The 55,058-nt window shown below is 62.2% G+C and carries 57 protein-coding genes and 3 pseudogenes (2 of these 60 running past the window's edge); 28 read left to right on the top strand and 32 right to left on the bottom strand.

Annotated features, from left to right (window positions below; translation table 11 throughout):
- Nucleotides 1-127: the end of a tyrosine-type recombinase/integrase gene (locus P3T23_RS02145; RefSeq protein WP_429314839.1), read on the top strand. The gene continues 908 nt to the left of window position 1, outside the view; only the last 127 of its 1,035 coding nucleotides appear in the window; its start codon lies off the left edge, out of view; it ends in the stop codon at nt 125-127.
- A 110-nt stretch (nt 128-237) separates the two neighbouring features.
- Here P3T23_RS02145 and P3T23_RS02140 read toward each other — a convergent pair whose 3' ends face one another.
- On the bottom strand, nt 238-1,440 hold the full coding sequence (locus P3T23_RS02140) for a DNA-binding protein (protein ID WP_429314838.1): 1,203 nt from the start codon (nt 1,438-1,440) through the stop codon (nt 238-240).
- Nucleotides 1,441-3,698: 2,258 nt separating this feature from the next.
- Between P3T23_RS02140 and P3T23_RS02135 the strand changes: the two genes are divergently transcribed.
- Nucleotides 3,699-5,051 carry a replication initiation protein gene (locus P3T23_RS02135; protein WP_429314534.1) on the top strand — a complete coding sequence of 451 codons (1,353 nt, stop codon included), beginning with the start codon at nt 3,699-3,701 and terminating at the stop codon, nt 5,049-5,051.
- A gap of 73 nt (nt 5,052-5,124) precedes the next feature.
- Here P3T23_RS02135 and P3T23_RS02130 read toward each other — a convergent pair whose 3' ends face one another.
- Both P3T23_RS02130 and parA read right to left on the bottom strand, forming a co-directional pair.
- Complete coding sequence (locus tag P3T23_RS02130; protein WP_429314533.1) at nt 5,125-6,189, bottom strand: ParB/RepB/Spo0J family partition protein; 1,065 nt, start codon at nt 6,187-6,189, stop codon at nt 5,125-5,127.
- A 24-nt stretch (nt 6,190-6,213) separates the two neighbouring features.
- Entirely contained in the window at nt 6,214-6,876 is a 663-nt protein-coding gene (gene parA / locus P3T23_RS02125; protein ID WP_429314532.1) for a ParA family partition ATPase, read from the bottom strand.
- 1,072 nt (nt 6,877-7,948) lie between these two features.
- Here parA and arsC point away from each other — a divergent pair.
- The gene (arsC, locus tag P3T23_RS02120) at nt 7,949-8,308 is read left to right on the top strand and encodes an arsenate reductase (glutaredoxin) (RefSeq protein ID WP_429314531.1); all 360 of its coding nucleotides are present in this window, start codon (nt 7,949-7,951) and stop codon (nt 8,306-8,308) included.
- 58 nt (nt 8,309-8,366) lie between these two features.
- Here arsC and P3T23_RS02115 read toward each other — a convergent pair whose 3' ends face one another.
- Complete coding sequence (locus P3T23_RS02115; protein WP_429314530.1) at nt 8,367-9,332, bottom strand: sulfonate ABC transporter substrate-binding protein; 966 nt, start codon at nt 9,330-9,332, stop codon at nt 8,367-8,369.
- A 357-nt stretch (nt 9,333-9,689) separates the two neighbouring features.
- Here P3T23_RS02115 and P3T23_RS02110 point away from each other — a divergent pair, with 357 nt between their 5' ends.
- Nucleotides 9,690-9,980 (top strand): DUF1272 domain-containing protein, encoded by a 291-nt coding sequence (locus P3T23_RS02110; RefSeq protein ID WP_429314529.1) that lies wholly within the window; start codon nt 9,690-9,692, stop codon nt 9,978-9,980.
- A 13-nt stretch (nt 9,981-9,993) separates the two neighbouring features.
- Here P3T23_RS02110 and P3T23_RS02105 read toward each other — a convergent pair whose 3' ends face one another.
- Entirely contained in the window at nt 9,994-10,197 is a 204-nt protein-coding gene (locus tag P3T23_RS02105) for a zf-HC2 domain-containing protein (RefSeq protein WP_429314528.1), read from the bottom strand.
- Nucleotides 10,184-10,792: an RNA polymerase factor sigma-70 gene (locus tag P3T23_RS02100; RefSeq protein ID WP_429314527.1), complete on the bottom strand. Its 609-nt coding sequence runs from the start codon at nt 10,790-10,792 to the stop codon at nt 10,184-10,186. The genes P3T23_RS02105 and P3T23_RS02100 overlap by 14 nt, the downstream gene beginning before the upstream one ends.
- A 982-nt stretch (nt 10,793-11,774) precedes the next feature.
- Between P3T23_RS02100 and P3T23_RS02095 the strand changes: the two genes are divergently transcribed.
- Both P3T23_RS02095 and P3T23_RS02090 read left to right on the top strand, forming a co-directional pair.
- Nucleotides 11,775-12,059, top strand: coding sequence for a hypothetical protein (locus tag P3T23_RS02095; RefSeq protein ID WP_429314837.1), 285 nt, complete (start codon nt 11,775-11,777; stop codon nt 12,057-12,059).
- Between the two features lie 57 nt (nt 12,060-12,116).
- Entirely contained in the window at nt 12,117-12,362 is a 246-nt protein-coding gene (locus P3T23_RS02090) for a DUF6723 family protein (protein WP_429314526.1), read from the top strand.
- Between the two features lie 37 nt (nt 12,363-12,399).
- Here the strand turns inward: P3T23_RS02090 and P3T23_RS02085 are convergent, their stop codons facing one another.
- Both P3T23_RS02085 and P3T23_RS02080 read right to left on the bottom strand, forming a co-directional pair.
- The gene (locus tag P3T23_RS02085) at nt 12,400-12,570 is read right to left on the bottom strand and encodes a hypothetical protein (RefSeq protein ID WP_429314525.1); all 171 of its coding nucleotides are present in this window, start codon (nt 12,568-12,570) and stop codon (nt 12,400-12,402) included.
- Nucleotides 12,571-12,650: 80 nt separating this feature from the next.
- The gene (locus P3T23_RS02080; protein ID WP_429314524.1) at nt 12,651-12,857 is read right to left on the bottom strand and encodes a hypothetical protein; all 207 of its coding nucleotides are present in this window, start codon (nt 12,855-12,857) and stop codon (nt 12,651-12,653) included.
- A gap of 614 nt (nt 12,858-13,471) precedes the next feature.
- On the opposite strand from P3T23_RS02080, the pseudogene P3T23_RS02075 reads away from it, so the two are divergent.
- Nucleotides 13,472-13,606 (top strand): annotated as a pseudogene (locus P3T23_RS02075) (NADPH-dependent FMN reductase); the annotation flags it as partial.
- A 113-nt stretch (nt 13,607-13,719) separates the two neighbouring features.
- Here P3T23_RS02075 and P3T23_RS02070 read toward each other — a convergent pair.
- The 3 genes from P3T23_RS02070 to P3T23_RS02060 all read right to left on the bottom strand — a co-directional run bounded on the left by P3T23_RS02070 (nt 13,720) and on the right by P3T23_RS02060 (nt 17,866).
- Nucleotides 13,720-14,751: a hypothetical protein gene (locus P3T23_RS02070; RefSeq protein ID WP_429314523.1), complete on the bottom strand. Its 1,032-nt coding sequence runs from the start codon at nt 14,749-14,751 to the stop codon at nt 13,720-13,722.
- A 246-nt stretch (nt 14,752-14,997) separates the two neighbouring features.
- Nucleotides 14,998-17,259, bottom strand: a complete 2,262-nt coding sequence (locus P3T23_RS02065) for an ATP-binding protein (RefSeq protein WP_429314522.1) — start codon at nt 17,257-17,259, stop codon at nt 14,998-15,000.
- 475 nt (nt 17,260-17,734) lie between these two features.
- Nucleotides 17,735-17,866: a hypothetical protein gene (locus P3T23_RS02060; protein ID WP_429314521.1), complete on the bottom strand. Its 132-nt coding sequence runs from the start codon at nt 17,864-17,866 to the stop codon at nt 17,735-17,737.
- Between the two features lie 88 nt (nt 17,867-17,954).
- On the opposite strand from P3T23_RS02060, the gene P3T23_RS02055 reads away from it, so the two are divergent.
- From P3T23_RS02055 to P3T23_RS02020, 8 genes are all read left to right on the top strand, one after another.
- A complete protein-coding gene (locus P3T23_RS02055) occupies nt 17,955-18,323 on the top strand; it encodes a response regulator (protein ID WP_429314520.1) in 369 nt (122 codons plus the stop codon).
- Entirely contained in the window at nt 18,316-18,939 is a 624-nt protein-coding gene (locus P3T23_RS02050) for a chemotaxis protein CheC (RefSeq protein WP_133665623.1), read from the top strand. The genes P3T23_RS02055 and P3T23_RS02050 overlap by 8 nt, the downstream gene beginning before the upstream one ends.
- Entirely contained in the window at nt 18,936-19,874 is a 939-nt protein-coding gene (locus tag P3T23_RS02045) for a GGDEF domain-containing protein (protein ID WP_429314519.1), read from the top strand. Before P3T23_RS02050 ends, P3T23_RS02045 begins: the two co-directional genes overlap by 4 nt.
- Before the next feature lie 177 nt (nt 19,875-20,051).
- Nucleotides 20,052-20,900, top strand: coding sequence for a presqualene diphosphate synthase HpnD (gene hpnD, locus P3T23_RS02040; protein WP_429314518.1), 849 nt, complete (start codon nt 20,052-20,054; stop codon nt 20,898-20,900).
- Complete coding sequence (gene hpnE / locus P3T23_RS02035; RefSeq protein WP_429314517.1) at nt 20,900-22,165, top strand: hydroxysqualene dehydroxylase HpnE; 1,266 nt, start codon at nt 20,900-20,902, stop codon at nt 22,163-22,165. The genes hpnD and hpnE overlap by 1 nt, the downstream gene beginning before the upstream one ends.
- A complete protein-coding gene (gene shc, locus P3T23_RS02030; protein ID WP_429314516.1) occupies nt 22,162-24,246 on the top strand; it encodes a squalene--hopene cyclase in 2,085 nt (694 codons plus the stop codon). Before hpnE ends, shc begins: the two co-directional genes overlap by 4 nt.
- A gap of 56 nt (nt 24,247-24,302) precedes the next feature.
- The gene (locus P3T23_RS02025; RefSeq protein WP_429314836.1) at nt 24,303-24,959 is read left to right on the top strand and encodes a phosphorylase; all 657 of its coding nucleotides are present in this window, start codon (nt 24,303-24,305) and stop codon (nt 24,957-24,959) included.
- A gap of 198 nt (nt 24,960-25,157) precedes the next feature.
- A complete protein-coding gene (locus P3T23_RS02020) occupies nt 25,158-25,634 on the top strand; it encodes an acyl-CoA thioesterase (protein ID WP_429314515.1) in 477 nt (158 codons plus the stop codon).
- A gap of 142 nt (nt 25,635-25,776) precedes the next feature.
- On the opposite strand, the gene P3T23_RS02015 is transcribed toward P3T23_RS02020, so the two are convergent.
- Nucleotides 25,777-26,763: an MlaA family lipoprotein gene (locus tag P3T23_RS02015; protein WP_429314514.1), complete on the bottom strand. Its 987-nt coding sequence runs from the start codon at nt 26,761-26,763 to the stop codon at nt 25,777-25,779.
- Entirely contained in the window at nt 26,760-29,387 is a 2,628-nt protein-coding gene (locus tag P3T23_RS02010) for an MMPL family transporter (protein ID WP_429314513.1), read from the bottom strand. The genes P3T23_RS02015 and P3T23_RS02010 overlap by 4 nt, the downstream gene beginning before the upstream one ends.
- Before the next feature lie 181 nt (nt 29,388-29,568).
- Between P3T23_RS02010 and P3T23_RS02005 the strand changes: the two genes are divergently transcribed.
- Both P3T23_RS02005 and P3T23_RS02000 read left to right on the top strand, forming a co-directional pair.
- Nucleotides 29,569-30,174: an MlaC/ttg2D family ABC transporter substrate-binding protein gene (locus P3T23_RS02005; RefSeq protein ID WP_429314512.1), complete on the top strand. Its 606-nt coding sequence runs from the start codon at nt 29,569-29,571 to the stop codon at nt 30,172-30,174.
- A 150-nt stretch (nt 30,175-30,324) separates the two neighbouring features.
- Nucleotides 30,325-30,387: pseudogene (locus tag P3T23_RS02000) on the top strand (CstA-like transporter-associated (seleno)protein); the annotation flags it as partial.
- A gap of 122 nt (nt 30,388-30,509) precedes the next feature.
- Here the strand turns inward: P3T23_RS02000 and hpnH are convergent.
- Both hpnH and ispH read right to left on the bottom strand, forming a co-directional pair.
- Nucleotides 30,510-31,667: an adenosyl-hopene transferase HpnH gene (gene hpnH, locus P3T23_RS01995; protein WP_429314511.1), complete on the bottom strand. Its 1,158-nt coding sequence runs from the start codon at nt 31,665-31,667 to the stop codon at nt 30,510-30,512.
- 10 nt (nt 31,668-31,677) lie between these two features.
- The gene (gene ispH, locus P3T23_RS01990; RefSeq protein WP_429314510.1) at nt 31,678-32,622 is read right to left on the bottom strand and encodes a 4-hydroxy-3-methylbut-2-enyl diphosphate reductase; all 945 of its coding nucleotides are present in this window, start codon (nt 32,620-32,622) and stop codon (nt 31,678-31,680) included.
- Nucleotides 32,623-33,014: 392 nt separating this feature from the next.
- On the opposite strand from ispH, the gene P3T23_RS01985 reads away from it, so the two are divergent.
- Nucleotides 33,015-34,208 carry a glycosyltransferase gene (locus P3T23_RS01985; protein ID WP_429314509.1) on the top strand — a complete coding sequence of 398 codons (1,194 nt, stop codon included), beginning with the start codon at nt 33,015-33,017 and terminating at the stop codon, nt 34,206-34,208.
- 75 nt (nt 34,209-34,283) lie between these two features.
- Here the strand turns inward: P3T23_RS01985 and P3T23_RS01980 are convergent, their stop codons facing one another.
- Both P3T23_RS01980 and hpnA read right to left on the bottom strand, forming a co-directional pair.
- On the bottom strand, nt 34,284-34,868 hold the full coding sequence (locus tag P3T23_RS01980) for a hypothetical protein (RefSeq protein ID WP_429314508.1): 585 nt from the start codon (nt 34,866-34,868) through the stop codon (nt 34,284-34,286).
- 136 nt (nt 34,869-35,004) lie between these two features.
- Nucleotides 35,005-36,015 (bottom strand): hopanoid-associated sugar epimerase, encoded by a 1,011-nt coding sequence (gene hpnA / locus P3T23_RS01975; protein WP_429314507.1) that lies wholly within the window; start codon nt 36,013-36,015, stop codon nt 35,005-35,007.
- Between the two features lie 201 nt (nt 36,016-36,216).
- On the opposite strand from hpnA, the gene P3T23_RS01970 reads away from it, so the two are divergent.
- Nucleotides 36,217-36,513: an acylphosphatase gene (locus P3T23_RS01970; RefSeq protein ID WP_429314506.1), complete on the top strand. Its 297-nt coding sequence runs from the start codon at nt 36,217-36,219 to the stop codon at nt 36,511-36,513.
- Nucleotides 36,514-36,659: 146 nt separating this feature from the next.
- Here the strand turns inward: P3T23_RS01970 and egtD are convergent, their stop codons facing one another.
- Nucleotides 36,660-37,628, bottom strand: a complete 969-nt coding sequence (gene egtD / locus P3T23_RS01965; protein WP_429314505.1) for an L-histidine N(alpha)-methyltransferase — start codon at nt 37,626-37,628, stop codon at nt 36,660-36,662.
- A gap of 433 nt (nt 37,629-38,061) precedes the next feature.
- Here egtD and rarD point away from each other — a divergent pair, with 433 nt between their 5' ends.
- Nucleotides 38,062-38,958 (top strand): EamA family transporter RarD, encoded by an 897-nt coding sequence (rarD, locus tag P3T23_RS01960; protein WP_429314504.1) that lies wholly within the window; start codon nt 38,062-38,064, stop codon nt 38,956-38,958.
- Between the two features lie 5 nt (nt 38,959-38,963).
- Here rarD and P3T23_RS01955 read toward each other — a convergent pair whose 3' ends face one another.
- Nucleotides 38,964-39,521, bottom strand: coding sequence for a DUF962 domain-containing protein (locus tag P3T23_RS01955; RefSeq protein ID WP_429314503.1), 558 nt, complete (start codon nt 39,519-39,521; stop codon nt 38,964-38,966).
- 91 nt (nt 39,522-39,612) lie between these two features.
- On the opposite strand from P3T23_RS01955, the gene P3T23_RS01950 reads away from it, so the two are divergent.
- On the top strand, nt 39,613-40,356 hold the full coding sequence (locus tag P3T23_RS01950) for a Crp/Fnr family transcriptional regulator (protein WP_429314502.1): 744 nt from the start codon (nt 39,613-39,615) through the stop codon (nt 40,354-40,356).
- 123 nt (nt 40,357-40,479) lie between these two features.
- Here P3T23_RS01950 and P3T23_RS01945 read toward each other — a convergent pair whose 3' ends face one another.
- From P3T23_RS01945 to P3T23_RS01930, 4 genes are all read right to left on the bottom strand, one after another.
- A complete protein-coding gene (locus P3T23_RS01945; RefSeq protein WP_429314501.1) occupies nt 40,480-40,824 on the bottom strand; it encodes a hypothetical protein in 345 nt (114 codons plus the stop codon).
- A gap of 199 nt (nt 40,825-41,023) precedes the next feature.
- Nucleotides 41,024-41,284: a hypothetical protein gene (locus P3T23_RS01940; RefSeq protein ID WP_429314500.1), complete on the bottom strand. Its 261-nt coding sequence runs from the start codon at nt 41,282-41,284 to the stop codon at nt 41,024-41,026.
- A complete protein-coding gene (locus tag P3T23_RS01935) occupies nt 41,277-42,029 on the bottom strand; it encodes a DNA/RNA non-specific endonuclease (RefSeq protein ID WP_429314499.1) in 753 nt (250 codons plus the stop codon). The genes P3T23_RS01940 and P3T23_RS01935 overlap by 8 nt, the downstream gene beginning before the upstream one ends.
- A 426-nt stretch (nt 42,030-42,455) precedes the next feature.
- Nucleotides 42,456-42,815 (bottom strand): DUF3564 domain-containing protein, encoded by a 360-nt coding sequence (locus tag P3T23_RS01930; RefSeq protein WP_429314498.1) that lies wholly within the window; start codon nt 42,813-42,815, stop codon nt 42,456-42,458.
- Between the two features lie 352 nt (nt 42,816-43,167).
- Here P3T23_RS01930 and P3T23_RS01925 point away from each other — a divergent pair, with 352 nt between their 5' ends.
- From P3T23_RS01925 to P3T23_RS01905, 5 genes and pseudogenes are all read left to right on the top strand, one after another.
- Entirely contained in the window at nt 43,168-43,590 is a 423-nt protein-coding gene (locus P3T23_RS01925) for a rubrerythrin family protein (RefSeq protein ID WP_133665600.1), read from the top strand.
- 213 nt (nt 43,591-43,803) lie between these two features.
- On the top strand, nt 43,804-45,141 hold the full coding sequence (locus P3T23_RS01920) for a heterodisulfide reductase-related iron-sulfur binding cluster (protein WP_429314497.1): 1,338 nt from the start codon (nt 43,804-43,806) through the stop codon (nt 45,139-45,141).
- Nucleotides 45,142-45,192: 51 nt separating this feature from the next.
- Nucleotides 45,193-45,774, top strand: coding sequence for a DUF3501 family protein (locus P3T23_RS01915; RefSeq protein WP_429314496.1), 582 nt, complete (start codon nt 45,193-45,195; stop codon nt 45,772-45,774).
- A 106-nt stretch (nt 45,775-45,880) separates the two neighbouring features.
- On the top strand, nt 45,881-46,555 hold the full coding sequence (locus P3T23_RS01910) for a DUF4410 domain-containing protein (RefSeq protein WP_429314495.1): 675 nt from the start codon (nt 45,881-45,883) through the stop codon (nt 46,553-46,555).
- Between the two features lie 53 nt (nt 46,556-46,608).
- A pseudogene (locus P3T23_RS01905) lies at nt 46,609-46,806 on the top strand (MFS transporter); the annotation flags it as partial.
- An 80-nt stretch (nt 46,807-46,886) separates the two neighbouring features.
- On the opposite strand, the gene P3T23_RS01900 reads toward P3T23_RS01905, so the two are convergent.
- From P3T23_RS01900 to P3T23_RS01875, 6 genes are all read right to left on the bottom strand, one after another.
- Nucleotides 46,887-47,351, bottom strand: coding sequence for an N-acetyltransferase family protein (locus tag P3T23_RS01900; RefSeq protein ID WP_429314494.1), 465 nt, complete (start codon nt 47,349-47,351; stop codon nt 46,887-46,889).
- Nucleotides 47,352-47,506: 155 nt separating this feature from the next.
- The gene (locus tag P3T23_RS01895) at nt 47,507-47,767 is read right to left on the bottom strand and encodes a hypothetical protein (protein ID WP_429314835.1); all 261 of its coding nucleotides are present in this window, start codon (nt 47,765-47,767) and stop codon (nt 47,507-47,509) included.
- A gap of 103 nt (nt 47,768-47,870) precedes the next feature.
- Nucleotides 47,871-48,344, bottom strand: a complete 474-nt coding sequence (locus P3T23_RS01890) for a lytic transglycosylase domain-containing protein (protein WP_429314834.1) — start codon at nt 48,342-48,344, stop codon at nt 47,871-47,873.
- A gap of 25 nt (nt 48,345-48,369) precedes the next feature.
- Nucleotides 48,370-48,783, bottom strand: a complete 414-nt coding sequence (locus P3T23_RS01885) for a hypothetical protein (RefSeq protein WP_429314493.1) — start codon at nt 48,781-48,783, stop codon at nt 48,370-48,372.
- Nucleotides 48,784-48,799: 16 nt separating this feature from the next.
- Entirely contained in the window at nt 48,800-49,183 is a 384-nt protein-coding gene (locus P3T23_RS01880; protein WP_429314492.1) for a hypothetical protein, read from the bottom strand.
- 260 nt (nt 49,184-49,443) lie between these two features.
- A complete protein-coding gene (locus P3T23_RS01875) occupies nt 49,444-50,349 on the bottom strand; it encodes a DMT family transporter (protein WP_429314491.1) in 906 nt (301 codons plus the stop codon).
- Between the two features lie 226 nt (nt 50,350-50,575).
- Between P3T23_RS01875 and P3T23_RS01870 the strand changes: the two genes are divergently transcribed.
- Complete coding sequence (locus tag P3T23_RS01870) at nt 50,576-51,442, top strand: helix-turn-helix domain-containing protein (RefSeq protein WP_429314833.1); 867 nt, start codon at nt 50,576-50,578, stop codon at nt 51,440-51,442.
- 72 nt (nt 51,443-51,514) lie between these two features.
- On the opposite strand, the gene P3T23_RS01865 is transcribed toward P3T23_RS01870, so the two are convergent.
- Together P3T23_RS01865 and P3T23_RS01860 are read right to left on the bottom strand one after the other, a co-directional pair.
- Nucleotides 51,515-51,925: a DoxX family protein gene (locus P3T23_RS01865; protein ID WP_429314490.1), complete on the bottom strand. Its 411-nt coding sequence runs from the start codon at nt 51,923-51,925 to the stop codon at nt 51,515-51,517.
- Between the two features lie 50 nt (nt 51,926-51,975).
- Entirely contained in the window at nt 51,976-52,701 is a 726-nt protein-coding gene (locus P3T23_RS01860; RefSeq protein WP_429314489.1) for a pirin family protein, read from the bottom strand.
- Between the two features lie 191 nt (nt 52,702-52,892).
- Here P3T23_RS01860 and P3T23_RS01855 point away from each other — a divergent pair, with 191 nt between their 5' ends.
- Complete coding sequence (locus P3T23_RS01855) at nt 52,893-53,783, top strand: LysR substrate-binding domain-containing protein (protein WP_429314488.1); 891 nt, start codon at nt 52,893-52,895, stop codon at nt 53,781-53,783.
- 128 nt (nt 53,784-53,911) lie between these two features.
- Here P3T23_RS01855 and P3T23_RS01850 read toward each other — a convergent pair whose 3' ends face one another.
- Nucleotides 53,912-55,058, bottom strand: the 3' portion of a protein-coding gene (locus P3T23_RS01850; protein WP_429314487.1) for a Rieske 2Fe-2S domain-containing protein. Its footprint extends 14 nt past the window's final position; only the last 1,147 of its 1,161 coding nucleotides appear in the window; its start codon lies off the right edge, out of view; the stop codon is at nt 53,912-53,914.

Raw genomic sequence — 55,058 nt, 5'->3', positions numbered from 1 at the left:
GTGGCTCGGCTTCATACAGCCGGTATCGGCGAACCGGCTGCATCGCGCGTGGCGAAACTGGGTAGATCAACAGGAAGCGGGCGCAATTGATGGCCCGAATCCGGCCGCGTCGACAGAGCCGGAATAGCCCGCCGGCGCGCGCCACGGTTAGATGATGCCCCCGCAACGGCTCACCTTTGAGCTCCCGAATCGTCTCACCTTATGGGCTGGCAGGTCCGGAAAGCCGCTCTGCGGCATTCACGCGGGCGCGGAAATAGACGGCGAGAGGAAGCGAGCGATCGCCTCCAGTCTGGAGCCGCCCATCCCGGACGAATGTTCGCATTCAGGACATTGCAATTCGTAGCGGTGATCGACGTGTGAGAGCTCTGGCTCACCTTCATTGCATTTCGGACAGCGTTGAGGGAGAGAAGCCAGACTGTCAGCCGCGGTTCCGATGCTGGAGAGTTCGTCTGCGGTGAGCCGGCCGGCATTGGCGAGCTCACAGATCACGCTCGCGACAGCCGGATCGATGCGCTGTTGTCCGCGCAGCGTCGCGATTTCCGTGGTCAGCCCATCGATTTCGTCCGATTGTTCGCGTAATTGTGCGTCCAGTCGGTCGGCGCGCGCTTTGGCTGAAGCGATCTGCTGAATAAAGTCGAATTCCTTGCGACCTGCTTCGCGTACACCGGATTGATATGTCGCCGCCATGCTGCGCAACGAATCAAGTTCGACCAGCATGGGTTTGACCCGTCGTTCGGCTTCGGCAACGGCGTCCTTGATCTGCTGGGCGTAGTGCTCGGTGCTCTGACGCAATTCGGCGTGGAGCGCGTCGATGCGATCCCGCAGACCCGCATTGGTCGCTTGCTCGGTATCGAGACGTTTGCGCAGCGTCTCGTTTTCGGCCTCGATACGGCGGACTGTTGCCTGAAGGCTTTCATGATGGGCGGCGTCATGCGTCGTTGCCGCTGCCCGTTCTGCTTCCAGTTCGCGGATCCGGTTCCATGCGGAGTCGGCGCGCGCTTCTGCGCGCTGGACAGCCTCTTCCGAAGCGTCCCGGCGAATTTCGGTTTCGCGGATTCTCTGTTCGGCAGCCGCTATCTCGGACTGCATGGATTCGCGGTCTTCATCCAACGTCGAACGGGCGTGGCTCATCGCTTCCTGGAAGAGGGCGCCGAGCAGTTCGCCCGCCCGATCTTCAAGCGATTTAGGAATCGCACCAGCACCGACGCGTACCTTCGATACAGAGCGAATCCGTTCCCAGAAACTATCGATGTCCTTTGGGATGTCGCTCGCGCTACCTGTTTGGGTGAGGTCGCGCACCGTCGCCATCGAAGGACGGATTCCAAGGTCAAAAAAAAGTCGCTTGCATGCATGCAGCGACAGTTCCTGCCGACGCGCTCCGTTTTCGCGCATCGATTCGAGTTCCTGGCGGATCGCCTGGCGTTCTTCGTCTGGATTCATGTATGTCTCGAGCGAGCTGGGATTCGATGAATCATAACAATTTACGTAGTATTTGCTACGAATTTGGGTCTGCAGTGAAAATCGTTGTGTGCTGACGACGCTTTTCCTGTCCGTGTCCGCTTCTTGTGCTACACGATGGGGATTTTCTGTGAAACAAATCGAAGAATAGTCGCTAAGCTTCTGTAAAGAAAGGGGTTTTCGATGCCTCCCAAGCACTTGGCATTGTTTCACGAGGCTGCATATCCTGGAGACGGTTGTGGAGTGCGGTTTATCTGCGGAAGCTCGCGGGGCTCTTGTTGAGAGTAGTAGAAGTAAACACCCTTGAACCCATGTTAAAAACGTTAACGCCACGGCAAATCCTTTCCAGATAAGGGTTTGCGGGAAGTGAGGTGAAGCTTTACGGGAGAGGTGGTGAGGCGATGCAGGATCCTGGAGTGATGGGGTTCGGGGACGTCGGTGAGGTGGTCCGGGACAGGTAGTGAGCGGGTTCGGGAGCGGTCGTAAAACCAGGGGAAACGCAAAGGTGAGTTTCTACGGGACCTGACTGCGCGCATACCCAGTCTGTACGGAGCGCATGCCGAAAAATCAGTGACATTGAGGGGTGAGGGGTTCCGGGACGTCGAATGAGCCGTCTTTTTTGCCCCGATTCGGGCTTGTAAAGGCGATTGGTGAGCGATCACAGGACGAAATGCGACTCGAAGGTGAGTTTTTTCGGGAGTCAACGGCCGGAATCGCTGATTTTTGGGCGTTCTGGCGGCTGAGGTGAGGATTTACGGGAGGTCGCGGCCGGATTTTGAAGGGTCGGGTGCGCGGCCGGGCGGCACGATCTTCGTCAACAGCCCCGATGGGTGAGGATATTCGGGATGTTTAGTGCGAAGCCTCGCGAAATCCTGGACGTTTGGCCGATTGCTGGTAAAGGTGAGCCTTTTCAGGAGGGATTTTTCTCCTTCTGATGGCCTTTGGTGAGCATTTTCGGGAGCAAGTTTGCGATCACTTCCACGGAAAGCACGCCTGGAGTTGATCGGTGAGGGCGAATTCGAGGTCGCTGAGCATCGAAGGGTGAGATTTTTCAGGACCTGATTGTTGCGTTCCTGATTTCGGCGATTCGGGGGAGCCGTGCGGTTCAGGTGAGGTTTTTCGGGACCTGGTCGAATGGCTCCTGGAGCCAATAAGTTGAGGGTAAGTACCTGGAATGATTGGACATTTTCGCTTGTCGAACCAAAGGTGAGGGTTTTCGGGAGCAGGCGGGGGCGGTGGATTGGCCACCCGTTTTGGGCCAATGGTGAGAGTTTTCGGGAGTCAAATGCGGGTGTTTTGCCCACTCGGCGGCGGCAAGCCCCGTATTTTCAGGCATGCACGGCTGGCAAAGGTGAGAGTTTTCAGGACCAACCGACACGCGCCCCGATCTTTGCGCGTATTACGACGGCCATTGCTGTGCATCGCCGTTTGATGTCGGGGTGCCGGGACCGGCCTGGTAATCGTCTCTTCACGCTACCGTCGGTTTTCCGGGCAGTCGCAATGGGAGAAGCGAAGGTCTGCAAGGCGGCGTTCTGGCGGATCAGGCGAGAGGCCGAGCGGCGCCGTGCCTGGATCGTGAGATGCTATCCGCAGTTCGAGGCGTGCCTGTGACCTGCAGGCGGTTTGCCGCTGTCTGGCGGCGCCGGCGGCCTGTCCACGAGCGGTTCCCGGTACGATGAGCCGTCTCGCCCGAAGAACACGACCGGCCGGGCGGCGAGGGGGCGTTAGTCTGGGTCGCTGGCCGCTTCGAGGGCGGCTGTTGGAGCGGACCTGGGTGATCACAGGCGATTGAGGCCGTAGTACTCCTCCGGTCTTGGGGCGGCACACAACCAATTGAATCGACTGACGCGCAGTCCAATTTTGGCTCCGCTGCGGTCATGGTGACGGACCGAGTCCCGAGGGGTTCACCGTGTAGCTGCGTACGCTCCTCGCCGGAGTTTTAAACCACCTCTTCGTGGTCGGAATTCCCGTCGCAAAATTGCGACAAGCCTAAAGGTGAGTCGATACGGGAGCCGAAGGAGCGCCTTGTGGATGCTTCGATTCTGGGCACGTTTGTCGATCCCGCGACGCGCAAAGCTGCACGGATTGATTGCTATATGGATAAGGTGAGCATTTTCGGGACTAACTCGAGGTGAGTCGAGATTCGTAAACACGCTTCACCGGGAACGGTGAGAGAGTCCCTGTAGACGCGCATCACCGCAGCCGGTATCCTTTCGCCAAATCCCTCCTCGACCCGACGCATGGCCACGAAGCGCGCGAAGAAGACCGATGTGGTGAGCCCGAGCTCTGCGGAACTACGCAAAGCTGTAGAGGCGATCGCCATTCAGCCCAAGAGCGGCAAAATCACGCTGCTCACCCGTAAACTGTTCAACGTGCTGCTCGCGGTTGCACAGCAGGCGGACGAATCAGGCGATACCTACCGCGCCCTGCTTTCTGACATCGTCGCGAACTCGGCTTTCGATTCGAACGATACCGCTCTGGTCAAGGAGCACCTGCGCCGGATGGTGTCCGTCCAGGTGGAATGGAGCACGGGGACGTCGAGCCAGAAGCCTGGCCGTAAGTGGGGTATCTCCACACTGATCGCCGACGCCGAAATTCTCGAAGATCCTGCGACTCGCCGTGTGTGGGTCGAATTCTCGTTCGCGCCCAAGATCAAAAAGAAACTGCTCGATCCGGTGCAGTACGCGCGTCTGAGTCTGCAGTTCCAGAGCCAGTTGCGCAGTAGCGCGGGCCTCGCGCTGTATGAAATCTGTGTTCGCTATCTAACGAATCCCAGCCATCTGACGATGCGTGAGTCGTGGGAGTGGTGGCGCCCTATTCTCTCGGGCACGCCGGATACCGAAGCCGGTGACGAGGCCAAACGGGAATATAAATACTTCAAACGCGACTATCTGCGCCCGGCGATCGCCGAGGTGAACGCGGTAACGAACATCTTCGTCGAGTTGATCGAACATCGCGAAGGCCGTCGTGTCGCTGAGATCCAGTTCCGGGTGACGGAGCGAAAGCAACCGATGCTCGCGCTCGACGAACATCCTAACGTTTTCGACAGCACGCTCGTCGACCGGATGGTCAAAATCGGCATTCCGTTGAAGGAAGCACAGACGCTTTACGCCGATAGTGAGGAAAACCGGATTCGCGCCGCGCTGCAGATGACCGAACAGCGCATGCGCAGCACGACGTTGCCGCCCGTGCGCAGTGCGCCCGCGCTCTTCAAGGACGCGTTGAAGAAGGGTTATGCGCCACCGGTCGATGCGTTGCCTTCGGCTGGCGGCAGCAAGGGTGGAGCGGCAGCAGTGCCTGCGGACGACCTGAAGGCGCGACTGCTCGGCGAATACTCCGCATATCGGCGCAAGGAAGCTCGGGCGCTTTACGACGAGCAAGGCGAGTCGGAGCGGGAGTTGGCGCGTCAGTCATTCGAAAACGATGAACTCCCGACTTTGGGCACGCACATGCGTGACGACTGGCGTCGCCGGGGCCTCGATTCGAAGCTGGCTGAAACGGCGTTCTTTGATTGGCTTGCCCACAAGACCTGGGGCGAACCCACCGACGGCGATTTGCTCTCTTTCACATTGAGCCAGTCGAGGGCCGCCTGATACGGTGCTTCCCGTGAAGGCGGTGCCTGAAGCCTGAAGTTGGTTACCGGGCACGTCTTCGGCCCGATTTCCGTTATTTCGACAACAACATCTGCTCAAGCTGCTTGAGGATGTCGTCGCGTTTCTCGCGAGACAGACCGCGCAGCCGGAGTTCCAGTCGATCATCCCCGTACGACTTCAAATCCCCCACCGCAACGCCGTCGAGCTTGATGTCGAGTCGCTGTGCGTAGCGCTGGCGCCCTGCGGGTTTTGTGCTTTCCTGCGCAGTGGCGCGACCTTTGACGATGTCCGCGACCTGACGCGTGCTTAGATCGTCGGACAGGATCTTGTTGATCAGACGCAGTGTTGCGTCGGCACCGCGCGCGCTGTGATACCGACCGACCTGATAGGCCATGTTCGAACCAAAACGATCCGGCCGGGCGACCATCTCATGCATGACAGGTTCTGGAAGTTTCGCGATCGACAATGCGACGGCAACCGTCGATTCGTCGAGGCCAAGGTGCTCGGCAAGTTCCTTCTGACTCTGGAAATGCTTGTCTTCCAGAAAGCGCTTCCAGACTACTGCGTTATCGAAGACCGTCTGCGAATCTCGTTGTACGTTGAGATCGTAGCCTAGCTTGTAGCTCTGGATGCCGATCGGCAGATCGATGACGATCGCCTTGACCGTCTCCTTGTTCGCTTCCTTCAGTGCGCGAACACGGCGACCGCCGTCGCTGACGTAATAGGTGCCGGGGTTGTCGTAATCGGGGATGACGTGGATTGCCTGCTGCTGTCCCTGCTTCGCCAGATTGACGGCGAGTTCCGCGATCGACGACTTCAGGTAGAAGTGCCGGGGATTAAACGGACTCGGTTTGATGGCCTTCAGCGCAAGCTCGATGACTTGTCCCGGACGATAGCCATGCTCGACGCGCCAGACATGATATGCCGGAGACTCGCTCAACGACTGAGTTTCGTCGGCCTCTTCCTGAACCAGCTTGATATCGGGTTGGCTGGGTCGGTCCGTGAGATCCGGGGTCTTTGGCACGTTGCGCTGAACCAGACCGTCGATCGCGTTAAGTCGATCGAGTGCGGTGCGTTTTTCACTGCTGGTCGTGTCCGGACGTGCCTGGAAGCCTTTAGCAAATTGAGAGGGTTTCATTCAGGGTCCTTTATGCGCATAAATTCAGGGTAGCAAGGCGGCGATTTCATCGGCGCACGCCCTTATCTCATAGCTAGCGAGTTTCGCCCCGCGGTCGTTCATCTGTAGAACGGTTTGTCCGAGCGCCATCGCCTGCTTGTAGGCCTCACGGGTCGGAATCTGGGTCTTCAGCAAAGGAAAGCCGAGTCCTTCCAGCGCACGCTTTAGCTCACGCGTCAGCATTCGCTTCTCTTCGGTCTTGTTAAGGAGGAACACCGCACGCAGATCTTCGTTCATGACCTGCGCCTGTTGAACGAGCTTGACGAGGCCGAGACTGGACCAATAGTCGGCAGGCGAAGATGAGGTGGGAAGGACGGCGACCGTGGCGGCAAGCAATACGACACCGGAGACCTTCTCCGTGATCGATGGTGGGCAGTCAACGACAATGATGTCGTAGTCGCCGACGAACTTCTTGATCTCCCGATGGATTTGTCCTCCCGCCTCGGACAGATTGACAACGGGAAAGGGAATACCGGATTCGCTGTCGGAGGAGGCGCTGGCCCAGTGCACGAGGGTGTTTTGGCCGTCGGCATCCACAACCAGAACGCGTTTGCCTTTTTCGTGGAAGGCGGCGCCCAGATGCATCGCAATGGTGCTCTTGCCGACCCCACCCTTTTGTTGCGTGACCGCGATGATTTCAGCTGCCAATTCTTCACCTCCTTTTTAGACGCTGATGGATTTTACCGTGATGAATTTCTATTTCAATCATTTTCGTTGTTTGAATGCGACCAATAGCCAGTTGGCCAAGGTTTATGCGCATAAACAGACCTCGGTGATTTAGCGATGATCAGCTGCAAGCTGTTTTGTCACGGGTGCTCCGGATCTCATGACGAGCAAGGTGACGAAACTTCGGCTTGCTTGTGAGGCGCGAGGCCCCTCATTCGCCGGTATTTAGCCTGCGTCGGTACGTATGCTTCGACCGCGGGGCGAATTGGGCCTGTTCTCTCGAAAATGCGTAGCTGGGACGGTGTTCGATGAGCCGGCTTTATGCGCATAAACTTCCATCGGCAGCCGATCTCGCTCCAAGGCAAGGAGCGCCTGGATTCTGGTTGCGATGGTGGCCTGGCACTAATGTGGAGTAGTCGGAACAGATGACATCTGCCCAACACGTCGATCGTGCTTTCGCACGTGACGGAAAACGAGACGCTTCGCACGCGTCTCGATACCGGGCAGGCGACCAACCGGTTCCTCGGGATCGCATCGCTGCCTTGCTCACGGCAATTGGCCGCTCCTTCATCGAGCGCGAACAGGGCAGCAAATATAAGTACAGGCACGGACCTTCTGAGTGACGGGTCGTACCACGCGGTATTCGCGTCCGCAAAGTCCGTTGATGGTGCAGCTCAACCGGCGCATCGAGAGACGAGAAGTCTCAGACAGCGTGCGAAACGGGCGGAACGTGAGAAGTGTCGGACGGGCCAGACATTGAACTCAATAGCAAGCTGTGCACTTCAGCGTGCTTAGTCCACGGCCGGATTCAGGCTGAGATGTCATTCGATCGGCGTCGCCACGCGAAACCTGGTTTGCCTCGCGATTCCTGTTCATGAACAAAATCCTTGAGCTACGGAAACCAGTCACAAACGCGACGAGATAACCTCTCCGTCATTCCGCACCCAATGAGGGCAACGCGCTTAAGTCAGCCATGATCTCCGGCCGCCTCTCCCGAGCCGCTAAAATCCATGCTTCCGTGAGCCTTCACGAACCAACCGAACCTTAGTCAACCATGATCACGATCTATCACAACCCACGGTGTTCGAAATCGCGCGGCGCGTGCGACCTCGTCGCGGATGTCTATAACGAGGCGAAAGAACCGGTAGACGTCGTCGAGTATCTAAGGAACCCGCTCACCGTTTCGGAACTGAAGCAACTCAACAAGATGCTGGCGTGCCCGGTGCGCGATATGCTTCGAGACACCGAGCCGGAATACAAAGACCTCGGTCTTGCCGATCCCGCGTTGACTGACGCTCAGTTATACGAAGCAATCGAACGCCATCCGGTCCTGCTGCAACGGCCGATCGTCGTGAGAGACGGGCGCGCTGTCATTGGGCGCCCGCCCGAGGCCATCGAGGCGCTCTTCCGCTAGACGTTTCCGCCCGAAGCCGGGTGCGCTAACCTGCTCCGCTCACGCGCCAGCCCGCAAATTACGCCCTCACCGCAAGCACCGCATCTTTCGTCACGATCTTCGTCGGGATGATGCGCAGTTCGGTAAAGGTGTCCGCGATGCGTTGCTGTTCGGCGAGGACCTGGGCGTCGATAGGCTTGAAGACGTGGGCATAGTGCCGCAGCCCCGTCTCGATCACGCTCGCGTCGAGGCCTTGGATCGGTGCGAGTTGCGCGGCCGCCTCGGCATAGTGGCCACGTACCCAGTCGCCTTCCTTGCCGACTTCGTCGAGCACGCTCGCGAGCACGTCGCCATTCTGTTGCGCGTATGGCCGCGCACTCAGGAAGAACTGGTGATGGCTCACGATGCCGGAGCCGTCCGCGAGCAAGCGCGCATTCGACTGTCGTTTCGCCGCCTCGAGAAAGGGATCCCAGATGGCCCACGCGTCGATGGCGCCGCGCTCGAACGCGGCGCGTGCGTCGGCCGGCGGCAGGAAGACTGTTTGGACGTCAGTGTACTTAACACCGGCTTTCTGGAGCGCGGCGACCAGGAACCAGTGCACATCCGAGCCTTTGTTCAAGGCGATTTTTTTCCCCTTCAGATCGGCGATCGATCTGATCGGCGCGTCCTGGCGCACTAGAATGCCCTCGGCGTGTGGCGTCGGAATTTCATACGCTGTGTAGACGAAATTCGCGCCGGCTGCCTGCGCGATGACGGGCGGCGCTTCGCCCACATACCCAAAATCGATCGCGCCGACATTGAGCCCTTCGAGCAGTTGCGGGCCGGCTGGAAACTCTGTCCATTTGACCGTGATGCCCTGCGGCGCGAGCCGCTTTTCAAGCGTCTGATGCGACTTGAGCAGCACCAGCGTATTGGCAGCTTTCTGGTATCCGATACGGAGTTCTTTAGCGCGCGTATCTGCGAAGACGGGCAGGGCTGCAGTTACCAGCGAGGCCCCTACGCCGGCGAGGAACGCACGGCGCGTCAACGGCAAGGATCGTGACATAAGCGATGACTTCGAAGTTGGGACGGACGCGAAGCGGCCCGGTTGCGCCCAACGATAAGGCGCGTGCAGCGAAAAGCGAACCGATGGATTCGCATAAGCAAATCACGGATCTCGCCGCGCGCGCGAGGCATTGCGCGCTCGAACAGCACGTCGGCGATTCGCACGCGGCGGGCAGCTTCGATGTCGCTGTATTCAGTGCCCGCTACAATCGACCTGTTCCGCGCTCCGCGGGCCTGGCAGCAATTGAGCGATGACTGGCGCATCACGGACACGCAACACCGCTAGACTGAACCAGTCGACGAGGCGTGAACTGCGTTCACGCAGTCGCGCTTTCTGTTCACCATGCGGAGCACAACGATGCTCGAACTGAGACCCTCCTGCGAAGGCTGTGGCAAAACCCTGCCGGCGAACGCATCGGACGCGATGATCTGCAGTTACGAATGCACTTTCTGCGAAGTCTGTGCGCTGACGCTACTGCGCAACGTGTGCCCAAACTGCGGCGGCAATTTCCAGCCTCGGCCGATCCGTCCGAAAGCGATGCTCGCGAAACATCCCGCAAGCGAAGACCGCCATGACATCCGTATCGACGAAGCGTCTCACGCCCGCTTCTTCGAACGATATCGCTCGACGCCGCCCGATGAGCGTTGATGCACACCGTGCGTCATTCGTCGCCGCCGGTCTCACTGGTGCGTGCGATGCCGCTGGCTTCGCGCGATGCCGTGCGCAGCAGGCTGATCTGCTTGCGGTAGTTGCGGCAGCCGCTGCACGTCGGCAGATGAAGCCGGATGGAGACCCACTCCCCAACCGTCAATGGCCGGTCGAGCGCGTCGGAAAGCAGGCGCGTGATGTTCTTACACTTCCCCATTCGCATCCTCGCTGGAAAAGCCCTTCTCGCTCAGGCACGTGCGTAGCCGCAACCGCGCGCGGTAGATCAGGACGCTGCAATGATTCGCGGTCATGCCGAGTTCGGTGCAGATATCGGTGGTCTCCAGATCGAGAAACTCCCGCATCATGAATACGCGTCCGATGTGCTCCGGCAAGTGTTCGAGGCACATCTCGAACAACTGCCAGAACTGCTGCTGACGCAACGCTGTTTCGGGCGTCGGCCATGGTCGCGGCTTCGCCTGCGCCGACCAGTGGCCGTTGTCCTTGAACAGTTCGCGGTCGAGCAGCGATTCTTCGTCGAGTTCCGATTCGAGCGCCGACAGGTTGACGGTGCGTTGTCTTGCTCGCAGCGTGTCGACCAGCTTGTGGCGCAGGATTCCGAACACCCACGTCTTGTGCTCCGACTGCGCCGAAAAGCGGTCGGCCTGCGTCCACGCCGCGGCGAGTGCTTCCTGGACCGCGTCTTCGGCCGCAGCCGCGTCGCGTAACTGCAGACGGGCGAAGCGCAACAGGTCGCGCCGAAGCTTTGTCAGGTAAACGGGATCGTCCAACGCGGGACGTGATGCCGTCGTCATGCGAGCCACCGTTGGCAGGTGGCCCAACGCCACAACCTGGTTGCCCAGCGGGAACCGGAACGGGACCCTTCAGGGGCATGCGTCGTGTGCTCCTGGGTGTAACGTTCAGCGCTGCTCGTCGAAGTGGTCGCATGGTTGCGATGGTTGCTGGGTGGACGATCGATCATGTTCATGATTGGGTGGTGTCGGCTCGGGCTCGTCAGCCAGTCATTCTCTCGCACGTTTTCCGAGACGCGAACGGGAATTGTGCCTTCCCGCTGGGTTACGACTCGACCACTCAATTGGGATGAGTCGGACGACCGATGGATTTATGACAACGCGGTTGCAGATTTTCGTGGGCGGTTGCCGTCGGCAAGACTCGCGTCGACACTAGATTATTGCCTGTTTCGTAACTCTCGCGGCGCGGTCAAGCATGCCGATCCCAGCCCCTGCCTGCGGTCATGGCCCGGAAGTAGAGAGCTGGCCGGCACCAGGAGCACACAGAGTTATCGATTCAATTATTACTATAATCGACAAAATATCGTGGCAATATCGTAATTTTTAAGTCAATACTGCGTATCTTTCCTTTGTCCATCGATCGCAACACATCGCCACAACCAGACGATGAGCCGATAGAAGAAAGGGCGTCCATGTGTGGGCGCCCTTTTCGTTATGCCGTCTGGTCGTGAGCGATCCGAAAGGATCTGACTGCCCGCAGGCTATACGTGTTACAGTGGGTTGTCCCGCTTTCCCTCCGTCGATCGCTCGTGCGATGAAGCGAAAAGCTTCGCGTATCGACGATCCCAAGATCGAACACGATTCTTTCGTTCCCCCACCGGCTCGTATTCAAACGGGTCTGCTGTTCCACAAAGACGCCATGACGGATCGAGCGGATTATCTGCCCGACGCTATTTGCGCGCCCGCCATCGTCACTGTGTCTCTCACGCGTTCGGTATGTTGCCGTTCTCGTCTACTCACAGCGAAAACGATCACTGGAGTCATCATGGACAACCCCATCAGAAGTTACCGGGGTCTCGAGATTTACCCGCTTGTCTATCCGCATCAGCCGCGCGGCGACGACGGTTCACGCCACTACGACAACGGCTTTGATGCTGCCGTGCGAATCTGCCGACGCGGTGACAACGATACGTTGACCGCCAGTCGCGTATTTCGTGTTTCGAGTCCTGTGCCGTTCCGGGCTGCCGGGGAAGCGCGTCGAGCATCTGCGAGTTATGCGGAGCGCGTGATCGACGGACAGATTGCAGGGCAGTCGATTGTCGGACTTTGAACGAGCTGCGATGGATGGCCTGAATGCAGGGCCTTTATGCACGTTGGGGAGAGATTGATGCAGCAGAATCGGATCGCGCGCGAAATTACGCGCGCGGATTACAACGTAGCGGCGTCGTCATGCCGGACGTCGAGCGGGACGGTGCCGACCCTGAAGGTCATCCGCCTGAGCGACAAGCGGATCATCTACCCCTTTCAGGGACGCGCGGACATGCCGCTTTTCGCCAGCGCCGTCGAGGCACAGCACTACGCCGAAGCGTATGGCTGGCAACTGGTCGACGCGGACATCGCGTTTCCTGAGTAAGCACCGCGTCGCCATACCAGCCGAAGAGCGTATTGGATTATTCAGGCATCTTCGGCGTGGTGGGAACCGGGCGATAGCGCCACTTTCCGGCGGTTGAATCGATATGCACCGCATCCTGTTTGCGGCGTTCCGCGCGTGCGTCATCAGCAACCGTGTATTCGATGCGTCTGTCGCGTAGCGGGCGGGTTGCTTCTGGTCGGTAAGCCATATGGCCTCCTGTTGTTGATAATTGCCAGTCGGTGTCACGCTGACCGGATTCATACAGTCAGTCAGGCTCGAAGCTACCCGTTAGATTTTCCCGCCACCGTCGAGTCCGCTACCCTGCCGCCAGACCTGCTTGCCCTTTTCGGACAGTTCGCCGCAACTGTGTTTCGCGTCGGCTTCCGTGCCTTCGATTGCCATATCGCCGCCGGCCTGCTCCTGCGCTTTCTGTTTCTTGTCCTTTCGCGCCGCGACGGCTTCGTCGTGTGATCTGCCTGCATAGTTCTGTGTCATGGTTGAACCCTCCGTGATACCGTACTGCGGCTGGGCAGCACTGTCCGGTCACAACACGTCTGCAGTTTGTGAGGGGAATCTGCTTTGCAATCCCTCGAATATCGATACCTTAAAAGTTCGATGACGCGGCCAGTGGCGAGTTCAGATTTAAGTTGTAACGTCGGCGCCTCGCGGTGACGGGTTGTCGACGCTAACGGCCGGAAGACGATTGCTGCCAGCAAGATATGCCGGTAGCGCGCCTTGACTGGCAAGGTTTGGAGGGCACTTATCCACAAGGTTATTCAACGAATCTGTGGATATCTTTTGCATTGGTCAAGTTGTCCACCGGCCGCGCAAGATGCGACCCCCACACGCACGCCGTCGATGCCGCCGCGGGTACTTGTGAACTGCGGCGCGCCCAGCCGATTTTGATCCCTGTAAGTTACGCGATGCGTTGACCGCCTATGATTGTCACTTCGGACCGTTGCTCGGTTTATGCGCACAAACTGAGGAAACGAATATGGCCTATCAGATCGCGGTTACCGTCGCAGCCTGCGTCGCGACTCGACCAACAGGTAGCTCGCGAAGGCGTTGACCTCGCTTGCTTGCACCCGCCGATTTTTCGTTCGATTTTGGAAATGTTCATCAAGCACAATGCCCCGGCGATCGACGAAACAGGCAAGATCGTCAACCACGACACGCGAAAATTCCTGCAGTCGTTCGTCGATCGTTATGTCGCCAGGGTCAAGACACACGGCGGAACGCGATAAATCCGCACGAGCCGCTTCATGCGATAAACCGCAGATCGCGCCCGATCCCGCCAGCTTACGCCAGCGAGGAGGCGCGGTCTGTCCCACAGTCAGTCCCTCGCAATGTTCTGCGATCACACGTGATGGTGGCCCGTCACGCGCTCCCAGCCATGGCGGATGGCAGCCTTGAAGCGCTCCCACGTATCGCCCTGAGGCGTGGCTTCCCAGTCACGGCGTGCTTCCGGCTCGACGTCGTCCCAAGGTCGATCGCGGTAGCGTATGTCCTGTCCCATCTTCGCGCCATAGAGATACGCGCCCGAATAGTCTTCGTAGCGAGTCCCCTCTTTGGCGAATTGCTCGTCGTAGTGACCGCGGAAATCCTCTTCATATTCGAGGAATTCATCGGGGATCGGTGCGCCGATGCCGCCACTGCCCGCAGGTGGCGCAGAGGGAGTCATGTACGCACCGGATCCAGGCGCTGCGGCAGTCGCGACAGCCCTTGCAGCGGGCTGATCCATCCGCGGTGCAGGGCGAACGGGCGGCAGTTCGCGAGGCTCGACTTGCACAGGTTCCGCAGCATTGCGCGGATCATTGGGATCGAGCAGATCCAGCGGCTGTCGGGTGGTCGCAGGAGGAACCGGGGGAGGGGGTGAAAGAGGATCGTGTATCGGTCGGGACACCGCCGAAACAGGTTCATACGGGCGCCGCACAGTGGGCGGCACGGACGCAGCCGCGCCTATACCCAGCTCATCGAGCATCGAACGCTCGCGGCCATCGTCGGGGAACTCCATCGGCGAATCCCAGCTGGGCGGGCGTTCCCCGATGTCCGTGGCGCCAAGATTCGCCAGCGTGCGACGGGCCAGTTCGGCGTGAGATTCGCTCGCCACGCTCACGCACACCAGCACTGCGCCCCGCCTGACGGCTTCCGTGTAGCGTACGCTGTCTTCGGGACGCGGTCCCGATGCGAACAGGTTCGCAAAGAAGCGCTCGATGTTGATCATGAAGCTGTGGCTGGCGGCTTCCGGATCCACGCCCGCAGCGGGCGGCGGCTCGGGATTCGCCTGAAGTTCGACGGCATCGCGGGGGAACCCGGTCTGAACGAGCGTGTCCCGCGCGCCTTCTGCTTGAGCGTAGGTGTCAAATAATCCGATCACGGTGTATTGCATGGTTGCCTCCTCGATTTTCGTCGGATCGGTCCGGTGGATCCGGACCGGGCGATGCGTCATCACGCCGCCGTCCAATCGATCAGGTAACCGCAACGATCATGCCGGACTCGCCGGGTCGGCGCGTGGAGCCTTCCTGCTTACGTAATCGGCATGTCGGGTTGCGGCGCGCCCGCTGCCCTGCCGGCGCGCTTTTACAAACGTCAGGTAATTCGGGTGTGCGGCAGACGTGCGCCGCGAAGCCGGAAGTTACCCGGCAGGCTGGGTCGACTGGAGATCGCTCTGAATTGTCTGAAGGATCTTGTCGAGCAAGGCGATATCGAAGGGCTTTGACAGGACGCGCACGTCCACGTGACGGGCACGCTCCAGCTCTTCGGCGTAGCCCGTCACGAGTATCACCGGCAGCTTCTGCCTGAACGACAGCACCGCCTCCGCGAGATCGATGCCGTTCATCGCGCCGGGCATGTGGACGTCGGAGATCACCATATCGAACGGCAAGGGTTCGCCGGTGCTCGCCTGCTTCGCGTGCGCGTCGTCGAAGAGCCGCATCGCAGTGTCGGCATTGAACACGCAGGTCACCTGGTGGCCCATCATCTGTAGCAGCGCTTCGGTGCCGGCCGCTACTTCCTCGTTGTCTTCCACCAGCAGGATGCGCAGCCCGTTCGGCGCAGGCGTCTCTTCGGTACGCGGCTCGACGGACCGCGCTGCTTCCGGCGCGCCTTTGGCACGCGGCAAATACAGTCGTACCGAGGTGCCCGCGCCGGTCGCGCTGTCGATGGCAGCGAGGCCGCCGGAGCGTTCGCAGAAGGCAAAGACCTGCGGCAGGCCGAGGCCAGTGCCCATGCCCTTCGGCTTGGTCGTGAAGAGTGGTTCGAACGCGCGCGCGAGCACCTCGGATGGCATCCCGACACCCGTGTCTTCGAGTGACAGCTGCACGAAATCGCCCGTCAGCGGGATGCCATCTTCGTGCCGGAAGGTGATGTTGCTGGCGCGCACGGTGAAGCGGCCGCCGTTTGGCATCGCGTCGCGCGCGTTGACAGCGATGTTGATCAAGGCAAGTTCGAGTTCCGCGACGTCGACCCTCATCGACCAGACCCCGGCGTCGACGTCGGTCACGAGCGCGACCTTCGCCCCGAGCGACGCGTCCAGCAGCTCGCGGCACGCCGGCAGCCAGCGCTCGACCGCGATCGTCTCGTTGCGCAGCGGCTGCTTGCGCGCGACGCCGAGCAATTGCCGCGTCAGCGACTGGCCGCTCTTCAGTGCCCGCTCCACCGCCGACAGCTCGCGGTCGAGCCCAGGCGCGCCGCGCCGGCGGGCGATCTGCACATTGGTCGAAATGATCATCAGCAGGTTGTTGAAGTCGTGGGCGACGCTGCCGACCAGATTTCCGAGCGCTTCCATCTTGCGCGACTGCCGATACGCGGATTCGATCGACCGGCGCATCGACGCTTCCGCCTGCCAGCGTTCCCACGCCTCTTCCTCGGCGCCGAGCCGTTTGAGCGACAGCCAGATCACGCACCACAGCACGATCGACGGCGTGAACATCGACAGGATCAGGAGACCGAGATACCGGTACCAGCCGGCCCAGATCGCCGACGTCCGATAGCCGCACGATACGTACACCGGATAGGAGCCTACGCGGCGAAACGCCAGGATCAGGCCGCCTTCGCTGCCGGCGGCGGGCATTCGCACGACGCCTGCGCGGCGGCTTTCCGCCAGGGCGTCGGCGAACGGGGTGTGCGGTGTAACGGTTGCGGCCTCGCGCGGCTTCGGCGGAAATCGTGCAAGCACGGCGCCGTCGGAACGCGTGAGGCCGAGCGTCATCGGGGCGTCTTCGCCACCGAGCAGTTCCCGATAGAAAGCGCTGAAGTAAGTCGGCCGCAGCGCGACCGAGACGATGCCTGCAAACTGGCCGTTCGCGTCGTGCCGTGCGACGCCAGTGTTGAACACCTGCTCGCCCGCCACGTGGCCAGCCATCACCTTCGAGATGTGTTCGATGGCCTTGTTGTCGCGCACGCCGGTGAAATCGTCGCGTTCGGCGATCGATATTCGCGGCGCCGGATAAAACCGGCTGCTCGCGAGCAATATGCCGTCGCGCCCGAAAATCGATACCGCGGCGACCTGCGGATAGCCGCCACCCATCGTCCGGAGCTTTTCGTGAATATCGGCTTCGTTTTCTCGAATGGCGTCGTCATCGAGGTTCTTGATGAGGTCGACGATGCGCGCATCGAGCGCTTCGTTCATGTCGAAGACTTTCAGTGCGTGTTCTTCAGCGACGCGAACGGTGCGCAACGCGGCATCGGTTGCCTCGGCTTCGCGCGCCTTCAGGTTGCTGTACGCCATCGCCGCCACATACACGCAGGGCAGCACGATGGTCGCGACCAGCAGAACGATCAGCGTGATGCGCCGGACCGCGAAATGATGTTCGGGGACGGTTGGAAATACTGCTTCGCTTTGCCGGTTCGAAGGGGGACGGCTCGTGTGACGCAGGTCGGGCCGGTCAGAAATCATCGTCGGTAGGGCTGGAGGTCGTCAGAAACGGGTGCGCGGGCGGCGGGTAGAGGCATTACCGCTTACATCATAAACGAGAAGAAACCGGCGCCCGGGGCCATTGGAGGACAAATCCATCTCATTTCCCCGCAAGACTTCGTGTTTTAGCCGGATTTTTTCGAAACAGCGACGAATCTGGAAGCGCAAACGTACACAAAAGTAGAAAAACCGGAATTCATTGTCTTGGTGCGAAGAATTTATATTCGATGGCGAATAATACGGGTCGATTTTAATCGCTGATACGATTTTGGCGGGTTGCCTTTTCGCCTGTTTACTTCGAAAATCAGTCCACAAAATTAATGCGTCCGCCATGTTCGGACGTATCTGCCGCGAGAGCCCGTCCGTTATTGCGCGTTTAATGCGTGCTAAACAGGCTTCGCGGAAATGCGCGCGGGGCATGAAGCATCGGTTATCCGGTGTCCGCTACCGCGTTGGTTCACGTACGGGGTAGTCGAACATGCCGGACATCGTCGTTGTCCTTCGCGCCCGCGCGCGTTGTCGTGCGCACGCCGCTTTCGCCATACACGGCGCCGCAGGCGTGCGCCAGTTCGACCCTGCTTCCGCTCATCTCTCGCGCTGCCAGGCCGGCAGGCTAAAGAATGGCTGAATTCTGCCGTTAACGCGCACGAGCCTATCCTGTCTTCAGACCCGCCACCATGCCCTTGCCCATTGTGATCGCCGACGATTCACTCCTCGCCCGCAAGGTGCTCACCCGAGCACTTCCGGCGGACTGGGACATCGAGATCGCCTATGCGTCGAATGGTATTGAGGCGCTCGAACTGTATCGCGCGGGCAAGGCTTCCGTGATGTTCCTCGACCTGACCATGCCCGACATGACCGGGTTTCAGGTACTGGAAGCGCTACAGCATGAGGATCTCAACACGTTCGTGATTGTCGTGTCAGCGGACGTCCAGCCGATGGCGCAAGCGCGTGTGCGCAACCTCGGTGCGATCGCGTTCGTCGCGAAGCCGGTGACCCCCGAGGTGCTACTACCCATCCTCAAGGAGTACGGGTTGTATGTCTGAGCCAGTCCTCAACGAAGACCAGCGCGACGCGCTGCAGGAGGTCGCCAACCTGGCGATGGGCCAGGCCGCGACCCGTCTCGCGACTCTGCTCGATACCTTCATCGAGCTGTCGGTACCCCGCGTGCGGGTGGTTGCCGTGCGCGAGGCCGCCAACACGCTGCGCGACATGACGGGCATCGACGAGCCAGTCACGGCCGTCCGGCAGGGATTCCGCTCCGATATCAAGGGCGAGGCACTGGTGATCTGCCGCAGCGGCAGCATCGCGCAGCTTTGCGCGCTCGTGAACGATCCGTATGTCGGTTCCGCGTACGAGACGGTCTCGCAGGAAGAACTGGTCTACGACGTCGCGAACATCCTGACGGGCGCCTGCGTGTCGTGCATTCTCGACCAGTTGGGCCGCACCCCGGTGTTTTCGGCGCCGGGGCTGCTCGGCGCGGCGATGTCGCTCGACGAGGTGTTCCAGGCCAACGTGCTGGCCTGGGAAGTCGCGCTGCTGGTCGAAGTGAATTTCGCGCTGGAAGACCAGAGCTTCCGTGCGCATCTTGTGATGTTGATGACGGAAGATTCGATCCGTCACATGAATGAGGCGCTCGATGCGCTGCTTTCCAGCTTATGAATGAAACGGTCTCGTTGTTGAGCGATCTGGTTGTCGAACGTGTCGGCTTCGGCATCTTTGTGCTCGACCGCGAGATGAAGGTTCTGATGTGGAATCGTTTTATGCACGACCACAGCGGGTTGTCGGCGGAACAGGTGGTCGGCAAGTCGATTTTCGCCAGTTTTCCCGAGTTGCCGCGTGTGTGGCTTACCCGCAAGCTCGAGAGCGTGTTCCAGCTCGGCAGTTTCGCGTTCAGTTCGTGGGAACAGCGTCCCTACCTGTTCCGCTTCGACCATGACCGGCCGATTACCGGTGGTGTCGATTTCATGCAGCAGGACTGCACGTTCATGCCGCTCACGCGCGAACGTGAAATCGTTGCCGTGTGTGTCACGATCTCCGACGTCACCGCAGTCAGCATCGTGCAGCGCGAACGCGAAGAGGCGGTCGCCAAGCTGCAGGAATACGCGGATCGCGACGGGCTTACTGGCATTGCGAACCGTCGCTATTTCGAGGCCCGGCTGCGCGACGAATACACCCGCTGGCAGCGCTATGGCGGCGATCTGTCGGTGCTGCTGTTCGATCTGGATCACTTCAAGAAAATCAACGACCAGTTCGGCCACGTCGTTGGCGATACGGTGCTGCGCGTGATGGCGCAGCGGGTCGCCGAAGTGGTCAGGGTGCAGGACATTTTCGGGCGTTTCGGGGGTGAGGAATTTGCGCTGCTGCTGCCGTGCACACCGCTCGAAGACGCGATGCTGGTCGCTGAAAAAATCCGTCAGACCATTGGCGATACGCCGGTCGACGTGCAGGGCGCGAAAGTGCCGGTGACGGCAAGCGTCGGCGGCGCGTGTGCGCGCACCGGCGTGCCGGCCTATGAAGTGCTCATCAATGAAGCCGACGCGGCGCTCTACAGCGCCAAGCGCCAGGGCCGAAACCGCTCCGTGGCCTTTATCTGAGCGGTTCCGGGCGGTCATCCCAGCCCCTGAACTGCGGCGCAGTCCAAAGGTTGTTATACTTTTCGCCGTTCCGGCGTCCCTGCCGGTATTGTTTCGCGCGTGTCCGCGCGCGCGGACGGCATGCCCTGCCGGCTGGCTTCCTTAGCACCGCCAGCGGGCGCTTCAGCGGAGATCGTCTTGGCCGTTTCCAAGCTTGTCGTGGACGATACAGAAACCGACGCCGCTGCCGTAACCTCCGGCAGCTCGTTCTATCTCGCAATGCGCATCCTGCCGGCGGCGCAGCGCGATGCGATGTATCAGGTCTACGCCTTCTGTCGCGCTGTCGATGATATCGCCGACAGCGATATGCCACGCGCCGAGCGTGCCGCCGCGCTCGAGCGTTGGCGCGCCGATATCGACGCGTGCTATGCGGGTGCGCCGCGCGCTTCGTTGCGTGCGCTGACCCGTCACATTCATACGTTTCACCTGCAGCGCGAAGATTTCCACGAGATGATCAACGGCATGGCGATGGACGCCGCCGAAGACATCGTGGCTCCCGACGAAGCCACGCTCGACCTCTATTGCGACCGTGTCGCGAGCGCGGCCGGCCGTTTGTCGGTGAGGATATTCGGGATGCAGGAAGAGCCGGGGCGCGAGCTGGCCCATCATCTCGGCCGTGCGCTGCAGTTGACGAACATCCTGCGCGACATCGACGAAGACGCGGACATCAACCGTTGCTATCTGCCGCGCGAACTGCTGGCGCGCGAGGGCATCGCGACCGTGGATCCGCACACGATCGCCGACGATCCTTCGCTGCCGCGCGCGTGCGCGCCGCTCGTCGAGCGCGCAAAGGCGCATTTCGCCAGGGCGGACCAGATCATGGATTCCCAGCCGCGAAATTGTGTCCGCGCCCCGCGCATCATGTCGGGTGTCTATCGTTGCCTGCTCGAGCGCACGGTCGAGCGCGGGTTCGACATTCCGCGCACGAAAGTGAGCAAGCCGCGGGCGCGGCTGTTGTGGATCGTCGCGCGGTATGCGTTCTTCTGATGCCGAAAACTGTTCATGTGATCGGTGCAGGCGTTGCCGGCCTGGCCGCTGCGGTGCAATTGCAGCGGCGCGGCGCGCGCGTCGTATTACATGAGGCCGCCGGGCAGGCAGGCGGCCGCTGCCGTTCCTATTACGATCGGTCACTTGGCGCGACGATCGACAACGGTAATCATCTGGTGTGGTCCGGCAATCATGCCACGCTGAACTATGCGCGGGCGATCGGCGCCGCAGACCAGCTCGTAGGCCCGACGCAACCTGAGTTCGCGTTCATGGACCTGGCTACCCGGATCCGCTGGACCGTCAGGCCGTCGGCAGGACGGCTGCCGCTGTGGCTCTTCGATGCAGCCGCCCGCGTGCCTGACACACAACCGGTGGATTACCTGTCGCTCGCGCCGCTGTTGTTCGCGAAGCCCGGCCGCACGATGGCGCAGACCATGCGCTGCAACGGCGTGCTTTGGGATCGCCTGCTGCGGCCGCTGTTTCTGGCGGTGCTGAATGTCGAGCCACGTGACGGCACGGCCGAACTGGCCGCCGCTGTTTTGCGCGAAGCGCTGCTGGCTGGCGGCGAGGCGTGCCGGCCGCTTATGGCGAAGAGCGGGCTGGGCAGCGCCTTCGTCGATCCGGCCTTGCGCCTGCTGCAGCACGGCGGCACCGACATCCGGCTCGGTTCGCAGCTCACGGATTTGACGTTCTCGGAGTCAGGTCGAGTGGCGTCCCTGCATTTCGCGGATGAAAGCATTGCGCTCAATGCGAGCGACGCGGTGGTGCTCGCCGTGCCGCCAGAGGTCGCGCAGACGCTCGTGCCGGGTGTGCAGGCGCCGGATCGCTTTAGCGCTGTCGTCAGCGCGCACTTCGCGGTCGAGCCGCCGTTCGGGCTGCCGCCGCTGATGGGGCTCGTCAACGCGACGGCCGGGTGGCTCTTCGCATCCGACGGCCGCCTGTCGGTCACGATCAACGGCGCGGAGCGTCTGCTCGATAAGCCGCGCGACGAACTCGCGAAGACGCTCTGGGCCGAGGTGGCGCTCGCAGCGGGCCTGCCGGTTCAGCCAATGCCGGTCTGGCAGGTCGTCGTCGACGAATGTGCGACGTTCGCGTCAGTGCCGGATCAGGAAATGCGCCGCCCCGCCACGCGCACGCGCTGGAACAATTTGATGCTCGCGGGCGACTGGACGGCCACCGGCCTGCCCGCAACGATTGAAGGCGCGATCCGCTCAGGCCAGAAGGCTGCGGATCTGCTGCTGAATGAACCCTTGGAACGCCGATGAACGATCTATCCCAGGTCCCGACGATGGACACCGACGCTACGCCCCCGATGCCTGAACCGGCGACGGAAGCGACACACACGGACGCTGTGCCTCAGGCCGCGACTCAAGATACCAATCAAGGTGCAACTCAGGCCGCTTCCGCTCATTCGCCCGAAGCCGCGCTGGAGACCGCAGTCACGCGCGCAACCGACGCGATCCTCGCCGCGCAGCGCCCCGACGGTCACTGGGTCTACGAACTCGAAGCCGACGCGACAATTCCCGCCGAGTACATCCTGCTCGTCCACTATCTCGGCGAAGAGCCGAATCTCGAGCTGGAACAGAAGATCGGCCGGTATTTGCGCCGCGTACAATTGCCCAACGGCGGCTGGCCGCTTTTCACCGACGGCGCGCTCGACATCAGCGCCAGCGTAAAGGCCTACTTCGCACTGAAAATGATCGGCGACGCCGAAGACGCCGAACACATGCGGCGTGCCCGTGACGCGATCCTCGCGCATGGCGGCGCGGAAGGCGCGAACGTGTTCACACGCATCCTGCTCGCGCTGTTCGGCGTGGTGACGTGGTACGCGGTGCCGATGATGCCGGTCGAGATCATGTCGCTGCCGAAGTGGTTTCCGTTCCATCTGTCGAAAGTGTCGTACTGGGCGCGTACGGTGATCGTGCCGCTCCTGGTGTTGAACGCGAAGCGTCCGGTGGCGCGCAACCCGCGCGGCGTGCGGATCGACGAACTGTTCCGCGGGGCTCCCGTTACCGTCGGCCTGTCGCGGAAGGCGCCGCATCAGAGCAAGGGCTGGTTTGCCTTTTTCCGCGCCGTCGATGGCGTGCTGCGGATGGTCGACGGCCTGTTTCCGAAGTACACGCGTCAGCGCGCGATCGACGCCGCCGTGGCGTTCGTCGATGAACGGCTGAACGGTGAAGACGGGCTCGGCGCGATTTTCCCGGCGATGGCGAATTCCGTGATGATGTACGACGTGCTCGGCTATCCCGCCGATCACCCGAATCGCGCCGTCGCGCGCCGCTCGATCGACAAGCTGCTCGTAATTCGCGAGGACGAGGCGTATTGCCAGCCGTGTCTGTCGCCGGTGTGGGATACGTCGCTCGCCGCGCACGCGCTGCTCGAAACCGGCGACCCGCGTGCCGAAGAGGCCGCGTTGCGTGGCCTGCAATGGCTGCGTCCGCTGCAGATTCTCGGGGTGCGCGGAGACTGGATTTCGCGTCGTCCTGATGTGCGTCCTGGCGGCTGGGCGTTCCAGTACGCGAACCCGCACTATCCGGACGTCGACGATACGGCGGTGGTCGTGATGGCGATGGATCGCGCGGCCGCGCTCACGAAATCGAATGTCGACCACGAAGCGATTGCGCGGGCGCGCGAGTGGGTGGTTGGCATGCAGAGCAGCGACGGTGGCTGGGGCGCGTTCGAGCCGGAAAACACACAGTACTACCTGAACAACATTCCGTTCTCCGATCACGGCGCGTTGCTCGATCCGCCCACGGCGGACGTTTCGGGCCGCTGTCTGTCGATGCTGGCTCAACTCGGCGAAATGCCGTCGGCGAGCGAGCCTTCGCGCCGCGCCTACGACTATCTGCTGAGGGAGCAGGAAGCCGACGGCAGCTGGTACGGCCGCTGGGGCATGAATTACATCTACGGCACGTGGACGGCGCTGTGCGCGCTGAACGCCGCCGGGATGAAGCACGACGACCCGCGTTTCGTGCGCGCGGTGCAATGGCTCGTCAAGATCCAGAACGCCGACGGCGGCTGGGGCGAAGACGGTACCAGTTACAAGCTCGACTATCGCGGCTACGAGCAGGCGCCGAGCGCCGCATCGCAGACCGCCTGGGCGCTCATGGGCCTGATGGCAGCGGGTGCCGTCGATCATCCTGCTGTCGAACGCGGCATCGCGTACCTGATGGCTGAGCAGCGCGATCACGGTCTGTGGGACGAAACCCGTTTTACCGCCACAGGCTTCCCGCGCGTGTTCTATCTGCGCTACCACGGCTATCGCAAGTTCTTCCCGCTGTGGGCGCTTGCACGTTACCGGCAGCTCAAGCGCTACCGGACCACGCGCGTCACGGTTGGGATTTGATCGTGCCGGTGACATCTGCGGCCGGCGAGGCCCTGCCGGTGATCGCCGTGACCGGCATGGCATTCGAGGCGCGCATCGCACGCGGCGAGGGCGTCGACGTGGTGTTTGCGGCGCGCGCCGATCTGCTCGAGCGCGCGCTGAGAGCGGCGTTGGTGCGCGGTTGCAGCGGCATTGTCAGTTTCGGGACGGCGGGTGGCCTCGCGCCGGATCTGGAAGCGGGAACATTGATCGTGGCCGATGCCGTCGACGGACCGTTCGGCCGCGTGGCGACAGACGCTGCGTGGACGGAGCGCCTCGCGGCCGCGCTCAGCGTTACGCCATTGGGCGCGCGGTTGCGCCGCGGGACGCTGGCCGCGGTCATGGCACCGCTCACCAGCGCGCACGCCAAGCAGGCACTGCACCGAAAGACCGGGGCGCTCGCCGTCGATATGGAGTCGCACATCGCAGGCGCGATCGCTGCCGCTCACGGGCTACCCTTCGCTGTCTGCCGCGCAATCGTCGATCCGGCATGGCGTACCCTGCCGCCCGCCGCGACGGCCGGTCTACGCGACGATGGCCACACGGCGATTGGGCCGATCCTGCGGGAACTGATGCGGCAGCCCTCGCAGCTCGGCTCACTCATCCAGCTTGCCGCCGATGCCCGCGCTGCGCGTCAGTCACTCGTACAGGCGCGCCGCACACTCGGTGCGGCCGGGGCGCTGCGGACGAACTGACAGGCGCCCGAATCGGGTCGCCTGCCAGACGGCCCTCTTCACCCTCTTCCTTGTATCGTCGATCGCGTTCGGCATCTCTTCGTTCCGTTGTTCTCGTGCAATAAGGGAAAACCCTTATATGCGTTATAATGCTAGGTGTTAACCCCTAATCTGGCCGCACATCAACAGACCAGAACACGCTGAAAGACGGGATGCCAAATGAATTTTCATACCAGAAAGTGGGTCAAGCCTGAAGATCTGAACCCGAACGGAACGCTGTTTGGCGGCAGCCTGCTGCGCTGGATCGACGAAGAGGCCGCCATTTACGCGATCTGCCAGTTGGACAACCAGCGCGTCGTTACCAAATTCATGTCGGAGATCAACTTTGTCAGCTCGGCCCGCCAGGGCGACATCATCGAACTCGGCATGACGGCAACGCATTTCGGCCGCACGTCGATTACGCTGCGCTGCGAAGTGCGCAACAAGATCACGCGCAAGAGCATCCTGACGGTCGAGAAGATGGTGTTCGTGAATCTCGATGAAAACGGCGAGGCGGCGCCGCACGGCCGTACGCGGATTCGCTACGCCGACGAGGCGTTTGCCCGCTTTCGCGAGAACTCGCGGCCGGCCGTGCAACCGCCGGTCGCAGTCGGCGAGGACGCCATCGAGCGCGTCGAAGCCGATACGATGCACTGACGTCCGGCAGCAGCGCTTTGTTTGCAACGAAGGCGACGAAGCGAGGAAACAGCAGGCACAAGAGAAACAGCCCGGCAGGTTTCACCTGCCGGGCTGTTTCTTTTGCCCCAACGCACACGGATGTGGGTGTGGTTCGTGCGGATTACTGTGTAGCGGGTTTCGGCAAAGGCGCGGCGTCCGGCGTCGTTCCCGCGGGCGAGCCCGTCGAGGGCGCAGCCTTCGGCGTCCCGGGCGCTGTTCCGGCCGCCGCATCGCCTGGTTCCGTGGCGTTCGGCGCACCGGCCGGGGCCGCCTGCGGGGCGCCAGACGCAGCCGCTGCACCAGCCGCTGAATCGCCAGGGTCGGAATAGTCGGGAAGGCCGGCCGGAGCCGTCCCGGAAGCGCCAGAAGCGGGCGCTGCGCTCGCGCCCGGATCGTCCGGCTCGCCGTAATCCGGCAGGGCCGCCGGCGGCGCACCTGCTCCGCGCAACAGCGCGCGGCGCTGCTGCGTGTAGGCGTCGCGGACAAACGAGTACTTGTCGAGCGCCGCCTGCGAAAGCAGGTCGGTGGCACCGAGCAGATCCGAGCGCTTGCTGATGAATTGCAGGCCGTACAACGGATTGCGCCAGGCAGGTTCGATGTAGTTGAGCGGATTGAAGCGAACATCGACGATAAGGCCAGCACCGTCACGGAACGAACTCGGCCCGAAAAGCGGCAGCACCAGATACGGACCGGACGGCACGCCCCAGCGTCCGAGTGTCAGTCCGAAGTCCTGATGATGCTTGGGCAGCCCCGCTGGTGTCGCGAAGTCGAGCAGGCCGCCGATCCCGAACGTCGAGTTGAACGCGAAACGCATGATGTCTTCGGTTGCGTCCGTGATGTTCAACTGCAGCAGGTTGTTGGCCGCGTTGCCGAGATCGCCGAGATTCGAGAAGAAGTTGCTGATCGCCGTGCGCAGCGGCTGCGGCGTCACCTTCTGATAGCCCTTCGCGATCGGTTGGGCGATGGCCGTATCGACCGTATCATTGAACTTGAAGATGGCACGGTTCATCGGCTCCAGCGGATCGCCGGGCTTGCGGTCAGGGCCGGTCGCGCAGCCGGTAAGGGCACTCGCGACAACAAGCGCCAGCGCGGTGGTGTGCATCTTCATCCGTCGATCCCTGTAGTTTTCTTACGGACGCGCTTCGGGCGCGGTTTGCCCATCAACACTGGCTGGAATACCACTGCACCGACCAGCGTGCAGAACAGCGACAGCGCCAGCAGCCGCCCCATGCTCGATGTGCCCGGATGGTGCGAAAGCCACAGGCTGCCGAAAGCGGTCGCCGTGGTGGCAGCGCTGAACATCACGGCGTGCGTGAGGCTCGATTGCAGCAGGCCGGTCTGGCCGTTGCGCCATGCCATCACGAAGTAAATCTTGAACGCCACGCCGACGCCGAGCATCAGCGGTAATGCAATGATATTGGCGAAGTTGAGCGGCATGTTGAAAACGACGCACAACTCAAGTGTGACGATAGCCGAGACGAGCAGCGGAATCATTGTGCGCAGCACGTCCCCCAACCTGCGCAGTGTCAGCCACAGCAGGATCGTAATCGACAGAACCGCCCAGCCGGCGGCCTGCAGGAACGCCGTGATGATCGTGTCGGCGGAATGCAGGATCGAGATCGGGCCGCCGAGCGCGCCCGGCTCGGCCTTTTTGACCGCCTTGGCGAAGCGGCGCAGCATCGTGTCGTCGCTGGGATCGGCGCCTGCCTTGAATTTCGGCGCGACGTCCACGAGCGCGTGGCCGTCGGCTGACACCCAGCTGCCGGCGATCTGCGGCGGCACGGATTCGCGGGTGACCGGCGACGGCTGCAACAGTGCGGTCAGTTGTCCGAGCGCTATCCTGAGCGATTCGGCCATCGCCGTTTCAGCACGGTCGCGGGTAGCGGCGTCTGCGGCGGCGAGCTTCGCAAGTGTCGCGGACAGATGTTTGGCTTCGGCTGCGCCCGGCCCCGGATGATCGTCGGCGGCGAGCGACAGCTGGTTCGCAGCGCGCTTGAGCGCGGCGACGCGCACGGCGTCGGTGGCGGGCTGCGCGGGTGTCTGCGTCAGCGCGGGCAACAGCTGCTGGGCGGCATTGGCGATCAGCGCGAGTTTTTGCGGCTGGTCGGTGGGGATGAAGGTGCTCAGGGTGGTCACGCGGCCGACTTCCGGCAGCGCCGACAGCTTCGCGGCCATCCGGTCCGCATCCGCCAGCGACGGCGCAAGCACGTGCACGTTATTGATCGAAGCCTCGGGAGCGTCGTTGAGCGACAACAACGTGGCCATCGATTCCGTGTGCGGGTCTTTCAGGTGCAGCGGGTTGAAGTCGAAACGCAGATGCGTGAGCAACGGCAGCGCGCCGCCCACCACGATCAGCGTCATGATCAGCACCGGCTTGCGGTTGCGGTCGAGGAAGTCGTCCACCGGCGCAAGTTGCCTGAATCCGGGCGACACAGGTTCGGGTTTCGGTTGCATGACATGGAGCAAGGCAGGCAGCAGCGTCATGTTCGTCAGATACGCGACGAACATCCCGACACCCGCGATCTTGCCCAGTTCCGACACGCCACGATACGCAGTCGGCAGGAACGAGAAGAAGCTCAGCGCAACGGCGACCGCCGCGAGCGTCAGCGGCACGCCGATGCTATGCGCGGTATTCAGCAGCGCAGCGGGAAGGCGGTCGTCGCGGTTGCGCTCTTCACGGTATTTCACGCCGAACTGGACACCGAAATCGACGCCCAGCCCGACGAACAACACCATGAACGCGACCGAGATCATGTTCAGCGCCTCGACCATCATCAAGCCGAGCGCCGCCGTGATCGCGAGGCCGACGAAAAGTGTGATGAACACCGCGATGATCAGCCGCTTGGAACGCAGCGCGAGCCACAGGATCACGAGCACGACCACCATCGTGCCGATGCCGTTGACGACGGCCCCGTCCTTTACCGACGCAAATTCCTCATCGGCGAGTGGCTGTTCGCCAGTCAGCCGGACTGTCGCACCATACTGCGTGTCGAGATGCAGCGAAGCGGCGGTATCGCGGATAGCCTGCGACGCCTGCGCGCCAGGTTCGAGCGCGGCGTAGTCCACAACCGGCTGGACCGTGACGAACGCGCGGGCCGGTTGTGTCGCCGCACTTTTGTCGACGAGCGCGCGCCACGAGAATACCGACGGTTGACCGGCCAGCACGCCGTCGAGCACGGTCGCGCTCTGCGACAGCAGATGACTCATGTCGCCGAGCTTCACCTGGCCGATCTGCAGCGGCAGCAGCAGGGTGGTCGTCAGAATGCCGGCGAGGCCGGTAAGACTGGGATCGTGAGCGAGCGAATTGACGAGCGGTCTCGCCTGGACCAGCTGGGAAGTGGTCGATTCGACGTCCTTGAGCGGCAGGAACAGCAGACCGTTATGCTCGAAGAAGGTGCCGTCGGCCGGTTGCGAGACGGCGACGAACTGTTTCGGCTGCTTCTGCAGCGCCGCGGTCAGCTTGTTGGCGGCGGCATCGGCGAATTCGGGCGCGCCGGCTTCGACGACCACGAGTACGGTCTTGCCCCGGTCCGGGAAGGCCGCATTCATCGCGTTTTCGAGGCGCGACCATTGCGCGTCGGTATCGATCAAACGGCTGATGTCCGTGTTGATCTTGAAGTGATGCACGACATAGAAGCCACTCGCGACAGCGAGTGCGAGCGACAGCGCAATGACCGGCCACGAGAGGCGTATCGACCACGCAACGAGGCGAACTATGGATGACTTCAGCATACAGGTGAAATAGCCCTGTCGTTAACGGCGTTTTTGGCAGAAGGGCACAAGTATACAGACGCAGCGGCCTCGCGCGCGTCGTGCGGGACAGGACGCAACGTGCAAAGCCGGTATACTGGCCCCCAACGGCTTCCTGGCCGCCGGGTGGCTGTCCTTTTCACCTTCATGTTCCAGCGAGCATATGAAACGTTATTTGTCTGCTTTTTTCGCAGCGGCCGTGGTTTCCAGCGCGGCTTTCGCACAAGCTGCACCGGACGCTGTCGTGAAGAGTGCCGTCGAGGGCACCGTCGCCGCGATGAAGGCCGATCCGCAGGCACGCGGCGGCGATATGAGCAAGATCACCCAGGTGGTCGAGACGCGCTTCGTGCCTTACACGGACTTCCAGCGGACGACGCGAATTGCCGTCGGCAAGGCGTGGGCGACCGCGACACCCGAGCAGCAGAAGCAGCTGTACGAGCAGTTCACGAAACTACTGGTCGGAACGTACGCAGCCTCGCTGTCGCAATTGCGGGACCAGGACGTCAAGTTCCGTTTCCTGCCGTCGGCGTCTGCTGAAGAGACCAAGGACACCGTTGTGCAGTCGCACGTGATCAGCAACGGCGGCGACGATTCGATCGATTACCGGCTCGAAAAGAGTGCCTCCGGCTGGAAGATTTACGACATCAACATGATGGGCGCGTGGCTCATCCAGGTCTATCAGACGCAGTTTGCCGATCAACTCGCCAAGGGCGGGATCGACGGATTGATCAAGTTCCTGACCGAGCACAACGCGCGCAGCGCCGGTTGATTGGCAGAACCCGCGGGATCGCCGCGGGCTCGCTGCGCGACATCGGCATAGCGGGCCCGAAGCTAGCGTCTGCGATGCTCCACTGCGAACTTGATCAGCTCAGCCTGCCCCTCGATGGTTGCTGATCTGTACGCTGACCGCTGGCTGGCAGAAGAGTTTTTCCGCGAGCGGCAGAATGCGCGATACGGATCGGGGGCTGGAAAGTGCTGTTGAGCTGACCATCCGCTTATCCCGAAAATAAAAGAGCGCAACGGTTCGCACCGTTGCGCTCTTTTCCTTGCGTGCCGCTCATTCACGAGCGGCACGAATACAAATGCAGGCAGCCTGCTCAACGCTCAGCTTGCGGCTGCCGTTGTTCTTTCTACTTTCTTGCCCTTACCTGCACGGCCGATCTCTTCCAGCTTGATCTCGACGTGACGCGAGAACACGTACTCGGCCGGACGCTGCTTGTCGAGCGGGATGTCCTTAGCGAACGCGCCCGAGGTCTTCGGACCACGCAGGCTGACCTTCAGTGCCTTCAGCGGATGCGCCACCGTATCCATCACGGCGGTCGCTTCGAAGCCGCAGTGGACCATGCAGTCCGCGCACTTCTCGTAGTTGCCGGTGCCGTAGGCGTCCCAGTTGGTCGTCTCCATCAGTTCCTTGAAGGTCTTCACATAACCTTCGCCGACCAGATAGCACGGCTTTTGCCAGCCAAACACCGTGCGCGCCGGATTACCCCACGGCGTGCATTCGTAGGTCTGGTTGCCGGCCAGGAAGTCGAGGAACATGCCCGACTGGCTGAACGACCAGTTCTTGCCATTGTTGCCGCGCTTGAAGATTTCGCGGAACAGGTGCTTGGTCTTGTCGCGGTTCAGGAAGTGCTGTTGATCCGGCGCGCGTTCGTACGCATAACCCGGCGACACGGTAATGCCGTCGACGCCCATCGGCCCGAGCGTGTCGAAGAACGCGGCGACGCGTTCCGGCACGGCGTCGTTGAACAGCGTGCAGTTGATGTTGACGCGGAAACCGCGGCGCTTCGCTTCGCGGATCGCGTCGACGGCCTTCTCATAGACGCCTTCCTGCGACACCGAGTGATCGTGTGCTTCCTTGTCGCCGTCGAGGTGAACCGACCATACGAAGTACGGATTCGGCTCGTAGTCGTCCATCTTCTTTTCCATCAGCAGCGCGTTCGTGCACAGGTACACGAATTTCTTGCGCGCGATGATGCCCTTCACGATCTGCGGCATTTCCTTGTGCAGCAGCGGCTCACCGCCGGCGATCGACACCACGGGCGCGCCGCATTCGTCGACGGCGCCGAGGCATTCTTCCAGCGACAGGCGCTGGTTCAGGATAGGATCCGGATAGTCAATCTTGCCGCAGCCATTGCAGGCCAGATTGCAGCGGAACAGGGGCTCGAGCATCAGCGCGAGCGGGTAGCGTTTGTTGCCCGAAAAGTGCTGGCGCATGATGTAAGCGCCCACCCGGACCTTCTGTAGCAGCGGAATAGACAATCTGTCCTCCTTAAACTTCGCGTGCGGCGAGTGGTTGCGTCAGCTTCGACGGCAACTTGAATTCGACTTTCTCTTCACGGCCCGCCATCGTCGTGACGTCGACGGGTCCCAATGCGCGCAGCGCATCGATTACGTTTTCAACCATTTCTTCCGGCGCCGAAGCACCCGCCGTGATGCCGACCGTCTGCGCATTCGCGAACCACTCCGGCTTCACTTCGGAACCATCGGCGACGAGGTAGCTCGGCACACCTGTTTCGCTGCCGATTTCGCGCAGCCGGTTCGAGTTCGAACTGTTCGTCGCACCCACCACCAGCAGCACATCGACCTGCGTGCTCAACTCGCGCACCGCCGCCTGGCGGTTTTGCGTTGCGTAGCAGATGTCGCGCGTGTCCGGGCCGACGATGTCGGTGAACCGGCGCAGCAGCGCGTCGATGATGCCGCGCGTATCGTCGACCGACAGCGTCGTCTGCGTCACGTACGCAAGCGGCGTGTCGAGCGGCAGATCGAGCGTCGCGACTTCGGCTTCGCTCTGCACGAGCAGCACCTTGCCGGGAATCTGCCCGATCGTTCCTTCGACTTCCGGATGGCCCGCGTGGCCGATCAGGATCAGTGTGCGGCCAGCGCCGACGTACTGACGCCCCTGTACGTGTACCTTGGTGACGAGCGGGCAGGTCGCGTCGAGCACATCGAGCCCGCGCTGCTCGGCGTCACGTTCGACGCTTTGCGCCACGCCATGCGCGCTGAAGATCGCGACGGCGCCTTCCGGCACCTCGTCCAGTTCTTCGACGAAGCGCGCCCCTTTTTGACGCAGGTTATCGACCACGTGGCGATTGTGGACGATTTCATGGCGCACATAGACCGGCGCGCCGTGTTGAAGCAGTGCGCGATCGACGATTTCGATCGCACGGACAACACCCGCACAAAAGCCGCGGGGTTGAGCAAGGATGACTCGCATAGGCTGGCGAACTCCGACTGACGCGGGTCTCGAAGAAGCCGGTAACAATGACTTTATCGCCGCGACCATCATATTAATGGATGCATTAAGTCCGACAAAAAGCCGGCGCACCGAAACCAAACGCGCATTCTAACGCTATCGCGGCCTCCTTGCTTTCCTGAACACACCGGATACAACACCTGCCGCAGCAACAATGACCGCTGCACCCGACATGCGGAACCCTTAAACTATCAGGCCTTGCGGTGGTTGTTTACAACCGCATTACTGAATGCATTTGGGGCTCGCTGGATGGAAGTCGATCACTACGAAAACTTTCCTGTTGCACGCGCGTTGCTGTCGAAGTCGTCAGGCGGGCTGGTGGGCTGGCTGGCAGTGTCGGTCGAGGGTAACGCATGATGCTGTTTCTTTTTGTCCTTTCCTGCCTGTCGCTGCTGATCTGGTGTGTCCTGCTGTTTGCCCGTGGCGGCTTCTGGCGGGCGCGTCCCGCGGCGCCGCTCGCGGTGCCGGCACGAAGCGGCGAGGGTGACGCATGGCCTGCTGTGGTCGCTGTGGTGCCGGCACGTAACGAAGCCGACGTGATCGCGCGAGCCGTCGCTTCGCTGCTCGGCCAGGATTACGCGGGCGCATTTCATGTGATCGTCGTCGACGACCATAGCACCGATGGTACTGCCGACGCCGCCCGGGCCGCCGCGCTGCAACTGCAATGTCCTGACCGCCTGACGGTGCTCACGGCGAAGCCGTTGCCGGCGGGCTGGTCGGGCAAGGTGTGGGCGCAGTCGCAGGGCATCGGGGCCGTGAAAACGCTCGGTTTGCCCGCCGACTACCTGCTGCTCACCGATGCGGACATCGGCCATCCCGCCGACGCCGTCACGCAGCTGGTGGTGCGCGCGGACGAGGAAAAGCGCGATCTCGTCTCGCTGATGGTCCGGCTGCGCTGCGATTCGTTCTGGGAAAAGGGGTTGATTCCCGCGTTCGTGTTCTTCTTCGCGAAGCTGTACCCGTTTTCGTGGGTGAACAACCCGCGCAACAAGACGGCTGCGGCGGCTGGCGGCTGCATGCTCGTGCGCCGTACGGCGCTGGAGGAAGCGGGCGGCATCGAATCGATCCGCGCCGAACTGATCGACGATTGCAGTCTCGCGGCGCGCATCAAGCATCGCGGTGAAGGCCGGCATCCGATCCGGCTGGATGTCGCGGCGCGCAGCGTTTCGCTGCGTCCGTACGACAGTTGGCGCGACATCTGGAACATGATTGCGCGCACGGCGTTCACCCAGCTGCACTATTCGGGCTGGCTGCTGGCAGGCACGCTGGCCGGCATGACGATCATCTATCTGATACCGCCGGTGGTGGCGATTGTGCTCGGACCGCTGGGCTGGCCTGCGTGGCTCGCCTGGGCCGCGATGTGCTGCGCGTATGCGCCGATGCTGCGCTACTACGGCCGCTCCCCGCTGTGGGCGCCGTTCCTTCCGCTGGTGGCGCTGTTCTACGTCGGTGCAACGTTCGCGTCGGCGGTGCGTTACTGGCGCGGCAAGGGTGGCCAGTGGAAGGCGCGCGTTCAGGCGCCGACGCAGGGGCGCCAGGAAAACTGAGGGAGTGCGGTCAGGCGGTGCGCGGCGCGATTGCACCGCGCGCCGCTTTTGCATGGAAGGCGGGTTAGCGTTGCATCAACGCTGCGTCAACATCATGTACATCTGGATGACCATGTCCGGCGAGAACGTGAACGGCACCCAGCCGTGGCCGGTATGGCGCATCACCAGCAGACGGTCGCCGTTCGACTGTTTCTGCGCGGCCATCACCGGATTCTTCGTCGACGCGAAGCGCCAGCCAGGCGGTATCGCGCCCGGCGGCTCCGGCTTCATCGATGCACGCGCATTCGCCAGTTCTTCGATCAGCTGACCGATCTGCCCCGGGTTCAGCGAGACGGTCTTTCCGCCGATCGTCATCGTGATTTCGTTCTGGCCCGGGCGACCGACCAGCAGCGTCAACTCTTCGGTGGCAATGTCTGCCGCGTTGTCCATGGCAGATGCGGTGGTGGCATCCGCGCTGGCAGCTTCCGTGGCAACGTTGGCGGCGGGTTCTGCGGTGGCCGATGCCGGCACGGGTTGCACGGCGTGCGTGTCCGGCGCAGCGGCTGCGGCGGGAAATTCAGGGGTGGCTTCCTGGGCGGCCACGGCTTTCGGGGCCAGCGCGACTTGAATGAGCTGATCGACGCCCGTTTCAAGCGCGCCGATCTGTTCTTGAAGATTCATGCGAGGCTTTTTCCGGTAAGACCCGCGATTTTACCTGTTACGCGCCGCCTTTGACCTTTCGCCGTCTTGCCGACGTTGTAACAAAGTGCTTGAACAGCGCGAGGACTCCTTCCTCGCAGGTGCGGGTTGGCCGAACTCAAGCCTTCAGATAGCCCGCCTGCCTGAACCACTCCAGTGCATCGCGGAGCCCTTCGCGATACGGCCGCGCCCGATAACCGAGTTCGCGTTCCGCCTTCGCCGACGTGAAGTACATCTTGTTCTTCGACATCTTCAGTCCGTCGACAGTGACGAACGGCTCGCGTTTCGTGATCCTCGCGACGGCTTCCGCGCCGATCGCCAGCGGGTACAGCGGCCAGCGCGGCAGTGCGAGTGTCGGCGGCTTGCGGCCGGTGAGATTCGCGATGTCGGCCAGCATGGCCTGCAACGGCAGGTTTTCGCCACCGAGAATATAGCGTTCACCCACCTTGCCCCGTTCGAGCGCCAGGAAGTGGCCGGCAGCGACGTCGTCGACGTGGACCAGATTCAGCCCGGTATCGACGAACGCCGGAATCTTGCCGAGCGCCGCTTCGACGATGATGCGTCCGGTCGGTGTCGGCTTCACGTCGCGCGGGCCGATTGGCGTCGATGGGTTGACGATGACGGCGGGCAGGCCGTCGTTGGCGATCATGCGTTCCACCGCGCGTTCGGCGAGCACCTTGCTGCGCTTGTAGACGCCGATCGCCTTGTCGGCTGCGAGCGGCGAGGTTTCGTCGGCGGACTGGCCCGAGTTCGTGACTTTCAGCGTCGCGACGCTGCTCGTGTAGACGATGCGCTCGACGCCTTCCTTCAGCGCCGCACGCATCGTCGCCTCGGTGCCTTCGAGATTCGCGCGTTCGATGTCGGACGGGTCCGGCGCCCACAGGCGATAGTCGGCGGCGACGTGGAACAGATAGCGCACGCCGCGCAGCGCAGCGCGCATCGACGCCTCGTCGCGCATGTCGCCCACGACGATTTCCGCGTCGAGCGCTTCGACATTGCGTCGCGGACTCGTCGCGCGGACGAGCACGCGCACTGCACAGCCCTTCTGTTGCGCAATACGGGCGACGGCCGATCCGACAAAGCCGGACGCGCCGGTGACGAGCACGAGGTCGCGATTCTGATCGGTCATTCTTTTCTGACTTCCCTGTCTGGCGTGTGAGGGCGCTGCGCGATTGCGGGCAGCGCTGGTTGATCGTCGTCGGATTGTACGTGGCGCGCGTGAGATGGTCACCGGAGCTGACAGTCCACGCGAAGACGTTCGACGCGGGCAGCAGCATCGCCACGACGCGACTAAAATGCCGGGTTGAAAAGATAGTCAGGAGATGTCCGCATGACCGGCCCGGATCTGGATTCGCGAATCGAAACGTATTACGTGCGCGTGCGGGGTCACGTGCAGGGCGTCGGCTTCCGTCATGCGACCGTGCGCCAGGCGCACGCGCTCGGCATCAAGGGATGGGTATTGAACCGGGACGACGGCTCAGTCGAAGCCCTGTTGCAAGGGCCCGCCAATCAGGTGGACAGGATGCTGTCCTGGCTGCGCCACGGGCCGCCTGCGGCGCGCGTGACGGAAGTCACCGGCGAAGAGCGGTTCACCGACAAGCGCTACGAGCGCTTCGAACAGCACTGAAACGACGCGCCCGTTTTACGGCACACCTCTTCGCGGACGGCGGAGGATGGCCTGTTGCAGGCGTTGCTGCCTGCACGCGCGGAGCACACACGGCGAGAGCGGCCAGAGAACCGGCCGCTTCGCCCGCAACCCCGCCGCGCGGGACGTCAGCGCGCGACCAGCAGACTTTCCGCAAATCCCCAATCACACTCGACCCACTGACGCAGGCACGCGAATCCCGCGTCGTCCGCGATGGCGTCGACTTCTTCCGCGCGGTACTTGTGGCTGCTTTCAGTCCAGATCGTCTCGCCTTCTTCGAGCGTGACGGACAGTTTCGCCGCTCGCACGTGCGCACTCACGCGGCGCTTTGCGCGCAGATGCATCTCGATGCTGCGCGCCTCGGGATTGAAGCGCGCGACGTGCTCGAATGCATCGAGCGGAAAGTCGCCGCCCAGTTCGCGATTGACCCGCGCGAGCAGGTTCAGGTTGAACGCGGCGGTGACGCCGATCGGATCGTCATACGCGGCGATCAGCGTCGGCACGGGCTTGTCGAGATCCGTACCCAGCAGCAACGCATCGCCGGGCTTGAGCATCATGCGGATATCGCGCAGAAAGCGCGTGGCGGCAAGCCGGGCGAAATTGCCGATCGTGCTGCCGAGAAACAGCACCAGCAACTGTTCGCCAGCCGGCCGCTTTTCGCTGACTTCCGCAAGCCCGGCGAGATAGTCGCGTTCATAGCCGACGATCGAAATGCGCTCGATATCACCCAGCTCGCGACGACAGAGTTGCAACGCGGTGCGCGAAATTTCAATCGGGCAGTAAGAAGTGGGGCGCTTTTTACACAGTGCTTCCAGAATCCGGCGCGTTTTTCGGCCACTGCCGCTGCCGAGTTCGGCGACCGTCACATCGGGGGAAAGCTGCGCGACGATGTCGGTGGCGTGCCGCGTCAGCAGTCGCTCTTCCGAGCGCGTGACGCCGTATTCGGGCAGAGCGGTGATGACCTCGAAGAGCGCGGAACCCACTTCGTCATAGAGATACTTGGAAGGCAGTTCCTTCTGCGGGGAGTGTGTCAGGCCGGCGCGGATATCCGCTGCAAATCCGGGCGACACATCTTGCAATAGCGCAGGCTGAGTCATGCAGGGGTCCTCTTTCAGGTGACGGCTGCTGGCCGTGCGGTGGGCGCGCATCGCGAGTCGATGTGCACAGGAAGGTGGACGAAAGCGTCTGCGTTTGTGTCGATAAAGACAGGCTTTGAAGCAAGAACCGCGCTTGCCGCGTGCGCTGACGTTCTGAAAGGGATCGGCGGCGCGTTCGCAGGACCGATGAAGTTACGTTCTAGTTCATCAATCGCCAATGCGCACGAAATAAATACAGTGGGCCATCTGTGTGACAACCCGTCTAGAATGCCGGCTTGCATTCACGAGGCGGCGCCACACGTCATTCGCGAGACCGTCCGTCAGAGACAATCGAAACGATGAAAAAGAACAGAATCGCGTCCACGTGCGGCGCGGCGAACGTATGCGCCCCCATTTCCCGCGTTGCCGGACTATCGTTGCGGCAGGCCAGCCGATGAATCAGTATGAACCGGGACGCGGCATTGCACTGTCCGTCGCCGCGTCGACCCTGTTTGCGCTGCTATCGGCTTACGCGAAGCTTCTCGCGCCGCTGACCGGCCTCGACATCTTCGCGTGGCGCATCATCTGGACGCTGCCGGGCGCGTGGCTGCTGATCACGCTGCGCGGGCGTCTGCCGCAATTGCGCGAACTGGCGGCGCGGGCTGCGATACAACCGAAAATCGCACTCTTGATGATCGTCAGCGCCGCGCTGCTGGGCGCGCAACTGTGGGTCTTCCTGTGGGCGCCGCTGCATGGGCGAATGCTGGAAGTGTCGCTGGGCTATTTTCTGTTACCGCTGACGATGGTGCTCCTCGGCCGCTTTTACTACCACGAGCGGCTCGACACGCTGCAATGGCTCGCGGTCGGCTTTGCGGCTCTGGGCGTCGCCCACGAATTGTGGGTGACGCGCGCATTTTCGTGGCCGACGCTGCTCGTCTCACTCGGCTACCCGCCCTACTTCGTGCTGCGGCGCAAAATCAAGGCGGATTCGCTGACGACGTTCGCGCTCGAAATCACGTTGCTGTTTCCGGCTGCCATCGCGTTCGTCGCAGCAGGCGGCTCGCTTACGATGCTGAGCGGCCGCTACGATATGTGGCTTCTGCTGCTGCCGGGGCTGGGCGCGCTGAGCACGGTGGCCCTCGGATCGTATCTGAAGGCGAGCCGGTTACTGCCGATGGCGCTCTTCGGCATCCTAGGGTATGTCGAGCCCGTGCTGCTTGTGATCGTCTCTGTGACCTTGCTCGGCGAAACGCTTTCGGCAGAGCAACTTGCGACATACATACCGATCTGGATCGCGGTTGCGCTCACGGCACTGCATAGCGTGCGACTGGTGCGCTTCGCGCCGCGCTAATGGCGCTAATGGCGCTGATGTTGATGCTGATGCGCCACGGCCTTACCTGCGTTGATGCGCGTTGGCCCGACCTGTGCTTCGATCGCCTCGCGAAGGGCGGGCCGCCAGCCGAAGCCGAATAGCACTTCGGCAAGCACGAACAGTGGACCGATCGCGAGGCCGATCACGTCATCGACGAAGGCGGGCTTGCGATGCTCATACGCGATGTGGCCAACCAACTGAAACACCCAGCCCACCAGGAAAAGGCCGATGCCCGCGCTGAGCCAAGTCGGTGTTGATTGCGCTGCGAGCCACTGGCCGGCCAGGAGGCACAGCGCGGACACGATTGCCATCATCAAGCCGAGCGGCACATCGAGCACGAGATAGTAGACGGTTGCCGTGACGAACAACGCCAGCGCGGGTGAAAGCGCGAAGGGCAGGCCGCCAGCCATCCATGCCGGGCGGCTCAGCAGCACGGCGAGCGCGGCGACGATCATCGGAATGCCGACCAGATGAGTCGCGATGTTGCGCTGGTCCCGATGGTAGGCCGCGTACTGGCCAAGTTGTTCCGTCAGCGTTCTCATGGATGCCGCTCCGTGGTCCGATTCGCCATAATCGCGTGCAACAGGATTTCAAACCATCGGGTAGCCGACAATTCAGCACGGATGTCGCGATATGAATTCGAGTCTTTCTTCCAGTCGACTTGCTGATCTTCCCACAGACAGATACGCCGCGTTGATCGACGTGCTCGGCAACAGTGCGTGGTTTGCCGCATGCGGGGAAGATCTGCGGGCACAGCTTGTCGCTTTGGGACGCGTACTGCCTCTGCCTAGCGGGACCCGGCTCTTCATGCGGGGAGACGCCGATGATGGCCTCTATTGCGTGCTTGAGGGATCGATACGCATCAGCGCTGCAAGTTTCAGCGGCAAGGAAGCGCTGCTCGCGGTCATCGAGCCAGTCAACTGGTTCGGTGAGATCGCGCTGTTCGACGGCCGGGAGCGGACCCACGATGCCTGGGCGGAACGCGATTCGATGTTGTTTTATGTGCCGCGTTTCGCGCTTGTTGCGTTGCTCGAGCGACGACCGGACTACTGGCACGCGTTCGGTCTGCTTCTGACGCACAAGCTGCGGCTCGCTTTTGAAGCGATCGAAGACGCAGCGCTGCTGCCTGCTGCGCAACGCATCGCGCGGCGCTTGCTGATGATGGCGCGCGACTTTGGCGAGCCACACGCGGCGCGGAGCGTGCTCAGAGTACTGCAGGAAGATCTGGCGATGATGCTGGCCCTATCGCGGCAGACCACCAATCAGGTGCTGCGTCAGTTCGAAATGCGCGGCGCCCTGAAGCTGCGTTACGGCGAGATCGAGATCGTCGACGCGGGAAGACTCGCGATGCTGGCCGAGCCGCAAGCGGGGGCATAGTGGGCGGGCAAGCTACCAGCAAGATGATGCTTGCGGACAGAAAAAAGGCGAGTCTCGCGACTCGCCCTCGAATGGCCTCTTCCGGTTATATTCGGCGCGCCGGAAGACGCCTGACCGATGACGTTATTGCGTTTTTGTCGTATCGGCCTTGGTGTTAGCCTGCGTAGCGTTGACTTCTTTTGCCGTTCCCGCCTTGTCCTGCGCGACTTTGGGTTCAGCAGCGTGTTTCTTGTGCGCGACCTTGACGTGCTTCTTCGCGCCGGCTGCGGGCTTCGTCGCGGGAGCATCGGCCGCGGTCTTGTTTGCGGTGGCGTCGGTCTTCTTCGATGCGTCAGCATTCAGACTGGCGGACTTTGAAGCCTTCAGAGGCGCCTCTGCAGCCGCGGGCGCCGAAGCGGGCGCAGCAGTCTGGGCGAATGCCGTCGAAACGAGCAGAGCGGAAGCGAGTGCGGCGAAAATCATCTTCATTATTTGACTCCGTGGGATCGCGGCTGAGAATGTTCAGCGCTGCCGGTTTAACGCGGTGGCGATGACGCCAGTTGACGCGCTTCTGGTGACAAAACGTAACGGCGGCCAAACGCATTCAGCTAAAAGAAAAGACCCGCGGTGATTAAACCGGCGGGTCTCTTTAAGCGTGCATCAAGAAAGCGCGAGTGCGCCACAAACGCTAACTGAACGGATTGTCGATGACACCTGGTTTCGCGTCCGGTTCGTCCTTGATCCTGTCGGGCAGTGTGCCTTCGGCCTGCAAGGACTCGACGACACTATCCAGCGCCTGCTTCAGTGCGAGCGCCGCCTGCAGGCCGCGTTTGTCTTTCGTGAGTTCCAGCGTGCCTGCGACGACAACGCGCGTCGCGCCGTTCGTTACCGTGAGGGCGTCGCCCTGGATGTTGAGGACGTCGTCATCGTTCGAGTAAGCCTTAAACACCTTTTAGTCCTCCAGGTTTCTGGTCCTTCAGATTTTCCGGAATGCCCGGAAAGCGAATGCCGCTCATCGATTCGACTTCGTGAATCGAGTGCATGTCATAGCGATTCGTCGCGACATTATCGACCACGATCGCGAACGCCATCTGTTTCGATGGAATGTAGACGACCTTGAACAGCTGCGTCGGCACGAACACCCGGGTCGGACCAATGGTCTGCAACTGCTGCCCGTTGAACATCGGCCCCGTGATGACATAGGTATCGTCGTACCTTGTCGTGAGTCTGCGCACGGCCGTCTCGATGCGCGACCACAGGCGCTGATTGTTCTCGCGATTTTGCGGCACGACGTTCGCGAGCGAGAAGGACTCGGCCATCGCTTCCTCATTCCAGCGATTGCCCGCCGGACTCATATGACCGCGATCGAAGCCGCTGCGCTTGTAGTCGGCGAGCGTCGCGCCTTCGCCCTCCGGCAGGCGCGAGTCTTCGAAGAATTTGTTGGTGCGCACCATGTCTTTGGCGGCTTCGATGTGATCACGCGTCAGATGTTCCGCCGACCACAGCGGCCCGTGCGTAATACCGGAATGAAGCACCGCGAAATCGGCGTAGCAGAGCACGCGCGTTTTCGGCGTCATCCGTGGATTGGTCAGCACGGGGAACTGATCGTTGGGAGCGAACCCGGTGCAGGAGGGCGCAGCGGCCATAGCATGGCCGGCGACTGCGATCAACAGACAGGAAAACAGCTTCTTCATATGCGGAGCGATCGATGAGCGGGGCGCAAGTATAGCGTCGTCCGTCGCGTCGAACGCTGACCGTTACATCGGCATACGAAACAAATAAGGAAACAGCCGGGGAGACGAGAAAAACAGGAGGGACAAAAAAAGGGCCGCCTTGCAGCGACCCGAATACGTGGAGTCACCACTTTAGGCGCGCAAGCTTAAGAGCGACTTAACTGCCATCCGGTATCGCTTCTGCACGGCATGCGGAGTCGAAGCTTTTGCTTTCGGTACGGCGCCGGACGGAACGAAAACCGCTGCGATCAACGTGCGCTGTCTGGACGGTATCGATCTCGATGCGCTGCATCCGACACCATTCGACGGCGCGAGCCGCTCATTCCATCACACGCAAAAAGGGCGCGCTCACGAAACCAGGCACGCCCCGCAAAAAAGCGGCGCAACTCAGCCATCGAAGACGCCATGCTCGGCATGCACGGGTTGTCTGTCGACAGCCTGCAGCCGCCAGTATCCGTTCGTCGGTGCGCGAGCTTTGGGCGAGGACCACGCTGCCGATCCCTGCGCCGCGCTTACACGCTGCTTCCGGTCGACATGCAAACCGCGCAGCGTACAAAGCGGCGCCTCCGTGCTGGGCGCGCAGAGCATCGTGACGCCATCGACGTCGCGCATTTCGCCCCATGGCGGCATGTCGATCCCCTGGTGCGATTCCCTCGACCACCGATGCTGATCGGTATCGAGCCATAGAACAGCATAGTCATGATTCACGGTGGGATCGGACCCGTTAATCAAAATGGTGAGACGCATAACCGGCTCCGGCAAAAAAGCAGAAAGACCTAACAAGTCTATGTCGGAGCATTGCTTATGCAAGACGTTCCCGAAACTTCGGCACGATAGATGTAACGGATTGCGCAGCAGCGTCGCCGTGCTGCAGCACAGCAATTCTCGACGTTGTAGAACCTGCCCGGAAATTCACCACAAGCGCGTCAAAAAGCACACAATCGACTATCGAAGGCATTGAAAAACACTATTGGGGAACAGGTTTCACAGCTTCTAGATTAAGAAGGCACGGTAGAGACGCGCGCGTGCTGCCGTGCGCTCATGCAGACGATTGCTCTTCCAATCGCGCGCCCACAATACAGGCTGGAAGGAGGTTCAGATGTCACAACTGAAAGGTTCGAAGACCGAAGAGAATCTGAAGTTCGCGTTTGCTGGTGAATCCCAGGCGAACCGCCGCTATCTATACTTTGCTGCGAAGGCGGACGTGGAGGGACAGAACGACGTCGCCGCGCTGTTCCGCTCAACGGCGGAAGGGGAAACCGGTCACGCACACGGTCACCTCGAATATCTGGAAGCGGTCGGCGATCCCGCTACTGGCCTGCCGATCGGCTCGTCGCGTCTGAATCTGCAGGCGGCGATCGCGGGCGAAACGCACGAATACACGGACATGTACCCGGGTATGGCGAAAGCGGCGCGCGAAGAAGGCTTCGACGAAATCGCGAACTGGTTCGAAACGCTGGCGAAAGCCGAGCGCAGCCACGCCAACCGCTATACAAAAGCGCTCGAAGTACTCTCCGACTAGCGCGTCACGGTGGGGCGGTAAATGACGACTCGCATTGACCGGGTCGGGGGCGCGTTGGCGTCGTCCACGCGCTGAGGCCGGCAGGCCGTACTGCCTGCGGCTTTCATTTGCCGGCTGCGCCCGTTGAGTGGCTGCACCGCGTGCGGCGCGGTGCGGCATTTCTTCGTCTGAACTTCGTCCCACTGCATCGTCTTCGCACAGGAGCCTGATGCCATGCCCCACAAGGAAGGCAGTCTCGAGGCGCCCACCCGTCACCCGCTCGACTGGCTCTCGGACGGGTTTTACGACCAGAACTCGCTCGACACGGAGCTGGCGCGCGTGTTCGATATCTGTGCCGGATGCCGGCGTTGCGTGTCGCTGTGCGGCGCGTTTCCGGCGTTGTTCGATCTCGTCGACGAAACCGATAGCGGCGAAGCGCACGATGTCGATAAACGGGAATTCGGCAAGGTCGTCGACCAGTGTTATCTGTGCGATCTGTGCTACATGACGAAATGCCCATACGTGCCGCCGCATCCGTGGAACGTGGATTTTCCGCATCTGATGCTGCGCGCCAAGGCCGTCAACTACCGGCGCGGCGACGTGCCGATACGGGACAAATTTCTCTCCAACACCGACGCGCTCGGTCACTTCGCAGGCATTCCCATCGTCACGCAGACGGTTAACGCGGTGAATCACACCACGGTGGCGCGCGGCGTAATGGAAAAAGCGCTCGGCGTGGACAAGGATGCATGGCTGCCCGATTTCGCGGCGCACAAGTTCCGCAGCACGGCGAAGAAGTCGCAGGCTGCGCAGGTTCGCGACGGTGAACGCACGCCGGGCAAGGTCGCGATTTACGCCACCTGCTATGTGAATTTCAACGAGCCGGGCATCGGCCACGATCTGCTCGCCGTGCTGGCGCATAACGATATTCCGTACGAACTGGTCGCGAGCGAGGCATGCTGCGGCATGCCGCTGCTCGAACAGGGCAACCTGCAAGGCGTCGCGGCCAAGAAAGAGAAGAACATGCCCGTGCTCGCGAGGTACGCGCGCGAAGGCTACGCGATCATCGGCGCGATACCGAGCTGCGTGCTGATGTACAAACACGAACTGCCGCTGATGTTCCCTGACGACAAGGACGTGCGCGCGGTCAGTGAAGCGTTCTGGGATCCCTTCGAGTACTTCGTCGCGCGGCATCGCGACGGGCTGCTCAAGACGGACTTCAAGAGAGCGCTCGGCAAGGTGTCGTATCACGTGCCGTGTCACGCTCGCGTGCAGAACATTGGCCGCAAGACTTTCGAAACACTGAAGCTCGTGCCGGACACGCAGATCGACGTCGTCGAACGTTGCTCCGGTCATGCCGGAACGTTTGGCGTGAAGAAAGAGTTTCACGCCATGGCGATGAAGATCGGCAAGCCGGTCTTCAAGGCGATGGCGCAGCCCGAGCCCGATTACATCTCGTCGGATTGCCAGCTGGCGGGACACCACATCGAACAGGGCATCGGCGAAAGCGGATCACGCCGGGCCACGCTCGCGCATCCATTGACGCTGCTGCGCAAGGCCTACGGCATCTGACACCGCAAACCGCAAGCACCCCAACAACACCGCAATCGCAAGGAAAGCGCTATGAGCATTGCCCGCAATTCGTTGCTATCGCTTGAAATGTACGCGAAGTCGCGCAAGACGCTGCGCGAGCAGGTGATCGAACACAAGAAACTGCGCACCGTCCCGCTCGGCAACCACGTGACGTTCCTGTTCGAAGACGAAACGACGATTCGCTATCAGATCCAGGAAATGCTTCACATCGAGAAAATTTTCGACGAAGAGGGCATCCAGGGCGAACTCGATGCTTACCTGCCGCTCGTGCCAGACGGCAGCAACCTGAAAGCGACGATGCAGATCGAGTATGAAAACGAGATCGAGCGGCGCGCGGCCCTGGGGCGGCTGATCGGCATCGAGGATCGCGTGTTCCTGCAGGTCGACGGCGAGCCCCCGGTGTATGCCATCGCAGATGAAGATCTGGAGCGCGAGAACGACGAAAAGACCTCGGCGGTGCACTTTGTGCGCTTCGAGTTGACGCCGTCGATGAAGGCGCGCCTGCGGGACGGTGCGGCGTTGCAGATCGGCAGCGATCATCCGAACTACCCGGTGCCGGTTCACACGATCGACTCGAGCGTTCGGGCTTCGCTGGTGAAAGACCTCAAGTAAGGCCGGACGGCAGAGGCTCCTGGTAAAAGCTTTCAATGACCTGACCCGCTGGCTGGCCGGCCCATGTAGCATGGCTGCGTCGACACAGCGATCGCGGAGTCAGGTGATGAAACACACCCTTTGGCGCTTCACCCTGGCGACGGCGTGTCTGGGCATGATCGCGTCGGCGGGCTTAGCCGCCGACACCGTGCCGAACACGATGCCTGCGCCCGTTGTCTACGTGGCCGATTTCGATCTCGATGCAGCCGCCATCAAACCCGACGAGAGCCCCCCTAAGCGCGCGCGGCACCTGATCGGGAATCTGCTGCCTCGCGGTCCGGTGGTGCCGGAAGAGGATCCGCAGGTGCACGCCCGGAAGATCGTTTCGTCCATGGCGGACAGGATCACGTCCGATCTGAAGAAGGCTGGCATTGACGCGCGCCGTCTGCCGCCCGGAGTGGCGCCGCCGGACGGGGGCTGGGTCGTGCGCGGCGTGTTTCTGAGCGTCGACGAGGGCAACCGGATCCGGCGCGCGGTGGTGGGCTTCGGCGCGGGGCAGGGTAGCCTGCAGGTGGCCGTGGCGGTCAACGATCTCGCGACGCAAGGTCAGCAACCGCTCTACGAAGACGTCGACGGCGGTTCGGGCGGGCATATGCCCGGTGCGATCGTCAAACTCAATCCGTATGTGGCGCTGGCGAAGTTCGTGCTGGCCGGCCACGACGAAGCCTCGACGATCAAGCACACGGCCCAGGACATCGCGGATATGGTGGTTCAGCGCGTACACGGCGCGCCCGCACAGTAGGGCGGCCTCCCGCCGCCTGGGCGGATTTCCCCGGTGTGCTTCGCGCCATCATGCTGATCTGTGGCGTCGGCGGTGCATGGCTCAAGGTAGCGGCGATCTTCGCGCCGGCCACCGTGTCGAAGACGATGATCGGCGGCAATCTCGACGTCGCGTTCTATATCGTCGCGGCCGTGCCGTTCCTCGCGGCGATCACCGTGCACTTGCTCGGGATCGAGACGAAGGGCAAGTTGCTGGAGCAACTGGAGATTTGATTCAGGCTTTAGCGTAGAAGAAAGCAGAAAGGGCGCGCCGCAAGGCGAGCCCTTTCTGCTCGTGGGTCGTCGTGCGACGTCTACAAGGTCTTGCGATAGACCACAAAGCCTGAACGGTCGGCGACGTCATCGTATAGCCGCATCGCCGTGTGATTCGTTTCATGCGTCTGCCAGTAGACGCGCTGCGAGTTCGCCGCTTTCGCCCGCTCGTACACGGCGTTGATCAACGCCCGGCCGATGCCTTTTCCACGAGCCGCTTCCACCGTGTACAGATCCTGCAGATAGCAGATCGGGCCGGCCATCGTCGTGTGTCGATGGAACAGGTAATGGACGAGGCCCAGCAGCTTGCCGTCGTTTTCGGCGACCAGCGCATGCATGGGCTCGTAACCATCGAAGAAGCGCGACCAGGTGAGATCGGTAATCTCGCGCGGCAACGCGGTTTCGCCGGAACGTCCGTAGAACGCGTTGTACGCGTCCCAGAGCGGCAGCCAGTTGTCGAAGTCGTCGCGTGTGACGGGTCGAACGTGGATGGGGGCGGTGGTCAAGTTCGTGGCTCCTTTGGCGTGTGCGGCCGGCGATCTGCGATTTTCGATCCCGGTCGATCCACGCGAGGATATGAAAATTGTGGTGCTATTGTTAGCCCCACCGGGAGACGGGAATCTGGAGCCACGCTACGCTTTATCGATGCAGTCGCGCTCCCTCAGTCTCCGTCACCACCCTCTACTTCTTTGCGCTCCCGGCGTTCTTCGTTGCCGCGGCGAGCGCGCAGGCGCTGGCGCGACAGTACGGTAATGACCTCGCCGGTGGATGCGCCAGCGGGAATCTCATTGCGGATGACGTTCGGCACCATCGGTAGCCCCGCGCGCCGGCGCCGCAGAGCCTTGGCGATGGCTCTTCGGCATTCGGGCCCGTGGCAATCCAGTTCGTCACGGATTTTTTCGCAGTAACGGCACTTGTCCATGACGAATAGTCTAACTGCAATCGCAGAAAGCCTATGGCTGCCGCATCTGGCGGCAGCCGGCCAGCAACGAAGCAGGGCGATTCGTTCGTCCACGTCCTTTCCCTTACTCCGCGTTGCCCCAGGAGACGAGCACGGCGTGTATGTCCCGTGCGTACTGGTCGCGGAGCCTGGGCGTCTCCGAATGGAAAGCGCCGATTGCCCGCCAGGTGTTCCCATAGCGCAGCATCTTCTGCTTCAGCATCCACGCCGCGACATAGATGTTGACGCACGCGTTCCTGAGCGCGCCCGGAGGCACGCCGTTGCGGCGCAGCTCGCCGAAATGCACGGAGTTGATCTGCGCCTGGCCGACGTCCACGCTACCGTCGGCATTGCGATGCACGGCCTCGGGGTCGCCTTTCGACTCGAACCAGGCGATTGCCTTCAGGATGACGGGGTTCACTCCTTGATAGACCCCCGCTTCCTCGAAGCAGTTTTCATCCGCATGGGCGACGCCCGGCAATGCGGCAGCTGCCACAGCCAGAAGCGAAAGGAGACCGATCCGCAGCCAGCGCAACGGCACAAACAGCGACATGTTCATCATCAAGCTTGCCTCCGGCGGCTGGCTATCGCGACAAGGCGACCGCCTGCGCGGCCGTTGAAGAGCGCCGGTCGGATGGACCGGCTTGCAGCACTGCATCGAGTTGCCGTTCCACGTCCGCGAGATATTGACGCGACTTGTCGGTAACCACCATCCGCACGGGGGCTTCGGGCGCTTTCCGGCCAACAGTGCGCTTCGACTTTTTCGCAGACGGGCTGCCGCCCGGCGTGGAGGGTGCCTCGTCGACGCTCGCAGCAACAGCGGCAGGCAGGGAAGCCAGTGGCGGGAGCGGCGGAAGGAGCTGGTTCGGGCTGGCGGCCGCTGCGGCCGGCTTTGCCGCTACCGAGCCCGTAGCATGCGACGAAGCATCGTCCGCCGGTGGGCCGGCAAGCGCGGTCGCGGAGGCGAATGTCGCGACGAGGAGCGTGAATCGAAGCATGGCGAGTGGCCCCGGGTTATTCGGTCGGTCTGACCTGAATGCTGTACGGCTGGCAGCTTCCAACGGCCAGGTTCTCCAGCTGGATCGAGTTTGTCCGCTGAGGCGCAATCCCTCGCCGGATCGACTGGTTCAGATAGGCAAAGTCCTGCGGAAGAGCGGCGACGACTATGGTCGTCGACTGTGACTGCTTTGAGGCTACGCTCCCCACCTTGGTGAGGATTTCGGTCAGTTTGGGATCCCGGGCACCGAGCGCGTCCGCCGGGATGACGAAGTCGACGAGGTTGGCCGGCGCGGCATGGGCGTCGGCGTGCGCATCGGCGTTCGCGTCGGCGCGGCCGGCTTGCAACTGAGCGCACCCGGCGAGCACGGACACAACGAGGAGGCTGACTAGCAGTTTCAAGTTTGTCCCCTTCGAATGGAAATTGCCTTATCGGCAGGGACGGCGAATGGTTTACCCCTCAATGCGCAAACGATTGCCAGGCAAGGCGCAGGGCGTGAAATATCTTCGAATGATTGTATTAAGCGTTTCCTGTATTTGCGGGAATCACGCGGCCGACCGCTACAAGCTGGGTGTTGCAGCCGGCGGTTGCATGCCGCGGCCTGACACCGGAAAGCGGTGGCCCGGGCGGCGGGCGCAGGACCCGCCGCGTCTGCGGGGGGCTACGCCGGGCGCTTCGTGATGCGTCCGCCAAACATCCGGCGCGTCAGGTCGAACGCGACGAGATTTCCCGCGACCACCAGCACCAGCCCGACCACGGCCAGAACCGACCACTGGTAACCCTCGAACACGGTCGACACCAGCAGCGCGACAATCGGAAACAGCACCGTGCAATACGCGGCGCGTTCCGGCCCGATCCGACCGACGAGCGTCAGATAAGCCGTAAAGCCAATCACCGATCCCGGAATCGCGAGATACAGCAGCGCGCCGAGGTAGCGCGGCCCCGGCTCCAGTGCGAACGGCAGGCCGGCGGCGAGGCTGCCGACGGTCAACACGCTCGCGCCGATCAGCATCGCCCAGCTGTTGGTGACGAGCGGATGCAGGCCCATTCCCTGCATCCGGCTCGACAGCAGGTTGCCCGCCGAAAAACACATCGTCCCCAGAAATGCGATCGCGAGTCCGCGCCACATGACGAGGTCGCCCGCATGGTCAGCCATCTGCTGCTCGAACAGGCAGGCAATCCCGATCAGACCCAGCAACGCCCCGACGATCACCGATGGCTGCAAGCTGCGGCCCATGAAGAGGCGGCCGTTGATCGAGTTCAGCAACGGCGCGGTCGAAAACACCACGGCGACGAGTCCGCTCGGCACGACCTGCTCGGCATAGTAGAAACAGAGGAAGTTCACGCAGAAGAGCGCGAGCCCTTGCGCCGCGAGGTAGCGCCACGCGGCGCGCGGCGGCCACATCGGGCGGCGCATGATGCGCAGCAATGCGAACAGCACCAGCGCCGCAATCCAGAAGCGCCACGCAATCGAAACCGGTGGCGGCGTCACGCCGAGCTGCCACTTGATGGCGATCCAGGTCGTGCCCCAGATCAGCACGGTCAGGGCGTAGAGCGAAAGATTCATGGCAGGCGAGGCGCAAAGGCGGCAAATTCGGGAGCCCGACTATGCGCCGCAACGCGTCTTCGGATTTGTCCAGGATTGCGCTCTTTTGCCGGTGAACAAAGTGCCGTGCACGCGTTTACCCGGCGTTCACCCTATACTCGAACCCTCCAGCCCGCCATGCCACCTACGCCCCGTGAACCCCCGTCCGCCCGATGCGCTGATCGATCTCGCTGAGCCGCCCTTCGGCATGCACTCGGTGTGTCGGACGCTGGGCGAGTCGAACGCGACGCTCGAGCGCTTCGCGTGGCTGGGCGATCAGCTGGCGATTGCGATCTGGCGGCGCTATACGCTGGAAGTCGAGACGGTCTACGAGCAGCCGGGCCATCACACGCTGTCGTGCTATCTGAACGGCGGCTATCGAACCGAGCGGCACAAGCTGCCCGGACTGTACGGCGCACCGAGCCGCCTTTGTGCGCTGCCCGGCGATCACGAGTCGCGCTGGTGGGTGCGCGGTCATATGCACTTCATGCATCTGTATTTTCTGCCCGAACACTTCACGCGTCGCGCCGTGCTGGAACTCGACCGGGAGCCGCGCGAACTGACGCTGGCCGATCGCACCTATTTCGAACACGCGCAGATTGCGCAGCTTTGCCAGTCGCTGGCGAACGAGACCTGGGAAGATCCGGACGGGCGCCTGCGCGCCAACGAGACCTCGCACGAAGTGCTGAGCCTGCTGCTGCAGGCGCAATCGGTGTATCGGCCACATGCGGGGCTGAAGGGTGGCCTGTCACCGGCGACGCGGCGCCGGTTGCGCGACTTCATCGACGCGAATCTGACCGGGCCGCTTACACTGGGCGCGCTGGCTGATGTCGCGTGTCTGTCGGAATTTCACCTTGCGCGGATGTTCCGCACGTCGTTCGGTCTGCCGCCGCATGCGTGGATCGCGCAGCAGCGGCTCGACCGCGCCCGCTCCCTGCTGCGCGCCACGGACCTTCCGCTCGAACAGGTCGCCATTCGTTGCGGCTACGCCGATTCGAGCCACCTGAGCCATCGCTTCCGCGCCGCAGTCGGGGCGACGCCGTCCGCATTCCGGCGCACGATGCGATCGGTCTGATCGTTCATGCTGCAGTCAACGAAAACGGGACGCCGTCGGCGTCCCGTCAGAGCGTCACAACTCTTCTAACGTCTAGCTGCGCTGGATCGCGAACTTGCCGGGACCCGTGACGGCGAGCAGAAGCAGGCCGCCCATGATGCTGATGTTCTTGTAGAAGTTGATCATGTTCATCATCCGGTCAGCACCGTCGAGCGTCCAGTAATGGTGGCCGATCAGTGCGGTGCCGAACGTGTACAGGACGAACAGCAGAGCCAGCGGCCGGGTGAACACGCCGAGGATCAGCGCGATCGCGACGAAGAATTCCATCACCGCCGCAATGGCGGCCGACACGGCCGGCATCGGCGCGCCGAGCGATCCCATGTAGCCGACCGTTCCGCCGAAGTTCGTGAGCTTCGCCCAGCCGAACAGCACGAACAGCACCATTAGCAGTACACGCGCCACCAGAATCAGGGCGTCCTTGTTGCGTTCAATCGTTGCGTTCATTTTGTGTTTCTCCTTTGGACCGATCTATCGGGTATCAGGACATCAGTACATCAGGACCAGAGGGCGGACACTTCGATCGGCCGGAGGTCGAATACGAGCACTTCTGCGCCGTCGCCTTCCGAGAAGGTCAGCGCGGATTCGTTGCGAACACGAGCACCATCGCCTTCATTCAGGCGGGTACCGTTCACCGACACGCTGCCGCGGGCCACATGAATGTAGGCAAAGCGCTCGGCCGGCAGTTCGAGGCGCGCCTGTTCGTCGCCATCGAAGAGCCCGGCGTAGACACGCGCATCCTGGCGCACCTCGAGCGAATCATTCGCGCCATCCGGCGAGATGATGAGACGCAGGGCGCCGCGCTTGTCGGCCGCCGAAAAGTGCTTCTGCTGATAACGCGGCTCCGCGCCATTCGTCGACGGTGCGATCCAGATCTGCATGAAATGCACCGGTTCGCTCTTCGAGTGGTTGTACTCGCTGTGGGCGACGCCTGTGCCTGCACTCATCAACTGCACGTCGCCGGGACGGATGACCGAGCCCGTGCCCATCGTGTCTGCGTGTTCCAGCGCGCCTTCCAGCACATACGAAAAGATCTCCATGTCGCGGTGCGGATGCTTGCCGAAACCGCGGGCGGGCGCGACGCGGTCGTCGTTGATCACGAGCAGGTCCGAGAAGCCGACTTGCTGCGGATCGACATACTGCGCGAACGAAAAGGTGTGACGCGAGCTGAGCCAGCCGTGCTCGCCCCGACCGCGTTGATCTGCCTTGCGAATGTCCAGCATGATGGTTCTCCAGTTGTGTGGCGCGTCGATGGCCGGTGCTTCGGGTGGCCGTCGGTGTCGCGATGTGATGCAAGTTTAGGTCAATTCAGGGCGTTATAATCACGCCTGAAAATGACAGATCGTCTCATCAGGGTGGACAATCGGCGGGCAGGTTGCACGGCAGACGAGGTGGCAGATGAGGGTTGGAAGCGATGCAACTGGATGACCTGAGAATTTTTCTCGCCACGGTCGACGCACAGAGCTTCACGGCGGCTGCCCGCAAGCTGTCGCTGTCGAAGCAGTTCGTGAGCCGGCGCGTGATGGCGCTCGAAGCCGAACTCGGCGTGCGCCTGCTGGTGCGCAATACGCGCAAGCTGGCAGTGACCGACCTCGGCCGCGAGCTGTACGATCGCGCGCGGCGCATCGTCGCCGAAGTCGAAGAAGCGGAGCAGGCGATGTCGTCGCAACACGCCGAGCCGCGTGGGCTGCTGCGCGTGAGCGCGCCGATGTCGTTCGGCATGACGCATCTGTCGCCGCTTGTCACCGAGTTCCTGAAGCGTAACGACGCGGTGCGCTTCGATATCGTGCTGAGCGACCGCTCGGTGGATGTGATCGGCGAAGGTTTCGACATGGCGATCCGCATCGGCATGCTGGCCGATTCGACGCTGATCGCACAGAAGATCGCCGACCTGCGCGTCGTGGCGTGCTGCAGCCCGGGTTACCGCAGACGGCGCGGCGAACCGTCGAGTCCGCTAGAACTCGATACGCATGAATGTCTGTTGTATGGGCACGAGCGTCCCGTGACGTGGGAGTTCGTGATCGGCGGCGCGCGCAAGGCGGTCGAAGTGGATGGCCGGCTGCATGTGAACAATGGCGAACTGATCCGCGATGCCGCTGCCGCCGGCCTTGGCATCGCGTTATTGCCTGAGTTCATCGTCGCGCATGCACTGAAGGTCGGTACGCTCGTTACCGTGTTGCAGGCGTTCGAGCGGCCGCCGTTCGGGCTATACGCCGTCTATCCGCAGCATCGGCAGCGCTCCAGCACGATTCGCGCGTTCACATCGTTCCTGCGCGAGGAGTTGACCGGGAAGACCGGCATCTGACTGCTGCGCTGGTCTTGTGGTGCTATTGCCCCGTGGCCGCCGCCCGCGTCGGGAACCTGCCCGGCTGTGCGGATTGGTGCGCCGGCCCAGCTTCGGAAGCTGTATGCCGGTCTGCATGTCGATGACGATCAGCGCGGCATTCGCGTCAACGGTTGCCAGGCCTCTGCCCTGGCTTCGTGACTCGCGCCGCGTGGCGTCAATTCCAGCACACCGCGCTCCCGCAGCAGATCCCGCAGTTCGAGGATCACAGGAAACACCTCGTGATTCCAGTCCGAGCCCTGTTTGTCGTGCGCTGCCTGTTCCGCTTCGACGATCTCGCGATCTTCCTTGAAGATGCGTTCCGTGAACCACACCAGCAACGGCCACGCCAGATCGAGCGCGCCGGGAATGCCTGGCTTCTTGATCGACAGCAGGCCGAACGTGCGGTTGGTACGCTGCTCCGCGTCGAGCGGCACATACACGATCCACAGATCCATCACGAGATTCTGCGCGGCGGTGCGGATCTGCAGCGTCTGGTACGGATAGCAGGTGCGGACCGTCATGACGTCCTTGTCGTTCTGCCCTCCGTCCTTACGGCTCTGACCGAACACGAGCGCCTCGCCGACCGGCTGCTTGCCCTCCATCCGCGCGAACGTGTAGTCCACTTCGACCCAGTCGTCGCCGCGACGGCGTCCCAGAGAACGCGCGCGCATCTGACCCATCTGCCTGCGATGCAGGAACTGATGGTTCATGTCCATCAGGTTCTCGTGCATGAACGAATAGTGACACTTCACCTCGCGGCCGAAGCGACGGGTCTTGTACGTCTTGTCGGCCACCGAACCCAGTTCGGGTAACGGCCGTTCTTCAGCAATCGCAGCGTCGCCAGGGAATACGAAGATCAGGCCTTCCTTTTCGCGGCACGGATACGAACGCACGCCATTGGGCAGCCGCTCGCGGCCCAGATACGGCACGTCGATGCAGCGGCCGGTGCAATCGTAGGTCCAGCCGTGATAGCAGCAGCGGATCGATTCGCCGTTGACCACGCCTGCGTGCAACGGCACCTGTCTATGCGCGCAGCGATCCTCCAGCGCGAACACCGCACCGGATTCCGTGCGCACGATCACGATCGGCTGGCCGGCGAAGCGCACGCCATGGGCCTTGCCGCGCTTGACTTCGTGCGACCACGCGAGCGGATACCAGTGGTCGGGATGAATAGGGACGCGGCGCAGGTCGCGCACGGGCGCCTCCGCGCTTGCTCCGGAAGCAGCATCGTTGCGGGTGCCGCTTTCGAGCGTG

This window comes from Paraburkholderia sp. GAS448 (assembly GCF_050435685.1).
GTDB lineage: Bacteria > Pseudomonadota > Gammaproteobacteria > Burkholderiales > Burkholderiaceae > Paraburkholderia.
Note: the sequence above shows the minus strand (reverse complement) of the source record. Positions and strands in the feature narration are given on the sequence as shown.

What these genes read in the sequence shown, in the direction of transcription:
- ispH (WP_429314510.1), bottom strand. Translation starts at nt 32,622, where the DNA reads ATGCGAGTCATCCTTGCTCAACCCCGCGGCTTTTGTGCGGGTGTTGTC.
- P3T23_RS02135 (WP_429314534.1), top strand. Translation starts at nt 3,699, where the DNA reads ATGGCCACGAAGCGCGCGAAGAAGACCGATGTGGTGAGCCCGAGCTCT.
- P3T23_RS01890 (WP_429314834.1), bottom strand. Translation starts at nt 48,344, where the DNA reads ATGAACATGTCGCTGTTTGTGCCGTTGCGCTGGCTGCGGATCGGTCTC.
- P3T23_RS01945 (WP_429314501.1), bottom strand. Translation starts at nt 40,824, where the DNA reads ATGAAGATGATTTTCGCCGCACTCGCTTCCGCTCTGCTCGTTTCGACG.
- P3T23_RS01955 (WP_429314503.1), bottom strand. Translation starts at nt 39,521, where the DNA reads ATGAGAACGCTGACGGAACAACTTGGCCAGTACGCGGCCTACCATCGG.
- P3T23_RS02115 (WP_429314530.1), bottom strand. Translation starts at nt 9,332, where the DNA reads ATGTCACGATCCTTGCCGTTGACGCGCCGTGCGTTCCTCGCCGGCGTA.
- P3T23_RS01950 (WP_429314502.1), top strand. Translation starts at nt 39,613, where the DNA reads ATGAATTCGAGTCTTTCTTCCAGTCGACTTGCTGATCTTCCCACAGAC.
- P3T23_RS02080 (WP_429314524.1), bottom strand. Translation starts at nt 12,857, where the DNA reads ATGACACAGAACTATGCAGGCAGATCACACGACGAAGCCGTCGCGGCG.
- P3T23_RS02070 (WP_429314523.1), bottom strand. Translation starts at nt 14,751, where the DNA reads ATGCAATACACCGTGATCGGATTATTTGACACCTACGCTCAAGCAGAA.
- P3T23_RS02015 (WP_429314514.1), bottom strand. Translation starts at nt 26,763, where the DNA reads ATGAAGATGCACACCACCGCGCTGGCGCTTGTTGTCGCGAGTGCCCTT.
- P3T23_RS01915 (WP_429314496.1), top strand. Translation starts at nt 45,193, where the DNA reads ATGAGCATTGCCCGCAATTCGTTGCTATCGCTTGAAATGTACGCGAAG.
- P3T23_RS01925 (WP_133665600.1), top strand. Translation starts at nt 43,168, where the DNA reads ATGTCACAACTGAAAGGTTCGAAGACCGAAGAGAATCTGAAGTTCGCG.
- P3T23_RS01855 (WP_429314488.1), top strand. Translation starts at nt 52,893, where the DNA reads ATGCAACTGGATGACCTGAGAATTTTTCTCGCCACGGTCGACGCACAG.
- P3T23_RS01970 (WP_429314506.1), top strand. Translation starts at nt 36,217, where the DNA reads ATGACCGGCCCGGATCTGGATTCGCGAATCGAAACGTATTACGTGCGC.
- P3T23_RS01875 (WP_429314491.1), bottom strand. Translation starts at nt 50,349, where the DNA reads ATGAATCTTTCGCTCTACGCCCTGACCGTGCTGATCTGGGGCACGACC.
- P3T23_RS01920 (WP_429314497.1), top strand. Translation starts at nt 43,804, where the DNA reads ATGCCCCACAAGGAAGGCAGTCTCGAGGCGCCCACCCGTCACCCGCTC.
- P3T23_RS01985 (WP_429314509.1), top strand. Translation starts at nt 33,015, where the DNA reads ATGATGCTGTTTCTTTTTGTCCTTTCCTGCCTGTCGCTGCTGATCTGG.
- P3T23_RS02065 (WP_429314522.1), bottom strand. Translation starts at nt 17,259, where the DNA reads ATGATTTCTGACCGGCCCGACCTGCGTCACACGAGCCGTCCCCCTTCG.
- P3T23_RS02005 (WP_429314512.1), top strand. Translation starts at nt 29,569, where the DNA reads ATGAAACGTTATTTGTCTGCTTTTTTCGCAGCGGCCGTGGTTTCCAGC.
- P3T23_RS01885 (WP_429314493.1), bottom strand. Translation starts at nt 48,783, where the DNA reads ATGCTTCGATTCACGCTCCTCGTCGCGACATTCGCCTCCGCGACCGCG.
- P3T23_RS02130 (WP_429314533.1), bottom strand. Translation starts at nt 6,189, where the DNA reads ATGAAACCCTCTCAATTTGCTAAAGGCTTCCAGGCACGTCCGGACACG.
- P3T23_RS01935 (WP_429314499.1), bottom strand. Translation starts at nt 42,029, where the DNA reads ATGAAGAAGCTGTTTTCCTGTCTGTTGATCGCAGTCGCCGGCCATGCT.
- P3T23_RS01860 (WP_429314489.1), bottom strand. Translation starts at nt 52,701, where the DNA reads ATGCTGGACATTCGCAAGGCAGATCAACGCGGTCGGGGCGAGCACGGC.
- P3T23_RS02050 (WP_133665623.1), top strand. Translation starts at nt 18,316, where the DNA reads ATGTCTGAGCCAGTCCTCAACGAAGACCAGCGCGACGCGCTGCAGGAG.
- hpnA (WP_429314507.1), bottom strand. Translation starts at nt 36,015, where the DNA reads ATGACCGATCAGAATCGCGACCTCGTGCTCGTCACCGGCGCGTCCGGC.
- P3T23_RS02010 (WP_429314513.1), bottom strand. Translation starts at nt 29,387, where the DNA reads ATGCTGAAGTCATCCATAGTTCGCCTCGTTGCGTGGTCGATACGCCTC.
- P3T23_RS01895 (WP_429314835.1), bottom strand. Translation starts at nt 47,767, where the DNA reads ATGGACAAGTGCCGTTACTGCGAAAAAATCCGTGACGAACTGGATTGC.
- P3T23_RS01980 (WP_429314508.1), bottom strand. Translation starts at nt 34,868, where the DNA reads ATGAATCTTCAAGAACAGATCGGCGCGCTTGAAACGGGCGTCGATCAG.
- P3T23_RS02045 (WP_429314519.1), top strand. Translation starts at nt 18,936, where the DNA reads ATGAATGAAACGGTCTCGTTGTTGAGCGATCTGGTTGTCGAACGTGTC.
- P3T23_RS02060 (WP_429314521.1), bottom strand. Translation starts at nt 17,866, where the DNA reads ATGAGCGGAAGCAGGGTCGAACTGGCGCACGCCTGCGGCGCCGTGTAT.
- P3T23_RS02140 (WP_429314838.1), bottom strand. Translation starts at nt 1,440, where the DNA reads ATGAATCCAGACGAAGAACGCCAGGCGATCCGCCAGGAACTCGAATCG.
- egtD (WP_429314505.1), bottom strand. Translation starts at nt 37,628, where the DNA reads ATGACTCAGCCTGCGCTATTGCAAGATGTGTCGCCCGGATTTGCAGCG.
- P3T23_RS02100 (WP_429314527.1), bottom strand. Translation starts at nt 10,792, where the DNA reads ATGACGACGGCATCACGTCCCGCGTTGGACGATCCCGTTTACCTGACA.
- P3T23_RS02095 (WP_429314837.1), top strand. Translation starts at nt 11,775, where the DNA reads ATGGACAACCCCATCAGAAGTTACCGGGGTCTCGAGATTTACCCGCTT.
- arsC (WP_429314531.1), top strand. Translation starts at nt 7,949, where the DNA reads ATGATCACGATCTATCACAACCCACGGTGTTCGAAATCGCGCGGCGCG.
- shc (WP_429314516.1), top strand. Translation starts at nt 22,162, where the DNA reads ATGAACGATCTATCCCAGGTCCCGACGATGGACACCGACGCTACGCCC.
- rarD (WP_429314504.1), top strand. Translation starts at nt 38,062, where the DNA reads ATGAATCAGTATGAACCGGGACGCGGCATTGCACTGTCCGTCGCCGCG.
- P3T23_RS02110 (WP_429314529.1), top strand. Translation starts at nt 9,690, where the DNA reads ATGCTCGAACTGAGACCCTCCTGCGAAGGCTGTGGCAAAACCCTGCCG.
- P3T23_RS02105 (WP_429314528.1), bottom strand. Translation starts at nt 10,197, where the DNA reads ATGGGGAAGTGTAAGAACATCACGCGCCTGCTTTCCGACGCGCTCGAC.
- P3T23_RS01870 (WP_429314833.1), top strand. Translation starts at nt 50,576, where the DNA reads ATGCACTCGGTGTGTCGGACGCTGGGCGAGTCGAACGCGACGCTCGAG.
- P3T23_RS02055 (WP_429314520.1), top strand. Translation starts at nt 17,955, where the DNA reads ATGCCCTTGCCCATTGTGATCGCCGACGATTCACTCCTCGCCCGCAAG.
- P3T23_RS02085 (WP_429314525.1), bottom strand. Translation starts at nt 12,570, where the DNA reads ATGGCTTACCGACCAGAAGCAACCCGCCCGCTACGCGACAGACGCATC.
- P3T23_RS01910 (WP_429314495.1), top strand. Translation starts at nt 45,881, where the DNA reads ATGAAACACACCCTTTGGCGCTTCACCCTGGCGACGGCGTGTCTGGGC.
- P3T23_RS01865 (WP_429314490.1), bottom strand. Translation starts at nt 51,925, where the DNA reads ATGAACGCAACGATTGAACGCAACAAGGACGCCCTGATTCTGGTGGCG.
- P3T23_RS01930 (WP_429314498.1), bottom strand. Translation starts at nt 42,815, where the DNA reads ATGCGTCTCACCATTTTGATTAACGGGTCCGATCCCACCGTGAATCAT.
- hpnE (WP_429314517.1), top strand. Translation starts at nt 20,900, where the DNA reads ATGCCGAAAACTGTTCATGTGATCGGTGCAGGCGTTGCCGGCCTGGCC.
- P3T23_RS02090 (WP_429314526.1), top strand. Translation starts at nt 12,117, where the DNA reads ATGCAGCAGAATCGGATCGCGCGCGAAATTACGCGCGCGGATTACAAC.
- P3T23_RS02025 (WP_429314836.1), top strand. Translation starts at nt 24,303, where the DNA reads ATGGCATTCGAGGCGCGCATCGCACGCGGCGAGGGCGTCGACGTGGTG.
- P3T23_RS02020 (WP_429314515.1), top strand. Translation starts at nt 25,158, where the DNA reads ATGAATTTTCATACCAGAAAGTGGGTCAAGCCTGAAGATCTGAACCCG.